The organism is Cystobacter fuscus DSM 2262 (assembly GCF_000335475.2).
Classification (GTDB): domain Bacteria; phylum Myxococcota; class Myxococcia; order Myxococcales; family Myxococcaceae; genus Cystobacter; species Cystobacter fuscus.
On the sequence record NZ_ANAH02000071.1, the window covers coordinates 57,672 to 115,342 of the forward strand.

At 68.7% G+C, this 57,671-nt stretch carries 40 protein-coding genes (2 of these 40 cut by a window edge); 22 read left to right on the top strand and 18 right to left on the bottom strand.

Annotation, left to right across the window (positions count from 1 at the left end):
- On the top strand, positions 1-7,248 hold the 3' portion of the coding sequence (locus tag D187_RS45770) for a type I polyketide synthase (RefSeq protein WP_002624106.1). The gene continues 1,806 nt to the left of window position 1, outside the view; only the last 7,248 of its 9,054 coding nucleotides appear in the window; its start codon lies off the left edge, out of view; it ends in the stop codon at positions 7,246-7,248.
- Between the two features lie 9 nt (positions 7,249-7,257).
- Positions 7,258-9,516, top strand: a complete 2,259-nt coding sequence (locus tag D187_RS45775; protein WP_002624107.1) for a type I polyketide synthase — start codon at positions 7,258-7,260, stop codon at positions 9,514-9,516.
- Here D187_RS45775 and D187_RS45780 read toward each other — a convergent pair.
- Both D187_RS45780 and D187_RS45785 read right to left on the bottom strand, forming a co-directional pair.
- On the bottom strand, positions 9,510-9,764 hold the full coding sequence (locus D187_RS45780) for a hypothetical protein (protein WP_020918727.1): 255 nt from the start codon (positions 9,762-9,764) through the stop codon (positions 9,510-9,512). The two genes, D187_RS45775 and D187_RS45780, sit on opposite strands and share 7 nt — an antisense overlap.
- Positions 9,765-9,862: 98 nt before the next feature.
- Entirely contained in the window at positions 9,863-11,104 is a 1,242-nt protein-coding gene (locus D187_RS45785; protein ID WP_002624109.1) for a threonine aldolase family protein, read from the bottom strand.
- 76 nt (positions 11,105-11,180) lie between these two features.
- On the opposite strand from D187_RS45785, the gene D187_RS45790 reads away from it, so the two are divergent.
- A complete protein-coding gene (locus D187_RS45790; protein WP_043435145.1) occupies positions 11,181-12,806 on the top strand; it encodes a hypothetical protein in 1,626 nt (541 codons plus the stop codon).
- A gap of 87 nt (positions 12,807-12,893) precedes the next feature.
- Here the strand turns inward: D187_RS45790 and D187_RS45795 are convergent, their stop codons facing one another.
- Positions 12,894-14,438, bottom strand: a complete 1,545-nt coding sequence (locus tag D187_RS45795) for a M4 family metallopeptidase (protein WP_002624111.1) — start codon at positions 14,436-14,438, stop codon at positions 12,894-12,896.
- Positions 14,439-14,666: 228 nt separating this feature from the next.
- On the opposite strand from D187_RS45795, the gene D187_RS45800 reads away from it, so the two are divergent.
- The 3 genes from D187_RS45800 to D187_RS45810 are packed head-to-tail and all read left to right on the top strand — an operon-like array spanning position 14,667 to position 16,579.
- Positions 14,667-15,101, top strand: a complete 435-nt coding sequence (locus D187_RS45800; RefSeq protein WP_002624112.1) for an organic hydroperoxide resistance protein — start codon at positions 14,667-14,669, stop codon at positions 15,099-15,101.
- Between the two features lie 23 nt (positions 15,102-15,124).
- Entirely contained in the window at positions 15,125-15,568 is a 444-nt protein-coding gene (locus tag D187_RS45805) for a MarR family winged helix-turn-helix transcriptional regulator (protein WP_002624113.1), read from the top strand.
- 48 nt (positions 15,569-15,616) lie between these two features.
- Entirely contained in the window at positions 15,617-16,579 is a 963-nt protein-coding gene (locus tag D187_RS45810; protein WP_002624114.1) for a coiled-coil domain-containing protein, read from the top strand.
- Positions 16,580-16,589: 10 nt separating this feature from the next.
- Here D187_RS45810 and D187_RS45815 read toward each other — a convergent pair whose 3' ends face one another.
- Positions 16,590-16,970, bottom strand: a complete 381-nt coding sequence (locus D187_RS45815; RefSeq protein ID WP_002624115.1) for a VOC family protein — start codon at positions 16,968-16,970, stop codon at positions 16,590-16,592.
- A 234-nt stretch (positions 16,971-17,204) separates the two neighbouring features.
- On the opposite strand from D187_RS45815, the gene D187_RS56120 reads away from it, so the two are divergent.
- Entirely contained in the window at positions 17,205-17,672 is a 468-nt protein-coding gene (locus D187_RS56120) for a hypothetical protein (RefSeq protein WP_155894037.1), read from the top strand.
- Between the two features lie 8 nt (positions 17,673-17,680).
- Here D187_RS56120 and D187_RS45820 read toward each other — a convergent pair whose 3' ends face one another.
- Positions 17,681-18,715, bottom strand: a complete 1,035-nt coding sequence (locus D187_RS45820) for a GspE/PulE/PilB domain-containing protein (RefSeq protein ID WP_155894038.1) — start codon at positions 18,713-18,715, stop codon at positions 17,681-17,683.
- A 180-nt stretch (positions 18,716-18,895) separates the two neighbouring features.
- Here D187_RS45820 and D187_RS45825 point away from each other — a divergent pair, with 180 nt between their 5' ends.
- Positions 18,896-19,615, top strand: coding sequence for a hypothetical protein (locus D187_RS45825; RefSeq protein WP_043435149.1), 720 nt, complete (start codon positions 18,896-18,898; stop codon positions 19,613-19,615).
- An 18-nt stretch (positions 19,616-19,633) separates the two neighbouring features.
- Here D187_RS45825 and D187_RS45830 read toward each other — a convergent pair whose 3' ends face one another.
- From D187_RS45830 to D187_RS45840, 3 genes are read right to left on the bottom strand one after another with little or no spacing between them, the layout of a single operon-like run.
- Positions 19,634-20,461, bottom strand: a complete 828-nt coding sequence (locus D187_RS45830; RefSeq protein WP_155894039.1) for a hypothetical protein — start codon at positions 20,459-20,461, stop codon at positions 19,634-19,636.
- Between the two features lie 20 nt (positions 20,462-20,481).
- Entirely contained in the window at positions 20,482-23,499 is a 3,018-nt protein-coding gene (locus tag D187_RS45835; protein WP_002624120.1) for a CehA/McbA family metallohydrolase, read from the bottom strand.
- A gap of 14 nt (positions 23,500-23,513) precedes the next feature.
- Positions 23,514-24,608, bottom strand: a complete 1,095-nt coding sequence (locus D187_RS45840) for a hypothetical protein (RefSeq protein ID WP_043435154.1) — start codon at positions 24,606-24,608, stop codon at positions 23,514-23,516.
- Between the two features lie 52 nt (positions 24,609-24,660).
- On the opposite strand from D187_RS45840, the gene D187_RS45845 reads away from it, so the two are divergent.
- The 7 genes from D187_RS45845 to D187_RS51380 all read left to right on the top strand — a co-directional run bounded on the left by D187_RS45845 (position 24,661) and on the right by D187_RS51380 (position 34,381).
- Entirely contained in the window at positions 24,661-25,800 is a 1,140-nt protein-coding gene (locus D187_RS45845) for an acyl-CoA dehydrogenase family protein (RefSeq protein ID WP_002624122.1), read from the top strand.
- A 36-nt stretch (positions 25,801-25,836) separates the two neighbouring features.
- Positions 25,837-26,166, top strand: a complete 330-nt coding sequence (locus D187_RS45850) for a hypothetical protein (RefSeq protein WP_002624123.1) — start codon at positions 25,837-25,839, stop codon at positions 26,164-26,166.
- 13 nt (positions 26,167-26,179) lie between these two features.
- The gene (locus D187_RS45855; RefSeq protein WP_002624124.1) at positions 26,180-26,638 is read left to right on the top strand and encodes an immunity 26/phosphotriesterase HocA family protein; all 459 of its coding nucleotides are present in this window, start codon (positions 26,180-26,182) and stop codon (positions 26,636-26,638) included.
- A gap of 388 nt (positions 26,639-27,026) precedes the next feature.
- Positions 27,027-27,665: a hypothetical protein gene (locus D187_RS45860; RefSeq protein ID WP_002624125.1), complete on the top strand. Its 639-nt coding sequence runs from the start codon at positions 27,027-27,029 to the stop codon at positions 27,663-27,665.
- A 132-nt stretch (positions 27,666-27,797) separates the two neighbouring features.
- Complete coding sequence (locus D187_RS45865) at positions 27,798-30,668, top strand: CHAT domain-containing tetratricopeptide repeat protein (RefSeq protein WP_002624126.1); 2,871 nt, start codon at positions 27,798-27,800, stop codon at positions 30,666-30,668.
- 74 nt (positions 30,669-30,742) lie between these two features.
- Positions 30,743-31,984, top strand: coding sequence for a tetratricopeptide repeat protein (locus D187_RS45870; RefSeq protein ID WP_002624127.1), 1,242 nt, complete (start codon positions 30,743-30,745; stop codon positions 31,982-31,984).
- A 189-nt stretch (positions 31,985-32,173) separates the two neighbouring features.
- Positions 32,174-34,381: a BNR-4 repeat-containing protein gene (locus tag D187_RS51380; RefSeq protein ID WP_002624128.1), complete on the top strand. Its 2,208-nt coding sequence runs from the start codon at positions 32,174-32,176 to the stop codon at positions 34,379-34,381.
- A gap of 281 nt (positions 34,382-34,662) precedes the next feature.
- Here D187_RS51380 and D187_RS56125 read toward each other — a convergent pair whose 3' ends face one another.
- A complete protein-coding gene (locus tag D187_RS56125; protein ID WP_002624129.1) occupies positions 34,663-35,721 on the bottom strand; it encodes a tetratricopeptide repeat protein in 1,059 nt (352 codons plus the stop codon).
- 380 nt (positions 35,722-36,101) lie between these two features.
- On the opposite strand from D187_RS56125, the gene D187_RS45885 reads away from it, so the two are divergent.
- The gene (locus D187_RS45885) at positions 36,102-37,202 is read left to right on the top strand and encodes a M35 family metallo-endopeptidase (protein WP_043435156.1); all 1,101 of its coding nucleotides are present in this window, start codon (positions 36,102-36,104) and stop codon (positions 37,200-37,202) included.
- Positions 37,203-37,301: 99 nt separating this feature from the next.
- On the opposite strand, the gene D187_RS45890 is transcribed toward D187_RS45885, so the two are convergent.
- Entirely contained in the window at positions 37,302-38,732 is a 1,431-nt protein-coding gene (locus D187_RS45890; protein ID WP_043435158.1) for an ankyrin repeat domain-containing protein, read from the bottom strand.
- 176 nt (positions 38,733-38,908) lie between these two features.
- Here D187_RS45890 and D187_RS45895 point away from each other — a divergent pair, with 176 nt between their 5' ends.
- Both D187_RS45895 and D187_RS45900 read left to right on the top strand, forming a co-directional pair.
- Complete coding sequence (locus D187_RS45895; protein ID WP_002624132.1) at positions 38,909-39,946, top strand: tetratricopeptide repeat protein; 1,038 nt, start codon at positions 38,909-38,911, stop codon at positions 39,944-39,946.
- Positions 39,943-41,883: a hypothetical protein gene (locus D187_RS45900; protein ID WP_002624134.1), complete on the top strand. Its 1,941-nt coding sequence runs from the start codon at positions 39,943-39,945 to the stop codon at positions 41,881-41,883. Before D187_RS45895 ends, D187_RS45900 begins: the two co-directional genes overlap by 4 nt.
- A gap of 145 nt (positions 41,884-42,028) precedes the next feature.
- On the opposite strand, the gene D187_RS45905 is transcribed toward D187_RS45900, so the two are convergent.
- Positions 42,029-42,766, bottom strand: a complete 738-nt coding sequence (locus D187_RS45905) for an endonuclease/exonuclease/phosphatase family protein (RefSeq protein WP_002624135.1) — start codon at positions 42,764-42,766, stop codon at positions 42,029-42,031.
- Between the two features lie 413 nt (positions 42,767-43,179).
- On the opposite strand from D187_RS45905, the gene D187_RS45915 reads away from it, so the two are divergent.
- Positions 43,180-44,202, top strand: a complete 1,023-nt coding sequence (locus D187_RS45915) for a hypothetical protein (RefSeq protein WP_002624136.1) — start codon at positions 43,180-43,182, stop codon at positions 44,200-44,202.
- Positions 44,203-44,277: 75 nt separating this feature from the next.
- Here D187_RS45915 and D187_RS45920 read toward each other — a convergent pair whose 3' ends face one another.
- Positions 44,278-45,129, bottom strand: coding sequence for a glycosyltransferase family 2 protein (locus D187_RS45920; RefSeq protein WP_043435162.1), 852 nt, complete (start codon positions 45,127-45,129; stop codon positions 44,278-44,280).
- 295 nt (positions 45,130-45,424) lie between these two features.
- Here D187_RS45920 and D187_RS45925 point away from each other — a divergent pair, with 295 nt between their 5' ends.
- On the top strand, positions 45,425-46,009 hold the full coding sequence (locus tag D187_RS45925; RefSeq protein ID WP_002624138.1) for an NADPH-dependent FMN reductase: 585 nt from the start codon (positions 45,425-45,427) through the stop codon (positions 46,007-46,009).
- 365 nt (positions 46,010-46,374) lie between these two features.
- Positions 46,375-48,705 carry a di-heme oxidoredictase family protein gene (locus tag D187_RS51385; protein ID WP_245591997.1) on the top strand — a complete coding sequence of 777 codons (2,331 nt, stop codon included), beginning with the start codon at positions 46,375-46,377 and terminating at the stop codon, positions 48,703-48,705.
- Here the strand turns inward: D187_RS51385 and D187_RS56130 are convergent.
- From D187_RS56130 to D187_RS45960, 6 genes are all read right to left on the bottom strand, one after another.
- Positions 48,680-48,916, bottom strand: a complete 237-nt coding sequence (locus tag D187_RS56130) for a hypothetical protein (RefSeq protein WP_002624140.1) — start codon at positions 48,914-48,916, stop codon at positions 48,680-48,682. The two genes, D187_RS51385 and D187_RS56130, sit on opposite strands and share 26 nt — an antisense overlap.
- A gap of 94 nt (positions 48,917-49,010) precedes the next feature.
- Positions 49,011-51,224, bottom strand: a complete 2,214-nt coding sequence (locus D187_RS45935; protein WP_020918730.1) for a pectate lyase-like domain-containing protein — start codon at positions 51,222-51,224, stop codon at positions 49,011-49,013.
- Positions 51,225-51,468: 244 nt separating this feature from the next.
- Positions 51,469-52,392 (bottom strand): type VI immunity family protein, encoded by a 924-nt coding sequence (locus D187_RS45940; RefSeq protein WP_063725096.1) that lies wholly within the window; start codon positions 52,390-52,392, stop codon positions 51,469-51,471.
- Positions 52,393-53,869: 1,477 nt separating this feature from the next.
- Positions 53,870-55,051, bottom strand: a complete 1,182-nt coding sequence (locus D187_RS45950) for a hypothetical protein (protein ID WP_002624144.1) — start codon at positions 55,049-55,051, stop codon at positions 53,870-53,872.
- 227 nt (positions 55,052-55,278) lie between these two features.
- On the bottom strand, positions 55,279-56,472 hold the full coding sequence (locus D187_RS45955; protein WP_002624145.1) for a hydroxymethylglutaryl-CoA reductase: 1,194 nt from the start codon (positions 56,470-56,472) through the stop codon (positions 55,279-55,281).
- Positions 56,465-57,175 carry a TetR/AcrR family transcriptional regulator gene (locus tag D187_RS45960; protein WP_002624146.1) on the bottom strand — a complete coding sequence of 237 codons (711 nt, stop codon included), beginning with the start codon at positions 57,173-57,175 and terminating at the stop codon, positions 56,465-56,467. The genes D187_RS45955 and D187_RS45960 overlap by 8 nt, the downstream gene beginning before the upstream one ends.
- A gap of 75 nt (positions 57,176-57,250) precedes the next feature.
- Between D187_RS45960 and D187_RS45965 the strand changes: the two genes are divergently transcribed.
- Positions 57,251-57,671 carry the 5' portion of an inositol monophosphatase family protein gene (locus tag D187_RS45965; protein WP_002624147.1) on the top strand. 383 nt of this gene lie beyond the right edge of the window, so only the first 421 of its 804 coding nucleotides appear in the window; it begins with the start codon at positions 57,251-57,253; the stop codon falls past the right edge of the window.

Consider the following 57,671-nt stretch of genomic DNA (forward strand, 5'->3'; position numbering starts at 1 on the left):
AAGGACGGGGCGACCTCGCCCATCGATCAGACGGCCTTCAGCCAGCCGGCGCTCTTCGCCCTGGAGTACGCGCTCGCGGAGCTGTGGCGCTCATGGGGCGTGGTGCCTGATGCGGTGATGGGCCACAGCGTGGGCGAGTTCGCCGCCGCGTGCGTGGCGGGCATCCTCTCCATGGAGGATGCGTTGGATCTCATCGCCGAGCGCGGGAGGCTCATGCAGGCCCTGCCGCCGGGCGGCGTCATGGCCATGGTGTTCGCCTCCCGCGAGCAGGTGGAGCCGCTGCTCGCGAAGGAGCCCGGACGCGTTTCGATCGCCGCGGACAACGCCCCGGGCCAGCTCACCGTGTCCGGAGAGGCGGCGGCCGTGGAGCGCATCCTCGCGGCGCTGGAGGCCCAGGGCCTCGCGACGCGCAAGCTGAACGTCTCGCATGCCTTCCACTCTCCGTTGATGGAGCCGATGCTCGACGCGCTGGAGGCCAGGGCGGCGCGGATGGCGCGTGCTCCCGGCCAGCTGCCCCTCGTCTCCAACGTGATGGGCCGGGTGGTGGGGCCCTCGGAGCTGGGCGCGCCCGGCTACTGGCGCCGCCACGCGCGCGAGGCCGTGCGCTTCCAGGAGGGCATGGCGTCGCTGCGCGGCCTGGGCATCGACGTCTTCGTGGAGGTGGGCCCCCACGCCACGCTGCTGGGACTCGGCAAGGCATGCCTGGGAGACGGGCCCACGTGGCTCGCCTCGCTGCGCAAGGGCCAGGACGATCAGGAGCAGATGCTGGACACCCTGGGCCGCCTGTTCGTCCAGGGCCACTCCCTGGAGTGGAAGGGCGTGGATCCCGAGCCCGCGCGCCGCAGGCTCGTGCTGCCGCGCTACCCGTGGCGGCGTCAGCGGCACTGGGCTCTTCCGGAGACGTCCGCCACCGCCGCGGCGCCCCAGGTGGAGGTGCCGCGGCCCGCCCCGGAGGGAGGAAGCCAGGGCGCCCGGTACGAGGTGGAATGGCGGCCCTCGGCGCGCGCGGTGTCCGAGGTGTCCCCGGCGCGGGGCTCCTGGTTGGTGCTGGGCGAGGGCGAGGAGGGCCGTCGGCTCGCGGCGCACCTCCAGTCCCAGGGCAGGGCCTGTGTGACGGTGGCGCCGTCGGCCTTCGCGGGGGTCTGGCGGGAGCATGCGGCCTCGTGCACGGGCGTGGTGTTCCTGCGCGCCCTGGAGACGGAGCGGGCGCACGAGGCGTGCTTGGAGCTGGCTTCGGTGCTTCACGTCCTGGAGGGGACTCCGGACGCGGCGGCCCGTGTGTGGGTGGTGACCCGGAACGCGCAGTCCGCGAGCGCGGAGGCGCGTGTGAATCCCTCCCAGGCCCTGTTGTGGGGGCTCGGGCGGACCGCATCACTGGAGAGTCCCCAGCACTGGGGCGGGTTGATCGACCTGGGGCCCGAGGAGGGCGTGGAGCGGCTCTGGGAGGAGCTGGGCGCGGCGGACGGCGAGGATCAGGTGCTCCTGCGGGACGGCCAGCGCTACGTGGCGCGGTTGCTGGAGCGGGAGGCGCCCGAACTCCAGCCCCTGCCCGTGAGCGCCGACGCCACCTACCTCATCACCGGAGGCAAGGGAGCGCTCGGGCTGAACGTGGCGCGCCGGCTGGTGCGGCGCGGGGCCCGGCATCTCGTGCTCACCATGCGCGGGGCCTTTCCCGAGCGCTCGCGATGGGACGCGCTCCAGGGGCTGGGGGATGAGCAGGCCCGGCGGATCGCCATGGTGCGCGAGCTGGAGGCGGCGGGCGCCGAGGTATGGCTGGCCCAGGCGGATGTGTCCCAGCGCGACGCGATGGCGGCGCTGCTCGAGCGGATGAAGGGCGCGCTGCCTCCCCTGCGCGGAATCGTCCACGCGGCGGGGGTGTCCGCGACCGCGCGGGTGGCGGACCTGGACGCGGAGACGCTCGGGCGGGTGCTGGCGCCCAAGGTGGACGGCGCGTGGAACCTCCATGCGTTGACGCGCGAGCTGCCGTTGGACTTCTTCGTCCTCTTCTCCTCGGTCGCCGGGGTGTGGGGCTCGTCGAACGGAGGGGCCTACGCGGCGGCCAATGCCTTCCTGGACGGGCTCGCGGCGCACCGGCGGGCCCTGGGGCTCGTGGCGACGAGCATCGACTGGGGCCTGTGGGAGGGCGCGGGCCTGGCGACGATCGAGGAGCGGGTCTGGCTGGAGGGCGTGGGGCTGGATGCGCTCGATCGCGAGGCCGCCCTGGACTGGATGGAGCGGCTCGTGGCCGCGCGGGTGCCTCATGCCGTGGTGGCGAGTATCCGCTGGGAGCGCTTCCGCTCCCTGCTCGAGGCCCGGAGGGCCCGGCCGTTCCTGGCGGACCTTCGCGTGCACGGCGCCTCCGAGCCCACGCGGGCGCTCCCCGAGGGCAAGGCCCCGCCCCGGCCGGCCTGGAAGGACGCGGCCACGCCGTCCGCCCGGCGCGAGGCCGTGGGCGCGCTGGTCCGCGAGACGGTGTCGCGCACGCTGGGCCTGTCCGCCGGACAGCCCCTCGACGCCGAGCGCGGCTTCCACGAGCTGGGGTTGGACTCCATCATGGCGGTGGAGCTGAAGGGCCGGCTCCAGGAGCAGCTCGGGCTGACGCTGCCGGCGACGCTCGCGTTCAACTACCCGAGCGTGCGCGCGCTCACCGAGCACCTCGACTCGCTGCTGCATCAGGAGTCTCCCCTCGCCACGACGACCGAGGCCCGTGCCGGGGCCGCCTTGGACGAGCCCATCGCCATCGTCGGCATGGCGTGCCGGATGCCGGGGGGAGCGGACACGCCCGAGGCCTTCTGGAGGCTGTTGAAGGAGGGGACGGACGCCATCTCGGAGGTTCCGGCGGATCGCTGGGACGTGGAGGGCTGGTACGACCCGGATCCCGAGGCGCCGGGGAAGATGTACGTGCGCGAGGGCGGCTTCCTGCGCGAGGTGGACCGGTTCGATCCCCGCTTCTTCGGCATCTCGCCGCGCGAGGCGGAGAGCATGGATCCGCAGCAGCGGTTGATGCTGGAAGTGGCCTGGGAGGCGCTGGAGCGGGCGGGGCAGGACGTGAGCACGCTGCGGGGTTCGCGCACGGGAGTCTTCGTGGGCGTCACCGCGGCGGACTACGCGCGGGTCATCCTCCAGGGGCCCGTCGAGCAGGTGGATGCATGGTTCGCCTCGGGCACGTCGCTCAACGCGGTGGCCGGGCGCGTGTCGTACCTGCTCGGGTTGCAGGGGCCGAGCATGGTGGTGGACACGGCGTGCTCGTCGTCGCTGACGGCGTTGCACCTGGCGTGTCAGAGCCTGCGCTCGGGCGAGTCCACGCGGGCCCTGGCGGCGGGGGTGAACGTCATTCTCTCGCCCGAGTCGATGCTGGCGGTGAGCAAGGCGCGGATGCTGGCGCCGGACGGGCGGTGCAAGACGTTCGACGCGTCGGCCAATGGCTTCGCGCGGGCGGAGGGCTGTGGGGTGCTGGTGTTGGAGCGGCTGTCGGAGGCGAGGGCACGCGGCGCCAACATCCTCGCGGTCATCCGGGGCTCGGCGGTGAACCAGGACGGGCCGAGCAGCGGGCTCACGGTGCCCAATGGGCAGGCGCAGCGGGCGGTCATCCAGCAGGCCTTGCGTAGCGCGGGCGTGGCTCCGGCCGAGGTGAGCTACCTGGAGGCGCATGGCACGGGGACGTCGTTGGGAGACCCCATCGAGGCCGAGGCGATGTGGTCGGTGTTGAAGGAGGGACGCCAGGGCAACGAGTCGCTGTGGATGGGCTCGGTGAAGACGAACGTGGGCCACCTGGAGTCGGCGTCGGGCGTGGCGGGCGTGATGAAGGTGGTGTTGGCGATGCGGCACGGCCAGTTGCCGGCGCACCTGCACCTGAAGACGCCCAACCCGCACATCGACTGGAAGGGCATGGGGGTGAAGGTGCCGGCGGCGCTGACGGACTGGGCGCCCACGCAGGGCCGGCGCATCGCGGGGGTGAGCTCCTTCGGCTTCAGCGGGACGAACGCCCACGTGGTGTTGGAGGAGGCACCGCCCGCGTCCGAGCGGAAGCGCCCGGAGACGGAGCCGCGGCGGCACGTGCTGCTGCTGTCGGCGCGGAATCCCGAGGCCCTGCGTGCCCTCGCGGGCCGCTACGCGCGGGCCCTGGAGGACGGTGCGGACGTCGTGGACATGTGCTTCACGGCGGCGGTGGGACGGACGCGCTTCGAGCACTGGCTCACGGTGGAGGCCGACTCGGCGCAGCGCATGCGCGAGCGGCTGTCCGCGGTGGAGGCGGGCCAGTCCCCCGAGGGCGTGGTGTTCGGAAGCGGAGCGGACCAGGCGCCCCGGTGGGAGCCCTCGGAACTCGCGGCGGGTGGGGGCCGGCTCATCCCCCTGCCCACCTATCCCTTCCAGCGTCAGCGCTACTGGTGGAAGGGCTCGACGCCCCGCGTGGCCTCCCGGAGCCACGAGACCCCGGCGCCCCACTTCGGCCGGCGGCTGCGGTCTCCGGCGCTCGACGCGATCGTCTACGAGACGGTGTATGGCCCGTCCGGTCCGGCCCACCTCGACGACCACCGGCTCTATGGAACCCGCGTCGCGGCGGGCTCCTCGCACGTGTCGTTGCTGCTCTCGGTGATCGAGGACGTGTACGGCTCTCCCGCGTGCACCCTGGAGAACCTGGCCTTCCCCCGCGCGCTGATCCTCTCGGAGAACGAGGAGCGCACGGTGCAGGTCATCCTGTCTCCACCGGAGCGCGGTGGCGCGTTCGAGGTGAAATCGCTGGGGGCCGACGGCGGTGGAGAGGCGTGGCTGCCGCATGTCAGCGGCAGTCTGAGCCTCGGTGAGGCCCCGCCCCCGGAGCCGTGGGAGTCCCGAGAGGAACTCCAGACGCGCTGCCAGGAGGTCCTCCTGGGCGAGGACTTCTACCGGGGGATGCGCGGGCAGGGCTACGTGCTCGGCTCGAGCTACATGTGGATCCACTCGGCGAAGCGCGGGGGCGCGGACATCCTCGGGGAGCTGCGGCTGCCCGAGCTGCCGGACTCGCTGGAGGAGCACGTGCTCCATCCCGGCTTCGTGGACTCGTGCTTCCAGGTGCTCACGAGCTGGACGCTGGAGTACCAGTCGCGCTTCCCCGACGCGATCCTCATTCCCTTCAGCGTCTCGCGCTTCACCGTGCATCGGCGGCCCCGGGGCACGGTGTGGTGCCACGCGCGCGTCCGGGAGGACGGCCGGGCCGGGGTGGGGGCGTCCCTGGGCGGCGATCTGCGCATCTATGACGAGCAGGGCCTGGTGGCCGAGGTGCTCGGCTTCCGCGCGCGGATGGCGAGCCGCGAGGCCGTGCGTCCGGGACTCCAGGCGCCGAGGGAGGAGGCGCGCTACGAGCTGACGTGGAAGCCCGAGCCGCCTCCGTCCGGGACGAGGCCCGTGTTGGATCCCCGACCCTGGGTGTTGTGGATGGACCGGCACGGCGTGGGCGAGCGGCTCGGGCGGCTGATGGAGGAGCACGGGGCCTCGGTCATCCGGGTCCGCTCGGCGGCCGTGTTCCAGAAGCTCGGCGCGGACTCCTTCGAGGTGGACGCGTGGCGGCCGGAGGACTGCGCGCGCCTGTTGAGCGAGGCCCTGGGCGCGGAGGGGTGCGCGGGGGTGGTGTACCTGGCGGGCCTCGATGCCCGTGCGTCCGAGGACGCGTCGGCGGACACCGTGCAGCGCGCCGTCCTGGAGGCGAGCGGCGGGGCCCTGCACCTGGTGAAGGGGCTGGTGGGGAGCAACACGGTGGTGCCGGTGTGGCTCGTCACGCAAGGCGCCCAGGCGGTGAGCAACGGCCCCGTGAGCCTGCCCCAGGCGCCGTTGTGGGGCCTCGGCCGGGCCATCGATCGCGAGCACCCCGAGCTGCGCTGCACGCGCGTGGACCTGGACGCCCGGGACGAGGAGGGCAGCCTCCGGGGGCTGCTGGCCGAGCTGGCCCGTGGCGAGAGCACCGCCGGACGCGAGGTGGTGTTGCGCCGGGGCGTGCGGCTGCACCCCGAGCTGCGTGAGGAGCGGGGCGGACGGGACGTGGCCCCCGTGCTGCTCCCGGAGGCCACCTACCTCATTACGGGAGGGCTCGGAGGACTGGGCCTGGAGGTGGCGAAGTGGATGGTGGAGCGGGGCGCGCGGCACCTGGTGCTGGTGGGACGCCGGGCGCCCTCGGCGCTGGCCACCGAGGCGGTGCGTGCCCTGGAACACGCGGGGGCCCAGGTGACGCTCGCGTCCGTGGACGTATCGCGCGAGGACGAGGTGTCCCGGCTGCTGCGTCAGGTGGATGAGGCATCCCCGCCCCTGCGGGGTGTCATCCACGCGGCGGGCGTGCTGGAGGATGGCGCGCTCTTGCAACAGGACCTGGAGCGCTTCGAGCGGGTGATGAACCCGAAGGTCGCGGGCGCGTGGAACCTGCACCGGCTCACGCGTGACCGGTCCCTGGACTTCTTCGTCCTCTTCTCCTCGGCCTCCGCGCTGCTCGGCTCGGGGGGACAGGGCAACTACGCCGCGGCGAACGCCTTCCTGGACGCGCTGGCGCACGAGCGGCGGGCGCACGGACTGCCCGCGCAGTCGCTCGACTGGGGCCCCTGGGCGGAGACGGGCATGGTGGGTGCGTCGGACGGAACCCTGGCCCGGTCGCTGGAGCGGCGGGGCATCCGGCCGCTGCCCACGGCGGGAGCGCTCGCGTTGTTCGGCGAGGCGCTCGCGAGTGGCCGGCCCCAGGTGGCGCTCCTGTCCATCCAGTGGCCGGTGTACCTGGAGTCGCTGGGGGCCCTGGGCCGTTCGCCCTTCTACGCGGCGCTGGCGCCGGTCCGTGCCGCCGAGACTCGGGCGGGTGCACCACTCGCCGAGCGGCTGCGAAGCGCACTGCCCCAGGAGCGCTCCCGCCTGCTGGTGCGCAGTCTCCAGGAGGAAGCGGCGCGCATCCTGCGGTTGGAGCCCTCGGAGGTCGACTGGCGCCAGGGCTTCGCCGAGCTGGGAATGGACTCGCTGATGGCGATCGAGTTGCGCAATGTGTTGCAGAAGCAGCTCGGCGTGTCGGTGCCCGCGACGGTGGCGTTGGATCACCCCACCGTCGACTTCCTGGGACAACACCTGCTCACCGACGTCTTGAAGCTCGATGTCCAGGCCCAGGCGGCGCCGGCTGTGCCGCCTCCTGCGCCCATCGTGGTCAAGGCCTCCCCGGTGCCAGAGGCGGAGGAACTGGATGCGCTGTCCGACGCCGAGCTGGCGCGGCTGGTGGCCGAGGATCTCGCCAAGGATTCGTGAGGACCCGTCATGTCCGAGGAAATCAATTACCGGCAGTTGCTCCAGCAGCAGTTGGTGAAGATCCGCAAGCTGGAGGCGCGGCTGGAGCAGGCGGAGGCGGCGCGTCGGGAGCCCATCGCCATCGTCGGGATGGGCTGCCGGCTGCCGGGAGGGGTGGAGGGGCCGGAGGACTTCTGGGAGTTGATGGTGCGGGGCGTGGACGCCACGAGCGAAGTGCCTCCGGACCGGTGGGACGCGGAGGCCCTGTTCGGCACGGAGCCGGGGAAGATCGCCACGAGGCGGGGGGGCTTCCTGAAGGACGTGGAGCGGTTCGACGCCCGGTTCTTCGGCATTTCGGATCGCGAAGCGGAGCGGATGGATCCGCAGCAACGTCTGGTGTTGGAGGTGGCGTGGGAGGCATTGGAGCGGGCGGGGCACGCGGTGGATCGCGCGAGGCGCGAGCGGGTGGGCGTGTTCGTGGGGGTGATGAACAACGATTACGGGCAGCGGGTGTTGGACCAGGAGGGGCTCGCGGGCATTGATCCCACCTTCATGGGGGCGCGAGCCAACTGCGCGATCTCCGGGCGGCTGTCCTACCTGTGGGGCTTCCAGGGACCGAGCCTCGTGGTGGACACGGCCTGTTCCTCGTCACTGGTGGCGGTGCACCTGGCCTGTCAGAGCCTGCGCAACGGGGAGTGCAACGTGGCGCTGGCGGGCGGGGTGAACCTGCTGCTCTCGCCGGAGGTGAGTGTCTATCTCTCGAGCAGTGGAGCGCTCTCGCCGGACGGGCGGTGCAAGAGTTTCGACGCATCGGCGGATGGCTTTGGCCGTGCGGAGGCGTGCGGGGTGCTGGCGCTGGAGCGGCTGTCGGACGCGCGGGCGCGGGGCGCGCCCATCCTGGCGATCATCCGGGGCTCGGCGGTGGGGCATGACGGGCCGAGCAGCGCCTTCTCGGTGCCCAATGGGGTGGCGCAGCAGGGAGTCATCCGCCAGGCGCTCCAGCACGCGGGCGTGGCTCCGGTGGAGGTGAGCTACCTGGAGGCGCACGGCACGGGGACGGCGATGGGAGATCCCATCGAGGTCGAGGCGATGTGGTCGGTGTTGAAGGAGGGGCGCAAGGGGGGCGAGTCACTGTGGATGGGCTCGGTGAAGACGAACGTGGGCTATCCCGAGGCGGCCTCCGGGGTGGTGGGGATGATGAAGGTGGTGCTGGCGATGAGGCATGGCCAGTTGCCGACGCACCTGCACCTGAAGACGCCCAACCCGCGCATCGACTGGGCGAGCATGGCGGTGAAGGTGCCCGGGGAGCTGACGGCGTGGACGCCTACGCAGGGGGCGCGCATCGCGGGGGTGACGTCCTACGGGCGGACGGGGACGCTGGCGCACGTGGTGTTGGCGGAGCCTCCCCCGAGGGTGGAACCCGAGCGGCGTCCGGAGCGGCCCGGACACGTGCTGGTGTTGTCGGCCCGGAGCGAGGAGGCGCTGCGGGCGCAGGTGGAGCGCTACGCCCGGTTCCTGGCGATGAGCACCGAGCCCCTGGGGGACGTGTGCTTCACGGCGGCGGTGGGGCGGACGCACTTCGAGCACCGGCTGGCGGTGGTGGGGCGCGATGCGCGGCAGGTGCGCGAGCGGCTGCTGGAGGCGCGAGGGGGCAGCAAGGTGATGCCAGGGGCGCTGGCGCCGGACGTGACGTTCGTCTTTGGCGGAGAGGGGGCGGCCGGGGGCCGGGAGCTGTACGACACGCAACCCGCGTTTCGTGAGGGACTGGAGGCCTGTGCGGCGGCCGTGAAGGACGTCCTGGGGGAGCCGTTGGTGGGGCTGATGTACGGAGAGGGATCGGGGCGGTGGAAGGACGCATCCCAGGAGCGGATCGCGGTGTTCGCGCGGCAGTGGGCGTTGGCTCGGATGTGGCGGGCGTGGGGGGTGAGGCCCTCGGCGGTGGCGGGCGAGGGGGTAGGGGAGTGGGTCGCGGCGGTGGAGGCGGGGGTGCTCGGGCTCGAAGCGGGGCTGCGGCGCGCGGCGGGGGAGACGGGTCCCGCCGTGAATTGGGCCTCGGCCGTGCTGCCCCGGGTCACGCGGGCCAGTGACGTGGGCGTGCGGCTGGATGTGGGACGAGCGGACAGCGCGGAGTGGACGCAGGTGTTGGAGACACTCGGCGCGCTATACGTCCGGGGCGTGGAGGTGGATTGGGCGGCCTTCGATGCGCCCCACTCACGGCGCCGGATCGCGCTTCCCACCTATCCCTTCCAGCGTCAGCGCTATTGGCTGACGCCCGACGTGCCTCAGTAGAGACAGGTGTTCGACGAAGGGTCACACTCCAGTCCGTTGTAACAGACATTGTTCGCACAGCATCGCTGCTTGAAGGACCCACAGCCCGGGGGAATGAGAGACCCTTGGGCGGAGGTGTCGTGGGAGACCGCCTCCGTCATGGGGGTGGCCTCCCCCTCGCCCGTGTTGACGTCCTCGGGAAGCTCTCCACCACATGCGGTGGCAACGGCCATGCACAGCAACATGCAGACGCTCTTCAATGATCTCATCGAGTGCTCCTTCTGGGGATTGGCCCCGGCGGAGTATGACCCGGGCACGTGGGGGACATAAGGCCCTTCGTGATTGATTTCGCCCGATGTTGTCCGGGTCACGCGGGTTCGAGCAGCCGGAGGAAGGCGCGCACGGCCTGCGCGTCATCGAGACCCGCGAGCCCTTCACCCACCTGCAATTCCGTCTCGACGACTCCCGGGACGCGCGTCGGGCTGAAGCCGTTCGTCAGCCAGATGGAGTCCTCTTGCGCGATGCGATCCCTCTGGCGCGAGAACGCGGCGGGATCCCCGCGCAGGAAGATCCGGAACAGGTTGGTCTGCACGGGCTTGGGGAGCACCACGAGGCGGGAGTCGGCGGCGAGGGCCTCGGTGATGGACTTCGCGCGCTGGACGTAGGCGGGAATGCGGCCCAGGACGTCGTCCAGGCGCATGGCCGCTGAGGCGACATAGGGCAGCATCTGGAAGATGTTTCCCCCGTGCCGGTGTCTCCACATCCGGGCCGTGCGGATGAAGTCCTTTCCTCCCACCACCATGGCTCCGCCCAGGGCGCCCACCATCTTGTAGAAGGAGACGTACACGGAATCGAAGCCCCGGCAGATGTCCGCATAAGAGCGGCCATAGAATGGCTGGCTTTCCCACAACCGGGCGCCGTCCATGTGCAGCTTCACCCCGCGCTCGCGACACGTGCGCTTGAGCTCCTCGAGTTGCTCCCACGTGGGGAGTTGCCCGCCCAACCAGCGCACGGGCATCTCGACACTGACCATGCCCAGACGCTCGCGGGCGTCGCGCACGTCCCCGGCGAGCACGGGCCGGGACCAGGGGCAGAGGAGCACGGGCTGGAGGCCGTGGAGCACGGTGTGGCTGTCGTCCTCGTGCAGCACGTGGTGGGAGGACGGATGGAGGCCCACGGTCCGCGTTTTCCCCTCGTCCGCGTAGATGCGCAGCGCGATGAGCTGGCCCATGGTGCCGGTCGACATGAAGCACCCGTCCTCGAAGCCGAGCCGTTCCGCGACGCGGCGCTCGAAGGACTGGATGAACTCGCTGTTGCCGTACACGTCTGACTGGAGGCTCTGGTCGCGAATCCATTCGCCCAGGCGGATCAACTCGGTGCCCGCGTCCGTGGAGGAACTCAGCGTGAGCGTGGCGCGGCAGCTTCGCCGCAAGCGGTCGCCTTGCACGGGGGCGGGTCCTGCCGGCCCAGGCTTGGGGGAGGGGGGCGTCGCGGCCGTCTTCCCGGAGGACTTGGGAGCGGCATCCGCCGGACGGGGCAGGAGCGAGGAGCCCGCCAGCAGGCTCGTGAGGGAGAGGAACTCTCCCCGGCTGAGGTGTCGAGGGTTCATGACGGGTTCTCCAGGAAGGTGTCGCGCGGTCTGCGGTGGAGCACGAGTGGAGGTGAGCCTAGATTCCCGAGCGCTCGTGTCCACCCCTCTCCGATTCGTCTGGTCCTCGCGCTCGGGCATCCGCGCGCAACTGCTGAGCTTCCTGGACGCACTGCCCGCGGGGGACTTCGACGCGCGGGTCCGCGTGCTCCGGCTGTTGCGCCTGTTCGGCGGGGAGGACGAGCTGCCCCTCGTGCGGGCGCTCCTGCTGAATCCCCGGGAACACTTCACCGTGCGCTCCTGGGCGCTCGGACTGGCCCTCCACCTGGGTCTGCGGCTCTCGGGCGCCGAACTCTCCGGGCTCGTGGGCGCCAGCGCGCTCTCTCCGTCCCAGGAGGACGCCCCGGTCCTGGAGGCCTACCGGTGCCTGCGTCTGGTGCGGGCGGAGGAAGACATCCCCTGGGTGGAGGCGACCCTGCGCCGGTGGTCTCCCTGGGAGCGCGCGGACCTCCTCATCCAGTCGCGGCGCGAGGGCGAGCCGCTGCCCGCGCCCGTCCTGACGTGGCTGTACACGCGCTGGTGCGAGGAAGATCGAGGGGCCCTGGAGCGGGAGCCGGGAGGCCCGGAGCGCAACCTCCAGGTCGCGGCGGCCACCTGGACGCGGCCGGAGTCGTGGGCGCTGCTCGCCCGGGAGTCGCGCAACCTGTCCTCCGAGGGACCCATGCCCCGGGAAGCCCTGCACCAGTTGTTGAGCGCGGACCCGGAGGCCCTGCACCATGCGGCGAAGGCCCTGCGCCTGCCCCTGCCCACGCTCCTGGTGTGCCTCGGGCGGGAAGGGCTGCTGCGGCGCCTGGAGGAGGTGCTGCATGCCCAGAGCCTCTCGCTGAACGTCGCCTATGGGCTCATGCCGGCCCCGGAGGACTACCCGCGCGCCCTCGAGGTGCTGGCGGAGTGGCCCGAGGCTCGTGCGTTGCGGCTGCGCTACCTGTGCGACTTCGGCGTGGCGCTCGAGCTCCGGAAGGAGCTGCTGCGGCAACTCTTCCAGCGGGAGCGGGCCACGGCGCTGCGCTGGGCCCTGGCCGCGTGGAAGTGGCCCGAGAACCTGCCCCTGGTGCGCACCGTGCTCCGGGAGGCCTCGGGCTCGGCCGAGCCCGGGGACCGTGCGCTCTTCCTCGCGGCGCTGTCGGGGACGGATGACGCGGCGGCGTGCTTCGCCCTCGAGGGGTTGCTCGCCCTGGACGAGTCCGGCCCGGCCTGGCTCGAGCGGCTCGAGGCCCTGCTCTATGCCGCGCATCCGCTGGTGCGCGTGCGCGCGGCGGCGGGGCTCCTGCGGTGGGGGCGCGCGGAAGGGGGCGAGCTGTTGAGGCGCACCGCGCGGGAGTCCGACGAGCCGTGGTTGCGTGCCGAGGCGTTGCGCTGGCTCGGAGCGCTGGACGCCCCGGGGCACGAGGAACTGCTGGAGCGGGGGTTGCGGGACGAGACGTGGGAGAAGAAGCTGTGGCCCGGCGCGGACGAAGCCGCCTGGGCGCTGTTCCGGTGGGGCACGCCCGAGGCGCTCGGAGCCCTGCTCACCGCCTGGCTGCACGGTGGCACCGCCGACGTCGAGGCGTACCTGGAGGCGCACCTGGCTCGTCAGGAGGGACGCCCCTCCAAGCACCTGCCTCCGCCCCGGACACGGGCCCTCGTGGCCCGGTACATCGAGCAGCCCTTCGCGGGCGGATAGCGGCGGAACAGAAGAGGGGGAACGAATGCGACGGGCCGGTTCCCCCCGCCAGGGAAACCGGCCCGCTTCAACCCAACTGGACTGGACTCAGTTCACGCTGACGGCGGACCAGGCGGCGGCCACGGCGTTGTACTGGGTGCTGCCCGAGCCGAAGAGATCCTTGGCGGCGTTGAGCGTGGCGGTGCGGGCGCCGGCGTACTTGGTGCTCGAGGTCATGTACACGGTGAGCGCGCGGTACCAGATCTTCTCCGCGGCGGAGCGGCCGATGCCGGAGAGCGTGGAGCCGTTGCAGGTGGTGCTGCCCGTGGAGCCCTCGGCCAGCAGGTAGAAGAAGTGGTTGGCCACGCCGCTGGAGTAGTGCACGTCCAGCGAGCCCACGGAGCTGGACCAGCAGTTGACCGACTTGCCATCCTGGGAGGGGTTGGCCATGTAGCGCAGCGCGTCGCCGGACTTGCTCGGCGTGTAGATCTTCTCGCCGATGAGGTAGTCGCCCGGGTCGCTGGCGCTGGCGGCGTAGTACTCCACCATGGAGCCGAAGATGTCGCTGGTCGCCTCGTTGAGGCCGCCGGACTCACCCGAGTAGACCAGGCGCGCGGTGCGGCTCGTCACGCCGTGGGTCATCTCGTGGCCCGCCACGTCGATCGCCGTCAGCGGGGTGAACGTGGTGCCGTCGCCGTCGCCGTACGTCATGCAGAAGCAGCTGTCGGACCAGAAGGCGTTGTTGTAGCGGCTGCTGTAGTGCACGCGGTTGTAGCCCGTGCCGCCCGCGCCATCGATGCCGTCGCGGCCGTGGACGTTCTTGAAGTAGTCGTACGTCTTCTGGATGCCGTAGTGGGCGTCCACGCCCGCCGACGCCGCGTTCGAGGTGGTGCCGTTGCCGAAGCTGCTGGTGGTGCTGGTGAAGACGCTGCCGCCGCTCGTGCCGTTGGCCAGGTTGAGGGTGTAGAAGCCCTTGCCGCGCGAGGGATCCCTCATCTCGTAGCCGGTGGAGGTGCTGTTGGTGGCGAGGGACACCGTGCCCACGTAGAGCGAGTTGCCCGTGCTGGTGGTGGCGGCGGTCTCGATCTCGTCCGCGGTTTCGAGCACCGCGCCCGTGTGCGCGTCGACCACCACGTGCAGGATGCTGGGCGTCCCGTCGTCCTTGACGCCCTCGAGCACCACCTCGTAGGCCGCCACCGGCTTCTCACCCCGGGCGAAGACGACGAGCTCCGCGGAGGCGGCGCCCGCGTCGCGCTTGCCGACGAAGGCGCGCTCGGCGAGCTGCGTGGCGCGCGCGGCGCTCAGGGAGGGCTTCACGCTCAGGCCCTGGAGGCTCTCCGGGCCGGCGTGGGTCAGCTCGCGCAGGGCGCCATTGGCGTTCTGGTGCGACACGAAGTCGCCGCCGAGCACGCGCAGCCCCTGGAAGCGCCGATCGAACCGGACGTGGCTGTCCCCGTTGTCATCCAGGATGGCGCCGCGCGCCACGAACTCCTCGCCCGCCTGCTGGCGGCTCTTCAGGGCCGCCTGGGCCTGGGCCACCGCGCCCGCGCCCTCGATCGTGTCGAGTTCGACGGAAGAGGTCACCGTGGTGGAGGTGCTGCCACAACCAACGAGCGTCAGGGTCGCCAACGAGGCCAACAGCGTTCGAGACATGGGGTCGCTCCGGGGACAACGAGGCGGCATGCCTTCTATCAATCACGATTATGCGTGTAAATGAGCTTTTGACTGGAATAAGTGAAATCAAGGTTATCCGTATTTTTCTTGTGTTTTGGTCGCAAAGCATCGGTCGGGGGAGGTGATATGAATCGTGCACGATTCAGTTGCATTCGATTCAGATTGGGATAGATTCACCTCACACCGCAGCCGAACAGGAGAACACACATGAGCCAGTCCCCCGTTGCCCTCGAGAAGCGCCTGTACACCGCCGTTGCCACCGCCACCTCTGGCCGCGAGGGTCGCGCCAAGACGGACGATGGTCTGCTCGACGTCGCCCTGGCCCCCCCGCGCGCCCTGGGCGGCAATGGCAACGGCACCAACCCCGAGCAGCTGTTCGCCGCCGGCTACGCCGCGTGCTTCGGCAGCGCGCTCGGCCACGTGGCCCGCGCGAAGAAGATCACCACGGGCCCCGTGAGCATCACCGCCAACGTGACGATCGGCTCGGTGGGGCAGGGCTTCGGGCTGGCCGTGGAGCTCACCGCCTCCATTCCCGAGCTGCCGCGCGACCAGGCCGAGGCGCTGCTGGCCGCCGCGCACCAGGTGTGCCCGTACTCCAACGCGACGCGCGGTAACATCGCCGTCGACCTGCGCCTGGCCTGAGCGGGGACTGGATTGGAATGGCGATGACCGACGTTCTTCGACTCGATGATCAGCTCTGTTTCGCGCTCCACGCGGCCTCCCGCGCGATGACGGGCGCGTACCAGCCCCTGCTCGAGGAACTCGGCGTCACCTACCCGCAGTACCTCGTCCTCATGGCGCTCTGGGAGGAGGATGGCGCGCGGGTGTCGCGGCTTGGCGAGCGGCTCTACCTCGACTCCGCGACCCTCACGCCGCTGCTCAAGCGCCTGGAGTCCCGGGCGCTGGTCGAGCGGCGGCGCAGCCGTGTGGACGAGCGCGTCGTCGAGGTCTTCCTCACCCCCGAGGGAAAGCGGCTCGAGCAGCGGGCGCTGGAGCTGTATCCCCAGCTCGCCTGCAAGACGCGGCTGTCCCTCGGGGAGATCGTGCGTCTGCGCGACACGCTGCGAAAGCTCACGCGGACGCTGCACGAGGCCACCGGCGAGGAGTAGCCGCTGGGGGTTTTCCGGCGGGCCTCCTTCCTGCTACGTCCGTCGTGCATGGATGACAACCGCACGCTGCGCGACGAGTTGGAGCGGGTCCAGGCGGAGCTGCGCCAGTCGAGGGAGGCGGTGGCCCGGCTGCGGGCGCACCATGCGCGGGAACAGGATTCGCTCGTGCGCCAGTTGGAGGAGGCGCGGCGCGAGCTGGCCACGCTGCGTGCCCGGGTGTCCGAGGGCCCCCCACGCGAGGCGCCCGCTCCGGCTGCCGCGAGCACGGCGGCTCCTCCGGCAATCAACCCCACCGGCGGCACCGGGCTCGTGGCGCTCCTCGAGGTGCCCGCGCTCCAGGACGAGGCGGCCCTGCGGCGGTTGGAGACGGTGACCCGGCTGGGCCTGGCCGATCTGCGTCTGCGTCTGGCGGCACCGCCCCCGGTCATCCTGGCCCGGCAACCACCCCGGGAGTCCAGGAGTCTGCGGGACGCACTGCGCGCCGAGGGCTTCAAGGCCGTGGACTGTGAGCTGCCCTCCCGCGCCGCGAGTCCGCTGCCCGTGCGCCGCTTCCTGGTGGGGCAGACGGGGCTGCGGTTGGAGGGGGCGCGGGGCGAGCGCATGGAGGTGCAGTGGCGGGAGTGGCGCCTGCTGGTGCTCGGCCGGCGGAGCACCGTCTCGGAGGAGACGCAGGTGGAATCCTTCCACGATCACCGGGGCGTCAGGCAGACGCGGACCGTGGACGTGCGCGAGGAGTCCACGGCCCACTTCCTGTGGGGGTATGGCGAGGGGCTGTGGTTGTCGTTCACGCCGGAGACGGACTACACGGGCCTGGGCGAGCGGCGGGGGCTGTCGCACCTCGCCAGTCTCCAGGCCCTGGTGGAGACGGTGCGCGAGCGGGCGCCCCAGGTGGTGACCGATGACAGACTCCTGAGGATGCCCACGCTGTCGCTGCCCCTGGTGGACGCGGATCGCGCCCACGAGTCGTTCGCCGAGCTGCTCTGGCAAGGCGTCCTGGACGGGCTGCTGTAGGCCGCGTGGCTCAGGGCCACACGTTGGCGTTGGTGGCGTCCAGGGGGCCGCGCTGGGGGTTGACGACGCAGAAGCGCTGGCCCGAGGGGGCCTCCATGACCCACCAGCGTTTGACGAACGCCACCCGCTTCGCCCCGAGCGCCTCGAGCCGCTGAACCTCCGCGTCCAGGTTGTCCGTCTCGATGTCCAGGTGGATGCGGCCCGGGTGGTCCACCTGCTGGATCAGGAGCATGGGCTCCTCGGGCTTCGCCGACACCGAGCGGTAGGTGGGGCTGTCGGGCACCGGCGGCTCGGCGGCCCTTCCGAGGGCCTGACTCCAGAACGTGGTGGCCGCGTCGAGGTCGTCGGTCTTGCAGTCGATGACGAAGGCACAGAGCCGGCTGTGATGCATGGCTTCTCCTGGGCAAGGGTCGCGGGCCCTGTATACCGCGCCTTGTAGCCTCACGGGCAACATCCGGGGTGGGTGATGAGGAATTGTGACAGTCCTTGTCCGTGTCCTGTTGCCTCGCGAGCAACAGATTGGAAGGAGGGGAGGATGGGATTCGCGGAGGGGGATGAGAGGAATTGACGGGTCCAGGTGAGGTTTGTACGGTGACAAGCCAGCCCACCAACCCAGGAGTCGAACATGAAGCACTCGCTGCTCATTCTCGCGACGCTTGTCCTTTCCATCGTGTCTGGCTGTGGAGGAACGGAAGTGGAGACCGGCGAGGAACTCCTGGCGCGAAGCCAGAGTGCCCTCTCTACCTGCTCGACGACCTGCGCGAACGGCAACACCATCTCCTGTCAGGGGACGAGCTGCTCCGCCTCGGATGGCGTCAGTGTGACGTGTGACGGCGTCGTCACGTCCTGTCGGATGATTCCCGTGCCGATCTGCTCGCTCGCGAGCAACTCGTGCTCGAACGTCAACGGGCAGGCGTGTCTCTCCGGCTCCACGCGCAACTGCTGCATCGGTAATTCCAATACGGGGAGCTGCGTTTGCAGGGGCTCGAAGTGGTCGTGCCTCCTGGTGGTGGATCCCGGCCCGTTTGATCCCGGTCCGCTGGATCCCAGCCCCTTCGAGCCCGGCCTGGATCCCGTGAAGCCGCGCCTGTAGGCCGCGTCTCAGCCCGCCCGGCGCGGCGCCTCGCGGCCGGCGCGCAGTGCCTCGCGCACGGAGTCCAGGAGCTGCTCCGAGCGCAAGGGGCCCGACAGGAAGTCCTGTGCGCCCAGGGCCCGGGCCCGCGCCTCGTCGCGCGAGCGGCCCACGAGGACGAGCTGGGCACGCATGCCCCGCCGCTTCACGCTCTCCACGGATTGCAGCGGCGCGAGTATCACCTGGTGCGCGCTCGCCTTGCGCACGTCCTCGGTCCGTCCCACCCGGGCGCGCAGGCCGCCTTCCTCCAGCAGCGCCATCAGCCCGCGCGTCGCCTTCACGCCCCAGCCGTACACCCAAACCTCCGGCGGCAGCTCCCTCGGGGTCATGGGGAGCACATCCACCCGGCGCAACTCGGGCTCGGTGAGGCGCTGGGCCTCGGGGGCCTCGTGCGTCAGCGGCAGCATCACCGGCAGCCCGTCCGGATCCTCGACGGACACCTGGGCCTGACGCTGGAGCATCTGCCCCATCGACAAGCACTCGGAGCGCTCCGTCACCAGGGGGAGCTGCTCGTCGGCCTCGGGCAGGGGAATGGGCTCCACCGGGCGCCGCGCGTCGAGCAGGTGCGGATAGTAGAGCCGCTCGATGGCCTGGGCGATGGCGGTGTCGGTGGCCAGCAGCGTCACCACGCGTGCCTTGCCCGTGCGCCGCGCCACCTCGTCCAGGGCGAGGGGATCCGCGGGCGCCGCGGTGGCCACCACGAGCACCGAGTCGCGCGGGCCTTCCTGGCGCAGGGGGATGACGCGGCAGCTCTCCGCCACGCTCACGGGCAGCACGTCCGCGAGCTGGGGATCCAACAGCTCGGCGTCCAGGTCCACCGTGGGCAGTTGCACCTGGGAGGCGAGCAGCTCCAGCACCTCGCGCGCGGAGCAGAAGCCCATGTCCACCACCACCTGGCCCAGGGGAACGCCCCACTTGTGGTGGTAGCCCAGGGCCGCCCGGAGCTGCAGCTCGTCCACGAGCCCGTTCTCCCGAAGCAGATTCCCCAGCATTTTCTTCCGCATTCCCGTGACCTCTGGTGGTGAGTCGCCGAGCGCGCTCCTTGCGTCCAGCGTGCCAGCCCCGGCGGGGCGTGGGGCGCCCGTGCTCGCCCGCGGCGAAGGAGGGCTCGAGAGGGCGGAAGAGGTGACCGTGCTCACCAGGGTGGTGACAACCGTCACCAGCTTTTCCTAGGGTCGCCGGCCATGGCTTCCAAGATTTCCGATGAATGGCGGGTGCGAGCGCACGGTCCCCTCGAGCAGCTCGCCGAGAACCTGTGGCGCGTGGAGGGGTCCCTGCCGAACATGTCGCTCAAGCGCGTCATGACCGTCGCGCGCCGGGGTGACGGCTCGCTCGTCATCCACAACGGCATCGCCCTGGGCGACAAGGAGCAGCGGGAACTCGAGGCCCTGGGGCCGCTCGCGGTGCTCATCGTCCCCAACGGGCTGCATCGGCTCGATGCGCCCGCGTACAAGAAGCGCTACCCGTCGTTGCGGGTCTTCGCGCCCAAGGGCAGCCGCGCCAAGGTCGAGGAGGCGGTGCCCGTGGACGGCACCTACGAGGACTTCGCGGCCGACGACGCGGTCCGGCTGGAGATGCTGCACGGCGTGAACGACATGGAGGGGGCGATGCTCGTGCGCTCGAGGGACGGCACGACGCTGGTGCTCAACGACGCGCTCTTCAACATGGACCGCAAGAAGGACTTCCTCGGCTGGCTCTTCACCACGGTGTTGGGCTCGGCGCCCGGGCCGCGGGTGTCCCGGCTGTCGAAGCTGGTATTCGTCAAGGATGCCAAGGCACTTCGGGCGGACTTCGAGCGCTACGCGGAGTTGCCCGGACTCGTGCGGCTCGTCGTCTCGCACGAGAAGGTGGAGCACGGGAGCAAGGCGGCGCTCGCGCTGCGTCAGGCCGCGACGTACCTGTAGAGCGGAGCGGCCCCGGGCTCACAACCGCCAGGTGACCTTGAGTCCACCGGCGGCCAGGGCCCGCTCGGCGCCGAGCACGGGCAGGCTCGCGCCCAGCTCCGCGCCGAAGTGCTCGCCCGCGCTGAATCGCACCCCCAGCGAGGGGGCCACGGAGTCGAGCACCGCCCGGCGGCCGAAGCGCGCGTTGGCATCCAGCACGGCGGCGAAGTGCCGGAAGAAGGCGTACTCGACGCCCACGTTCACCAGGACACCGGCCCGGGGCAGGGACGCGGCGGCGCCCAGGCCCAGGTCTCCATCCACGCCCGCGTACCCGTGCACGTCGAAGCGCTCCGTGGGCCGGTAGAGCAGGGCGGCGCCCACCTCCGCGCCCACGGTCCGCGTCCGGGGGCTCGCGAAGGAGGTGGGCAGTTGCAGTCGCGCGCCAGGCGCCAGCACGAAGGCCCCGTGCGACAGCACCGCCCAGGTGGCCCCCACCGTGAGCTGCCCCAGGGCCACGTCCATGCCGGTGAGCGAGGCGTTCTGCACGTACTGGACGCGCGGGGCCTCCAGGGTGGCGAAGACCTCCAGGTCCGGGCGCACCGCGAGACTGCCGGACACCACGCCCGCGGCGGTGACGGCGCCGTAGAGGTTCTGGGTCTCGATGAGGGCGTTGCCCTGGACGCCCAGGCCCAACTCGGTGCGCGGGCAGGCGCGGCGTCCGGTGGAGACATCGGCGGAGAGGAAGCCCAGGGCCACGGGGCCCTCGGCGAGCGCGGGAGAGAGCCACCGGGAGCACCCGCCCTCGTCGGCGCGGGCGGCGGCGGGCACGAGCAGCAGGGCGGCGAGCGCGGCGAGCAATCGGGACATGTTCACGGGAGGTCCTCGGTTCACGGAGCGCTCACGCCGGGGGCATCGAAGCGTCCGTTGCCATTCCGGTCGAGGATGAAGGGGTTGGTGAAGGCCATCGGGTAGCCGCCGTTGATCACCTGGGCGAAGTGGAACAGGGGGTCCGCCTCGCTGGTGGGCAGCGCGGCGGAACGCAGGGGGCCGGACGAGGAGCCCGGGGAGATGTCGTTCCGGTCCACCACGCCATCCCCGTTGTTGTCCCCGGTGTCGGGGATGCCATCGGGCTCGGGGCTGCCCACGCCGCTGAAGTCCCCGGTGGTTTGCAGCCGGGTGCCAGCCTCCACCACGAGCCACGCGTCCCCGGGGACGGTGACGAGCTCGGACAGCGCGAGGCTGCCTTCGTAGCGCAAGAGCCCCGTGTCGCCGAAGGCGTCCGGCGGGCGGGCGAGCTCCCCACCGCTCAGCGTCCGCACGAGGCGGCCGTTGACGATGATGCGCACCTCGTCCACGGGCACCCACGGGGCGGCGGAGACCTTGAGGTGGAGCCGGGCATCGGCCGAGGGCACCACGGGGGTGAGGCCGTAGCGCCGGGGCCCACTGGCCGTGTCGAGCGTGGCCTCGATGACGGGCCCGTTGGTGCCGAAGGAGCCACCGGCCTTCAGGGCGGCGTTGAAGCGCGCGGTGTCGAAGCCGGGGCCGGCCGCGGTGTCCGCGTAGACGATGTTGCGGGGCACGCCCACGGTGTTGTCGGTGAGGCTGTGCGAGTCGCTGTTGGCGGTGCCCGTGACGAGCTGGCCCTGGCCGAGCACGTAGAACCAGAAGGCGCGGTAGGCGGGGAGCAGACCGTTGTCCGAGCCGTTCATCACCTCCTGGGTGTGCTGGCCGTTGTTGGCGAAGCCGCCCTTGGGCGAGCGCACGTAGAGGCCCGCGTTGGTGCCGTCGTCCGTGGTGGGCAGGTTCTGGCGGGTGTCGAGCGCGAGCGCGCGGGGGAAGCCCAGGTCCCGACCGAACTCCTGGTTGGCCCACGGGTGGTTGAGCTGCACGACGAGCTGCTCGCGCAGGGGCTCGGGGGCGCTGGCCTTCACGCGGTCGAACAACTCGCCGGGCTCGACGCGCTCGTCGTCCGGGGCGCCGTTGCGCGGCTTCGTCGGATCGTACTCGAGCGGCCAGAAGTTGTAGTGGCCCACCACGAGCGGGATGTCATAGCCGTGGCGCTTGAGCCAGAGGATGTGGCCGGTGGTCTCCAGGCCCGCCACGGTGCTCATGTGCTCTTGCAGGCCCAGGCCCTGGACGACCTGGCTGTAGTCGTAGACGACGTCATGGTCGCTGGCGACGATGACCTCCAGGTCCGTGGCGGCGAAGGACAACACGCGATCCTGGTCGGGCAGGGAGCTGTCGAAGCTGGCGGCGCCGTGCACGTGCAGGTCCGCGCTCACGGTGCCAGAGGGCTGGAGCGGCAGCTTCTTCAACGTGAAGTCGAGCGCCGTGTCCGTGTCACCGAAGGACACCATCTCGTGGTCGAGCGTCCAGAAGGGGCCCTTGAAGGCGTAGACGTGGAAGCGGCCCTGGGGGACCTCCACCTGGGCGAAGCCATTGACGACGAGGAAGCGGTTGCACGCGGGCGAGGGGCCCGCGGGAGAACCCAACCACGGGGCGCAGGAGGTGAAGGCGCCATGCAGGGAGCCTTGGGTGTCCTGCCGGGTGGCGGCATCCACCGGGACGAGGAACACCTCGGCGGTGAGGGGGGCGAACGTATTCGTCTCCGACACGTTCACCGTGAGCCGGGTGTGCGAGGGCTCGGCGAACGTGCCCAGCTCCACGTCCTCGTTGACCACGTCGAGCTGCCGGTCCGCCACCTTGCGGCCAAAGGCGTGCACCTCCACGGCGTACTTCCGCCCGGCGGGCACCCGGGCCTCGAAGCGGCCCGCGCTGTCGGGCGTCACCTGGCTCCAGGGGATGCGCGTGCTCTTGTCCGCGGAGAGCTCCCCCTCGCTGATGAACACGCTCAGCTCGTGCCCGGGCTCACGGGGGGGCGCGCGGCGGTTCACCGTGCCCCGCAGGGTCACGTACTTCTCGCCCCGCAGCGCCTGCCGCAGCTCCAGCGCGAGGTTCACGGCGGAGGCCGCGTCGCCCCGGTCGCCCACGGCGAGGAAGCGCTCGAAGACGAGGTAGTCCCGGGGCGGCACCACGGTGCGCGGCAGTCCGGAGAGGGAGATCTGATCGCTCTGGAAGCCCTCCACGGTGTCCTTGGGTCCGCAGGCCACCTGCGCGTAGCTCACGCCGGGCTCGGAGGGGAGCGCCGCGATCAGATAGGGCACGCGGCTGTAGACGTCGCCGATGGTGAGCAGGCTGAAGGAGGGGTGCGAGTAGCCCGTGCCGGGCGCGGACGTGAAGGGCAGCGCCTCGCGGCCGCTCCAGTAGAAGCCGTCCCCGAGCGCCCAGAGCTGGGGATCCACGGAGGTGTTGAGCACCTCGGTGCGCACGCGCACGCCCGGCTCGCACGGCCGCATCTCATAGAGGGTGTGGATGGGGAACTCGGGCCGGCCGTCGAGCGTGCCGTCGAGCTGCACCGCCACGCGCCGGGGCCGCTCGTCGATGAGCCGCATGGACGTGTAGTGCGCGGCGTCCGCGGGGAGCACGCCCACCACGGGGAGCGCCTGGTTGAGTCCGTCGTTGTTCGCGCCGCGCACGCTCAGGTCGAGCAGCGAGCCGCCATTGGGATCCAGCAGGTGGGCGTTGCCGACGCCGGCGATGACGGCCACCGCCCGGTCATTGCCCAGGAGGATGTCTCCCCGGGAGGCAATGGCGTTGAGCCCACCGGGCACGGTCTCGCTTCCGCCGGACGGGGCATGGCTGCCCACGCGCGTGTCCTCGGGGGTGAGCACGCGCAGCTCCAGGGCCGGGCCGGAGGCGGCTTCACACGCGTAGCTCAATGTCTCGCAGGGGCTGGAGACCTGGCAGGACGCCTCGTCGCCGAGGCAGCTCTCCTTCTTGCAGCCGGCGAGGGTCAGCCCGACCAGGGCGAGGCTCGCGGCCAGGAGGCGAAGGGGGAAGGGCATGGCGGGGCGTTGTATCAACCGCCGAGGGTCCGCCTCCAGTCGTGCCATCCCCGAGCGGCGTGGCACGTGTCACCGAGGAGATCCAGGAAGAGCGAGGGGCTCGCTGCCTTCAGCGCGTCACGATTGCGCCAGACACCTGACGCATCGAGCCGGCGCACCGCGCCATCCAGGAGCGCGCCCGCCTGCCGGATGGCTTGGAGCTGCGTGGGCGTGGGCGTCCAACCCGTCTCGTCGCGGTAGCGGCCGAGCGTCTCCAGCCAGTGCCCGTGGAACTTCATCATCTGGAGGAGCACGGGGAGCCGGTGGGCGGGGAGGGTGGAGGAGAGGGCGGCATCGTATTGGCGGGACTCGGAGGCGAGCCGGTAGAGGAGCACGTCCACCTGGGTGTCGAGCCGGGAGCCCCAGGCGGCGCGCACGGCGGGGTGGCGCGCGTGGGTGAGGACGGCCTGGACGAGGTGCAGTCCGCCACAGGGGTGGGCGTAGAGGCCCTGGTGGCGCTTGGGCACCTGGGGAAGGCCCGCCTTCATGCCCGCGAGCAGCTCGGCCTCCTCGCGCTCGAGCAGCGCGAGCGCCTCGTCCATGACCGCGTCGAGGCGCACCGGGGTGCCGTCTCGAGTCGTGAAGGAGGCTCCGGGGAGGAGGGCATGGGAGAGGGCATCGAGCGTCCAGGCGCCCTCGGGGGAGAGGGCGGAGTCCCGGCGGAAGTCCCGCTTCAGGTCCTCCACGAGGGCGCCGAGGGTGACGGGGCCCCAGGAGGCTCGGAAGGAGTGGGAGGGGGCGAGGCCCGCGAGCAGCAGCGTCTTCACGAGGAGGTGGGGGTGGGGCTCCACGGGCGTGCCGTCGGCGGTGGTGGGATCGAAGCGGAGGTCGGCGTCGGGGGAGGAGCCCTCGCGGTGGAGGAAGTCGGCGACGATGACCTGCACGGCGGGGCGTCCATCGCGGGCCTTGAAGGAGCGGCCCTCGGAGAGGAGGCCGTGGGCGAGCGCCCAGGGGTTCTGGGGGTCCGCCGCTCCCATGCGGCAGTGTTCCCGGAGCCACGCTCCGGTGGGCGGACGGGCGGCCGGGGGGGCCGACAGGAGCGTGGCGAGGACGAGAGCGGCACCAGTCATGGGGGTGTACTATCGCCGTGACTCATCCCGATACCCAAGGAGCCCGGCGACCATGCTGAACCCTTTCACCGAGGAGCATGAGGCTTTTCGCAAGACGGTGCGTACGTTCGTGGAGAAGGAGATGACGCCGCATGCCCTGGAGTGGGATCGGGCGGGCATCTTCCCGAGGGAGATATTCAAGAAGTGCGGCGAGCTGGGCTTCTTCGGCATCAACCATGATCCGAGGTATGGCGGCAGTGGGCTGGACTACTGGTACGTGACGGCCTTCTGCGAGGAGCTGACGCGCAGCCGCAACGCGGGCGTGAACATGGCGTTGATGGTGCAAGGCCAGATGGCCACGCCGATCATCAACGAGATTGGCACGGACGAGCAGAAGCGGGAGTTCCTGGCGCCGGCGCTGGCGGGGGAGAAGATCGCCGCGCTGGGGATCAGCGAGCCGGGGGTTGGCTCGGATGTGGCCAACCTGCAGACGACGGCGCGCCGGGACGGGGATGACTACGTCATCAACGGCTCGAAGATGTGGATCACCAATGGGACGCGGGCGGACTTCATCACGCTGGGGGTGCGCACGGGGGGGCCGGGGCACGAGGGGGTGACACTGGTGACGTTCCCCACGGACGTGAAGGGCTTCTCGGTGTCGAAGAAGCTCGACAAGGTGGGCAACCTGTCGTCGGACACGGCGATTCTGTACTTCGAGGACTGCCGCATCCCCCGGCGCTACGTGCTGGGCGAGGAGAACCAGGGCTTCTACCACATCATGACGAACTTCCAGGGCGAGCGCCTGGTGGGGGCCTTGTCCGCGGTGAGCGGCATGGATCGGATGATCGAGGACGCGCTCGCGTATGGGAAGGAGCGGCAGGCGTTCGGTAAGCCGCTGCTGGGCTTCCAGGTGTGGAGGCACAAGCTGGTGGAGCACATGGCGGCCCTTGAAGCGGCGCGGAGGCTCACGTACCACGCGGTGGCGCTGTTCGATGCGAAGGAGAACCCGGTGCGGGAGATCTCCATGGCGAAGCTGTTCGCGGGAGACCTGGCGCAGAAGGTGGCCTACGACGTCCAGCAGTTCTTCGGGGGCATGGGCTACATCGAGGAGACGCACATCGCGCGGGCCTGGCGCGACATCCGGCTCATCACCATCGGCGGAGGCACCTCGGAGGTGATGAAGGAAATCCTCTCCAAGATGTCTGGGTTCTGAGTTCCCTTGGCGCATCCCCCGCACCCGGGAGGCCCGATGAGCGCGGACGACAGTGGGCATCTGAAGATGTACATCCTGATTCGCGAGAGCGTGCCCACGGGCTTCGCGGTGCTGGCGGCGGCGCACGCGTCCCTGGCGGCGTACCTGAAGTTCCGGGATGCGCCGGAGGTGGCGCAGTGGCTCTCGGGGCCCTTCTACAAGGCCGTGTGCAAGGTGACGGACGAGGAGTTCGAGAAGGCCAAGGCCTTCGAGGAACACGTGGTCCTCACCGAGTCGGCGCTGGGGGGCCAGGAGGTGGCCATCGCCTTCAAACCCCGCGCGGAGTGGCCCAAGGCCTTCCGCTTCTACCGCCTCTACCGCTCGTAGACGAGCCTGAAAATTGGGCAAGCAGAAGCACAAGACAGGCACGTTTGTCCGGCTGGCGCTCGCCGACGGCTCCTTCGGGTATGGGAGACTGCTTGAGCCTCCCCATGTTGCCTTCTACGATCACAGGACCACGGCTCCGGACTCTGATTTGGACGGGATTGCGTCAAAGCCCGTCCTCTTCAAGATTGCCGTCAACCTGTTGGCGCTGAATGCATGGGAACGCATCGGATGGAAAGCGCTCGAGGAGCACCTGATTCAGCCGCTCGTTCAGTTCAGGCAGGACGTGGGAGACTTCCGCCGCTGCACCATCTTCGACACCGCTGGTAACAAGAGATCCGCCGAGCCCCAGGAGTGCGTGGGGCTCGAGCGAGCCGCGGTCTGGGAGCAAGATTCTGTCGAGGAACGTCTGCTCGATGCCTTCCTGGGGCGGCCCAATGAAGCTGTGGAGCACCTGAAGGTACGGCTGCGCTAGAGCATCGAACGGTCTGAGCCGCATCCTTCACTTGACCACATGGGCGTTCGCCACCTTCCACGACCATGGAGAGCCGGTGCGCTGGAGAATGCCGCGGAGAATCCGCGGCTCCGGAGGGGGGCGCCCTGGACGCCGCCGCATTCGAGGAGGGAGTGGCACTCTCGTGAGAAGGGAAGCCCTTGATTTTCCTCTTCTTCTGGGTGCCGAGGGGGGAAACGAAAGATTCTCTGCATCATTTTCCTCCCCGTAGGCTCATTCAATTCGAGGGGGATTTGCTCGGCCTCACGACAGTGAACCCGGGACGAGCCGAACACCCCTCATGTGACAAGGGGGAGCACCACGAGCGCTCCCCGTGAACGGGTACAACGTAGAACCTTGGGGGATGACAATGAACAGCAAGAAGAATGCATTCGGTATGTTCGCGGTGGTCATGGGCCTGGGCCTGACGATCCTGTCTGGCTGCGAGGCCAATGAGCCGCAGCCGACGGACAAGCTTCAGGTGAAGCCATCCACGGCTGGCGTGAAGGTGAACGAGTCGTTGGCGTCCAACCACCCTGATTTCAAGTTGGCGCAGATGTCCGTGCTGCTGGATGGAACCCTCCGCTCGATGGATTCGCTGTCCGAGATCCAGGGCCAGCTCTCCGTCATCGTCGATGAGGAGAGCCTCAAGACGGGCGTGGCCCGGGCCTACCGGACCACCGAGGAGTTCGACGCCTACGTCGAAAAGCAGGACAAGCAGTGCGCCAGCGCGGACGTGTCCGCGATGGATACCACCTCGCAGTGCGTCTTCTATGACACCTTCGGCTGCAGCGGTTGGACGCGTCGCCTGGCGATCAACTGCGGCTACGCGGCGGGCAATCTCTCGAGCTTGATGCCGGTTGCTTCCTTCGGTCTGGGATGTGGCACGACCTTCGTCTGCCCCAGCACCGATTGTTCGGGCACCTGCTTGTTCGCGAGTGGTGCCGCGGGCACGTGCATCGACATCACCAGTGGCACGGTGCAGTGCGCTGGCTGCGCCAACTTCTAGCCAGCCGCCGGGAAACCAGGACCGAGCCGTCTCCAGCAGGGGGCGGCTCGTTTCCTTTTGACGAGGCCGCTTCCGCGGTGCGCGGCCTCGAATCTGGTTCCTCTGATATGACGGGCGGGTGAGGGGCACGACATGCGGCAAACATTCAGGTGGATGACGGTCGCGCTCTGCTGTGTCGTGGGAGCGGCGGCCGGTGAGACGCGGCCGGATGCAAGGCTGGAGGAGGCGCGGCATGCCTGGGAGGAAGCGCGGACGCTCTCCCAGGCGGGCAATCACACCGATGCCATTGCGCGGGCTCAGCATGCACTGGCGTTGCAGGAGGCGGTTCTTGGCAAGGAGCACCTCGCGGTGGCTGATGCGCTGGACAAGCTCGGCGGGCTCTACGAAGCCCAGGGCCTGTACCCGGAGGATCGGCTGGTCTTCCCGCCCGAGCTGCTCAATGAGAACTGGCGCGCCGCGTCACAGTTCGGCCACGCGCTCAATGTTCTCCGCCAGGGAAAGTCCGCACCGGCCATGCGTTTCCATGAGCGAGCCCTCAAGATTCGGGAGACGGTCCTCGGCGAGAATCACCCGGACGTCGCTCGTTCACTCCAGCTCCTCGCCGACCTCGATTACACCCATGGCGCGTACGGCACGGCCGAAATCTCCTACGATAGGGCGCTCGCCCTACGGAAAGCTGCCTTGGGCGAGAACCATCTCGAGTTCGCCGAATCGCTCGATGGGCTGGCCAACCTCTATCTGGCCCAAGGGTTCTTCTTTGGGGCCGGGAGGCTCCATTCCCGTGCGCTCGCCATTCGGGTGGCGGCTCTTGGAAAGAGCCATCCAGACGTCGCCGCCTCTCTTCACCACCTCGGTGACGTCTACCTGGGTCAGGGGAAGTACCCGCGGGCCGAGTCGCTCTACACACGTGCGCTCGGCATCCTGCAATTGGCACATGGCGAGAACCCTTCGCAAGTCGCGGGCGTGCTCGACAGCCTCGCCGTGCTCTACATGCGCCAGGGGATGTACGCACGGGCCGAACCGCTCTTCGCGCGTGCGATCACCCTCCAGGAAACAGCTCTCGGCAAGAAGCATCATCGAGTCGCCACGGTGCTGGCCCATCGCGCGCTCCTCCACGCGTACCAGGAGCAATACGAGCGGGCGGAGCCGCTCCTCGAGCGCGCGCTCGCCATGCGGGAAGCGGCCCTCGGCAAGAATCATCCCCTCGTCGCCACCTGTCTGCGCGAGCTCGCTCGACTCCGGTTGGCCCAGCATCGCTTCGCCGAGGCCGTGCCGCTGCTCACCCGGGCACTCTCCATCTCCGAGTCGCGCCTGCGCCTGGATGTGCTCGGCGCCTCCGAGTCCCGGCTGGCCAGCGCCCTGTGGCAGCTGCGCGACGAGGAGGAACTGCTCTATGCGCTCGTGCGAGCCGCTCCAGATGACGAGGGGGTGAGGCGTCTGGCCCTCACCGCCGCGCTGCTACGAAAGGGCCGCTCCGCCGCCGAACTCACCAGCATCTCACGCTCCAACCGCGGCCCTCTGGGTGCGTCGGAGCAACCCACCCTGGAGCGACTGAATGCGCTTCGCTCCGAGTTCGCCACGCTCTCGCTCCAGAACCGAGGCTCGCTTCAACCCGCCGAGTACCAACAACGTCTGCGGAACCTCACGGCCGTGATCGAGGCGCTCGAGACGAACCTCGCCCGCGGCTCCGCGCTCGAGCGCATCTACAGCACCGAGGCACCGCCACGTCCCGAGGTGGTCATCGACCGTGTCACCCAGGGCCTACCCGAGCACGGAGCTCTGATCGAGTTCATCACCTGCACGGAAGGCCCCGCTCTGCCCAGACCAGGAACGGCGGACACCGGGCAGCCGGGTCAATCCTACTACCTGGCACTGGTGCTCCTTCCCAACGCGGAAGTCCGCGCGGTGGAACTTGGACCCGTCGAGCCCATCGATCGCGCCGCCTCGCTCTTGCGCGACGCCCTGGCCCGCCGCGACGCGGACTTCCAACCCCTCGCCCAGGCGCTCTACAAGCTCGCCTTCCGCCCCCTGCTGCCGTTGCTGGGCAATGCCCGCCGCCTCTTTCTCTCGCCGGATGGACAGCTCGGCCTGGTGCCCTTCGCCGCGCTCCACGATGGGCGCCGGTTCCTTGTCGACTCATTCGACTTCACCTATCTCACCTCGGGCAGGGACCTGATCCCTCGCCTCCTCGAGGAGTGGACTCCAGCGACCTCCGTCACCGTCCTGGCGGACCCGGCCTTCACCCCGATCCCGGGCTCGATGCCGCCTAACGGCCCGGCCGGGCAGTTCTGGATCCCCCTGCCTGGCACTCGCCAGGAGGCCGAGGCCATCCAGCGCCTCATTCCGCGGGCGCGGCTCCTGCTCGGGACGAAGGCCACCAAGGAGCAGCTGCTCCACCAGCGTGCTCCCGGAGTGCTCCACCTGGCCACCCACGGCTTCTTCCTGAGCGATGAGCCCGCGCGAGAAGCCTCGCGTGCTGTCGGTCATTTCGGTGCTCTGGGAGAGGGTGTCCTCATGCGGCTTCCCCCAGATCCCCTGTTACGCTCCGGTCTCGTTCTGGCCGACGCGGGCGCCGCGGCGCCAGCCTCTTCCAGCGCCGCTCAGGCCAGGCCCTATGGTGGATGGGTCACCGCCCTGGAACTGGCCGGGATCGACCTGTGGGGCACTCAACTGGTCATCCTCTCCGCGTGCGACACCGGCCGGGGTGATGTCCGGCAGGGGCAGGGAGTCTATGGCCTGCGGCGAGCCCTGATCCTCGCGGGGGCCGAGACGGTGGTCATGAGCCTGTGGATGGTGAGAGACGACACCACCAGCCAGATCATGGAAGCCTATTACCGCAACCTGCTCGAGGGGCAGGGCCGTGCCGTGGCGCTGCGCAACGCCATGCGCACGCTCCGGGAGAAACACCCACACCCCCACTTCTGGGCGCCCTTCATCGTTCTGGGCCGGGACACGCCGCTGAGTGGCTTCGGGCCCGCTCCCGCGCAAGCACCGAAGCCGTAGCCCGGAAGTTCGTCCGCATCATTCCGCTGCTCACTGGCTCATTCACTCCAGCGAATTCTTCGAGAGGATCCAAGATGCCACGACCCCCGCGCTCACCACCGCTCATCCTGGGGCTTGGAGTGCTCATCGCATGGCTTGGCGGCTGTCACAGGGGGGTGACGTCCTCTCGGACGCCACAGGAACTCGAGCAGGCATGCGCCTCGAATGAAGGCCAGGCCTGCGCCCAGCTCGGCTTGCTCCATGCGACGGGAGAAGGGGTAGGCCGGAGTGATTACGAGGCCTTCACGCTGTTCCGGAAAGCCTGCGACAACGGTGCCGCCCAGGGGTGCGCGCGGCTCGCCGACCTCTTCATGAGGGGCCAGGGGGTGGATCGGGACATCCGCAGAGCCTCGAACCTCTTTAGCGACGCTTGTGCTGGCGGTCTTCCCAGCAGCTGTGTGTCGCTGGGGACGCTCTATGCCGAGGGCCGGGGCGTCGCTCGGGATGACCGCCAGGCCGCCGCGCTGTTCGCTAAAGCCTGCGAGGCCGGGGCACCCGAGGGCTGTTGGAGGCTGGGCCTCTTCTTGGAGGAGGGCCGCGGGGTGAAGCAGGACGACCGCCAGGCCGTGAAGCTGTACGAGGCGACCTGTGAGGCCGGTGAGGCCACGGCTTGTTTCCTCCTCGGCAACCGCTACGAGGAGGGCCGCGGGGTGGATGCGGATCCGGTTCAGGCCGCCAGGTTGTATGAGAAGGCCTGTTCGGCCGGTGTGACGGGGAGCTGTCACCTGCTCGCCCACTTGTACGAGAATGGCCGCGGGGTAGCCCGGGACATGGGCCGGGCCACCACGCTGTTGAAGCAGACCTGCGAGGCGGGCGATGCAGCGGCGTGCGGTGATCTCGGCGGCTTCTACGCGAACGGACAGGGGCTGGCGCGGGACGACATCCAGGCCGTGACGTTCTTGGAGAAGGGCTGTGACGGCGGGGTGCCTCTGAGCTGCGTCAAACTCAGCCTCTTCTACGAGGAGGGCCGAGGGGTAGAGCGGGACGAGGGCCAGGCCGCGACACTGTTGGCGAAGGCCTGCAACGCGGACGATGCCCAGGGTTGTGGGCTCCTGGGGTTTCTCTATGCGGAGGGCAAAGGGGTGGCTCGGGACGACAGGAAGGCCGCCTCGCTGTTCGAGAAGGCCTGCACGGGAGGCCAGGCCATGGCCTGTTACGCTCTCGGAGTCTGCTATGACGAGGGCCGTGGAGTCGCGGTCGACAGGAAGCGGGCGCTCGAGCTGACCAACAGTGCGTGCCAGGCCGGTTTCGCCCTGGCCTGTGACACCACCAGGTAGCCCACGGGATGGGGGCCTGAGAAGATCCTCACCGTGGCTGAAGTTCTCCAGGACGCCTCGAAGACAGCCACCTTGAAGGGAATGGTCCGCTCTTCGATGGTTTACCTGTTTTGCATGCCTTCCTCACCGAGGTGGGGTTAGGCTGGTGGCGTCCCTGTCCTGGGGATGTCAACGAAACAGGGAGGCTCCGTGGTCACGTCGCGCTTTCTCGTCTTGTCCGCTCTGCTGCTTCCACGCCTGGTCGTGGCGGAGCCCTTCCAGGGACTGGCCGACCCCGGCGCCATCATCGGTCAGCTGGACGGCGTGGTGCTCGAGGGCGACCAGTACTTCCTGCACGGGTGGACTTGTCAGCAGGGGGTCGCGGCTTCCTTGCGGATCCATGTCTATGCCGGAGCCTCGGCGTATGACGAGCCCCGGGGCCAGCTGGTCCTCGAAGGGGCCTCGCAATTCATGGCCGAGTCGGCCGTCGGAGAGCGGTGCGGAGCGGGCAACGGACGCTATCGCTTCCACGTGGCCATTCCGGAGAGCGTCCTCGCGGCGGTCGGCGGGCAGCCACTCTACGTCCATGGGCTGCGCGTGCTCGGCACCGTGCAGAACTCGGCCCTCGTGAACTCGGGGAAGATTCGCTTCCCCCATCCGCTCGGGAGCGCACCCCGTGGGTGCATGTCGTCGCTCTGGAGCGACAACGTGGAGAGAAATGCGTATCCCTCGGGCAACGCCCAGGGCCAGGGCCAGCCCTGGGTCTACATGGCCTGGGTGTGGCGGGAGACGCCCGCGGTGGAGACCAATCACAGCGTCTCGGTGGCCCGGAGCCAGGATCTGGTGAACTGGTACAACACCTGCGGGGAGAAGCTCACGCTTCCCCTCACGACCGCGTCCCACGCCGTCGTCGATCCGATCCAGACCAATCAGGGCGTGCTCAACAACCTGAACGTCGGCTTCGATGGCGAGGGCCGCCCCGTCGTGACCTATCAGAAGTACAAGGTTGTCTATTCCGCGGACGTGCCGCCCGTCTGGACCACCCAGGTCTACAACGCCCGGCTCGAGGGCAGTCAGTGGAAGCTTCATGAGATGACCGCCTGGAAGACACAGCACGTGCTCGAGGGCGGCGGCTCCCTGCCGCGCACGTCGTCCTCGGTTTCCTACTCCGTGCCCCGGGTGACGAACACCGGCGCGGTCGTCCAGTCCTTCGGCAGGGCGGATGCCGACACGAGCGGCGCTCCCGCCTCGGGCAACTGGACCCTGTCCGCCGCGGGCACGGCGCTCTCGGTGACGCCCACGCCGGGGTCTGGCATCGACTACGACACCTTCACGCGGCCGGTGCCCGGGCTGCCCGCGGAAGCCAGTGTGAAGGAGACGCGCGCGGCGGGCTGGGTGACCCCTTTCAGCCTGCGCCTCATGCGCCCCCGGATCGACAAGGACGCCATCGTCATTCGCGGCGACTGGGATGGCGACGGCAATCGCGCGGGTCTCTTCCTTCGCAAGACGAGGACCTTCGTCCTCCAGCGCCGGGACGGCACCCAGCGGTTCGGCTTCGGTCCGGCCACCACGCCGTTCTATCCGCTCGTCGGCGACTGGAACCAGGACGGCCTCGACACCATCGGCATCGTCGATCCGGTGAACGAGCGCTACTTCCTCCAGAACAGCCTGGAGGGGGGGACCGCGGATATCTCCGGGACGGGAGCGATCGCGTCACTCGGCGCCACGGATGGACCGCTGCACTGGGACGCTCAGGATCCGGCGCTGAGCTATTACCTGCGCTGGGAGTCGATGCCTACGAACCGGGACCTGCCCTACGATTGCTCGGGACGCGCGCTCTCCGTGTCGCAGCCCACGGAGACGACCTGCCCGGACAAGTTCCTGACGGATCTCGTCGTCTGGAGCTACGACGCGACGGCGAAACTCTGGCGCGCCAGCCGTGTCGACCGGGCCTGGGGCGGGAGCTCCGCCACGTTCGACTTCGTGGTCTTCAAGCGGCACCAGCTCGTCGCCTACTACGACGCCAACCGGCGCGTGAAGGTCGCCATCCGCAATGGCGACGGGGCGTGGACCTACAAGGTCCTCGATGATCAATTCAAGGGCTGGGACAGCCACAACTATCTCACGCTGGAGGTCGACGACAACCACGACATCCACCTGTCGGGCGATCTGCACGGCCATGCGCTCACCTACTGGCGGTCGCGCGGGCTCGTCGCCTCGTCGTTCGCCCGTCAGCCCATGGTGGGAACACTGGAGACGCAGGCCACCTATCCCCGCTTCTACCGGGGCCCACAGGGCGATTTCCTCTTCAAGTACCGGCAGGGGGGCAGCGGAGACGGGGAGTGGATCATCAACCGCTACGATGTCAGGACGTACCGCTGGTCGCGGCTCCTCGCCCAGCCGCTCTTCGGAAGGTAACGACTGACACGAAGGCTGGGTCTCCGAGTATCCAGTCCAACCCCGGTGACAACTGGATCGGAACGGCCAATGCCAAATGGTATGTCATGGCCCAGTTCAGCCGACACATCCGGCCGGGCATGACCCTCCTGAGTGGAGATGACCGAAACACCGTGTTCGCCTATGACGCCGCCGCCCGCAAGCTGGTCGTGGTGACGGTGAACTTCGCAACGGCCTGGTGGATTGACTATGATTTGTCCCGATTCGGCACGGTCAGCGGCCTCATCCCCGGAGCACACCCGTCACGTGCCCACCTCGGCTTTCCCCTCTCCCGAAACCGGCCCGTGGAGCCCGAGCCGCGAAGCCGCCCGCGAGGCCGTACCACTCTGTTTGTCTCGCGTGAGGACGAGCCGCCAGGCCTCCCGAGCCTCGTCATGACGGCCGAGCTCCGCGAGGCAGTCCCCCCAGGCCAGCAGGCCATCTCCCCCCTGACCCTGGTAGGGGTGCATGGCACCAGCCTCGAAGAAGCGCAGGGCCTCTTCCGGGTGCCCCTCCGCCAGGGCGATGCGCCCGAGCAGGAACAGCCCGTTGCGCGTGCTCGACACCCGGAGAGCGTGCTTCAACCCCGTGCGGGCCTCGCGCCGAGCCTCCTCGTACCGATGCACCGCCAGCAGCGAGGCGGCACGGGCGAAGTGCGCCTCGCTCCGGTACAGCCGGGGCAGGCGCCGCCAGTCCACCTGGGTGAGGGCGCTGAGCGCTTCCTCTCCGCGTCCGGTATGGGCGAGGAGCCACGCGCGTTGGACGGGGAAGAAGTTCCACAGGAAGGCATCCCCACGCGCTGTCTCCTCCAGGTTGGACAGACGCGCGCTGGCGGCCTCCCAGCTCCCGAGGTTGTAGACGGCCTCGACGAGGTTGAACCGCACCAGGGCCCAATAGCGCGCCGCGGACGGCTCCGGGGGATTGGACGGACCCTGCCAGCCCCGTTCGATGTCGAGTGCCTCCAGATAGAGGCCCGCGTTGATGAAGATGTTGATGGCGCAGTTGGCGCAAGGAAGACAAGCGTCCGCCTTGGCATGGACCGCGAGGTCGCGGGCCCCCGAGACGGCCTTCTCGGTGCGGCCGAGCGCCGAGTGAGCGTAGAGTTCCTCCCGCCGCAGAATGGGTCTCATCCAGGCCGCGAGGGGAAGGCGCTCCAGGACTCGGGTGAGGGCGAGGGCCGCGCGGAATGCGCCCCGGTTGAAGAACCAGGTCGTGAGGCGCAGCAGGAGCCGATGCACCGGATCCCAGAGCAGCAGCCAGACCACGAGGACGAGGAGCAACTCAGGGGGGATGGGGGCGAGGCCCGCGAGGGCGAGGGTCATGGGCGGTGGGACTCCGGAGCCGGGTACGCTACCTCTTGAGGGCGGTTCCACGGGATGACTTTCGAGGTAGAACTCCAGGAAGGCAAGCAACCCCTCGTGAAGAGGTTCTCAATGGCCGTGCAAACCCGCGCCCGAGCGACTGCCAACGGGTCGTTTGGCGCCTTTGCCACCTTTACCGAGTACCTACACACTTCGGGCCGGAATCGCGTGCAGGTCCCGGACTCTGTGTCTTCATCCAGGTTGACGCGAAGTGAGCCGTTTGAACTCAAGTCATGTCTCTCCGCCAAACAGGTAAGTGAATAAAAATTCTCATTATGTTATAAACTGGTAGACCAGGATGCCTCGTGGGCACTGGTCTTGATCCAGAAGGGGAGTCCTGCGTGAGCAAGAGCCTTGGCGGTAACTTCAAGTGGCTGGTGGGCGGAATCGTCGGTGTGTCCCTGCTGGGCGCGTGTGGCGCTCCGGCGGAGGGCGAGGATGGCTCCGTGCTCCAGGACCAGGCCACTGGCGACGTGACGGTGAGCCTGTCCGTGGCGAAGTCGTCGCTGAGCGCTCGCGAGGACGTGTCGGTGGCGGTCACCTTCACCAACACCTCGTCCCAGCCGGTGCGGCTGCTCAAGTTCTACGTGCCGGATGGGCACCTCAAGGAGGGCCTGTTCGAGGTCACCCGCAACGGCGAGCCGGTGGAGTACATCGGCCCTGAGATCAAGCGCGCGGCGCCGACCGCCCAGGACTACATCACCCTGGCACCCGGCGAGAGCCTGACGGGCTCGGCGCCCGTGTCGGGCATGTATGACCTGTCCGAGTCTGGCAGCTACACCATCCGCTATGCCGCGCGCTCGCTGGATCAGCACAGCGCGCTCCTCTCCAAGGCCGCCCAGCTCGACTCCAACCTCGTGAGCCTGTGGATCGAGGGCCGTGAGAGCGGCCAGCCCGAGCTCCAGGCGCAGGGCACCGTGTCGGCCCAGGGCTTGTCGTACTCGGGCTCCTGCACCACCTCGGAGCAGTCGTCGATCAGCACCGCGGTGGCCAACGCCACTTCGTACGCGAACAGCGCGTCGTCCTACCTCAACGGCATCTCCTCGGGCACCACGCGCTACACCACCTGGTTCGGCGCCTACTCGAGCACCAACCTGTCCACGGCTCGCAGCCACTTCACCAGCATCAAGAGCGCCTTCGCCACCGCGGCGATCGTGGTCGACTGCAGCTGCAGCGACAGCTACTACGCCTACGTGTATCCGGCCTCGCCGTACAAGATCTACGTGTGCAACGCCTTCTGGAGCGCTCCCGCCACGGGCACGGACTCCAAGGCCGGCACCCTGGTCCACGAGATGAGCCACTTCAACGTGGTGGCGGCCACGGATGACTGGGCCTACGGCCAGAGCTCGGCCAAGAGCCTCGCGTCCTCCAGCCCCTCCAAGGCCTTGGACAACGCAGACAACCACGAGTACTTCGCGGAAAACACCCCCGCGCTGCCGTAGCTCGGCCAGGGGAGGTGGATGAGAGACGGGAGCGGCGACGCTCCCGATGCGACTGAGTATGTCTTCTATGCCAGGGGGCGTGGACATCCTCTGGCACAGCTACTTCCGGAAGACGGGAAGCCCCTTGCGGATGCGGTCGAAGAGCGCGCCATTGTCGAGCCGGGCCTCCTCGTCCTCCACGCGGAGCACCTCGTCGACGAACAGCTCGCGCAGCTGCTCGGGAACGCCCTCGCCGTAGCCCTGGGAATACGTGTCCAGGTCGAAGTGGTGCTCGGCCTCGACGGAGGCATCGGTGGAGTGCTCGTCCTCGATGACGACCCGTGCCTTGATGGTGCTCGCGGTCAGGATGTGGTCGTTGTAGTAGCCGAGCACCACGTCTCGAGCCTCGATGTCGCCCGCGACGCTGAACTCGCCGTCCGTATAGAGCGCGTGGCACTTCACGTCGCCGAGCACATTGACGAGCGAGTCATTGCCGTTGTCATTCACCACGCCGTGGACGAGGAGGTTGCCTGTCACCGCGAACGGCCGGTGGATGTGGAGATCGCCGCCCACCTCCAGGTCACCGTGATGGAAGAAGGCACTCTTCAGCGTCAGGGGGCCGGCCAGACGCAAGGAGTTCGGCGGAACTCCGAGCACGTCCCGAAGCGCCGTGAGGCGCGCCAGGGACTCCGCTGGCTCGCCGTAGCTGTGGAGCCCGGTGGCGACCTCCTGTGCCGAGTCGACCTCGAACTCGAAGCGGAACTTCCCGTGCTTCGACAGCGCGGCGCGGACCGCCGCACCGTCGACAGGGAAGGGCGCGAAGGGGTCGTCGCGGCGCTCGTAGTGGACGCTCGGCTTTCCTCCCGCGCGCTCCAGCACCTTGGCGACGGCGTTGAACCCCGCCGTGCGATTGTTCGCCTTGACCCAGGGCTTCTTCTGCTCGCGCAGCGCGACACCGAGCGGCGTGCGGCCGAGCCCGTCGATGGCATTCACCTCGGCGCCCCGCGCGAGCAATATCTCCACGATGGGGGCTCTACCTCGCGCGGCCGCCCGGTGGAGCGGAGTCTGCTGGTTGTCGTCACGAACGTCGATGGCCGCTCCCGCGTCGAGCAACTCCGTGTAGATGGACGGGCAGGTCCAGGCGAACGCGCCAGCGCGCCCGTCCTTCACGTCGGAGGGAACTTTCGCACCCGCCGCGCGCAGCACCTGGAAGAGCTCCAGGGCACGGCGCTCGTGGGTCGCATCGTCCTCGTTGGGGACCGCTTGCAGCAGCGGAGTCCGCGCATGGTCATCGCGCGCATTCACGTCCCCGCCCGCTTCGATGAGCGCGCGCACCACGTCGACGCCGGGGAGCGGCTCCGTCTTCGTGTAGGGAGCGCGCACGGTGAGGTGCAGGGGCGTCAGGCCATACTGGCCGCGCGCGTTCACGTCCGCGCCCTCGGCGACCAGCTTCCGCACGGCCGCGGCGTTGAGTTCCTGGTTCCAACGTTTCTTGTCCTCACAGAGTGAGAGAAGGGCTTGGGTCGCGTCCGCATTCGGCTTCACTGACATCATCATCCTCGGAAGGGTCGTTCTGCTGGCGAGGCAGTGTCAGGGCAACCCTTGCCGCATGTCACCTCCTTGTCGAACCAGCGTTCCACCCAGCGTGTTCATCGCGGCGAACGGCTCCATTGAGGCGAGCAGCCCATTCACCGTTTTCCCGCCATCCCGATTAATATTCACGGACCTTGGTTTCCCTCCCTCGACTCGTCTTCCTCGCGACCACCTTGCTGCTGACCTCGTTGGCATGGGGTGAGACATCCAACCCCCACCTGCCACGTGCTCGCCAGCTCCTCGAGGAGCTGAGCTACGCGGAGGCGGCCCGCGCGCTCGAGCAGGCCCGCGCCCAGCCGGGCAACGATCGCGACACCCTGTTGGAGATCCTCGAACTCCAGGGGGTGGTGGCCGGCATGCTGCAACAGCCGGCCAAGGCCCGCTCCGCCTTCCAGACGCTGCTGGTGCTCGCGCCGGACTACCGGCTCACCGGCGACTATGCCCCGCGGGTGGTCACCCCCTTCTTCGAGGCCAAGGCCTGGGTGAACGACCAGGACGCGGCGCTGCGCTTGGAGGCGGTGCCTGGCGGCGCGGGACTCGAGTCCGTGGCCGTCCAGGTGAACAAGGATCCGCTGGGCCTGGGGCTCACGGTGCGCTTCCACCTGCGCGACGGTGCGGGGTGGAAGCCGCAGGAGCAACCCCTCACCGGGGGCAAGGCCTCCGCGGTGATGAAGGGCGAGCGCGTCGAGTGGTGGGCGCAACTGCTCGACGCGCGCCAGGCGGTGCTCACCTCGGTGGGCAGTGCCACGGCTCCCCTGGTGGCCCTCGCTCCCGGAGCACGAGCGCTCGTGCCCTCGCGATCACCCGGTGCCGGGAAGACCGCGGAGGCGCTCGCGGCACCGGGCTCGCCCCTGCGCACCGTGGCGGTGGTGTGCCTGGGGCTGGCGGCCGGTGCCGGAGCGGCGGGGGGCTACTTCGGGTGGCAATCGAGCCAGGCCCGGGCCCGGGTGACGGGCGCCGCCGTGGATGAGACGGGGCTCGTCGTGGGCATCAGCCAGCGGGAAGCCTTCGCGCTGGATGCCCGGGCGCGCTCCCAGGCCGGGTGGGCCAACGTGCTCTTCGGGGTCGCGGGGGCCGCGGCCATCGCGGGAGGAACACTCTGGGTGCTCGGCGCGCCCGTGACGGTCTCCGCCACTCCGACGGGAGTGGTGGTGGGAGGGACGCTGCCATGAATCGCTGCCCCTGGATGCCGCTGACGTTTCTGACCCTGCTGCTGGGGTGTTCCTCCGCGTCCACCGGCGCCGACACCTGGCGCTATGCCTGCGCCCTGGACGACGAATGTGCCTCGGGCTTCGTCTGCCGCGCGGGAGTGTGCCAGGCCGAGGGCGGGCCCCAGCTTCCGCCGGACACGGGGGGGCCTGGCGAGGGACCGGATGACGGGGGGACCGACCCGGGCACTCCGTCCAGTCCGCCCACGCGGTTGGCCTTCGTCAGTCCCGCGCGGACCGTGGGCACGGGGCAGTGCTCGGCGGCGGTGGTGATCGAGACTCAGACGGAGCAGGGGGTGGCCTCCCCGGTGGAGAACGCCACGACGGTCTCGGTGAGTGCCCAACCCTCCACGGCCGTGAGCTTCTTCCGTGACGCGGCCTGCACCCAGTCCACGAGTTCCGTGACGGTGGATGCCGGCGGCAGCCGCGCGACCTTCTACTTCCGCGGCAGTGTGGCGCAGACCGTCCGTATCTCTGTGTCCAGCGGGGGGCTGGCCTCCGCGACGCAGGACGAGGTGCTGCGCACCCCTGGGCAGGCGGTGGGGGTGTCCTTCGTCACGGGTGCCCAGACGCTGGCCACGAGCGGCTGCTCGGGCAAGGTGGATCTCGAGGCGCGCGATGCCGATGCCATCCCCACCACCTTCTCCAGCCCGAGAACCCTGACGCTCTCGGGCACGGGGCTCACGTTCTTCTCCAACGCGAGCTGCACCACGCCCCTGTCCAACCCGGTGTTCGCCGCGGGCACGACCCGCTCCTCCTTCTATTTCAAGGGGAAGATCAGCGGCACGAATCGCCTGTCCGTCGCCGTGTCGGGATTGAGCACGGTGTCTCAGGACGAGACGATCCTCCCGGTGGTCCGCTCGGGCGTCTGTACCCTGCCCGCGAACGGCCTCTCGGTGACCTGTCCCATCTCGCCCGCGCAGGTGGACCTGTCGAAGACCCTGCTGATGATCTCCCTCAGCCCCTCCGGGCGCAGTCCGGACTCCGGGGGCGTGCGCTGCATGCTCTCGGCCAGGGACGCCTTCACCTGTGGCCGGAATGCCACCGTGACCGGCAGCTCCAGTGGCTTCGACATCTTCTGGCAGACCGTGGAGCTGGGCACCGGGCTGAGGGTCCAGCACCTGCAGCCGAGCTGTCAGGGCTCGTTCCTCGCCTCCGTGCCGATCGAGACCGTCTCACCGCAGAAGACCTTCCTGCTGGTGTCGAGCGAGCAGAGCGGAACGCTCCTCGGAGAGGGGAACCTCTACACCGCGACGCTGGCCGATGCGGGCAACCGGGTGGATTTCCAGTTCTCTGGCAATTGCAGCCCCTCCTGGAAGGGCTCGCTCCAGGTCGTGGAGTTCGATGGCATCCAGGTCTACAGGGGAGGGGGAGCGATGAGCAGAGGGCAGACCGGGGCGGGGAACGCGGGTCTGCCCACCGCGAACCCCGCCACCACCGCGCTGCTGTTCACCTACCGGGTGAACAACGCGGGCGCGGCGAACCTCTGCGACCGGGTCATGAGGGGGGAGGTGTCTGGTTCCACGGAGTTGGACTTCTCGCGCGCCCTGCTGGATGACTCGCAGAACTGCGCCACGGCGGTCATCGAGGCCATGGCTTGGGAGCGCATCAACTTCGGCTCGCTCGCCAAGGTGCAGTCGGTCCAGGTGGCCATGTCCGTGAACCAGCTCGAAGCCTTGCCCGGCATCACCGCGGTGGATAGGACGCGCGCGGTGGTGTTCGCCAGCGGGCAGTCCATGAACGGTCAGGCCGGGGGCGAGGCGTCCTATTCTGGCGATGACGTCCTGGGAGAGTCGCTGGCGGGGTTCTCGTTCTCCTCGGCCACGGAACTCCGGGTCCGCCGCGCGTCCGCGCTGGGCCGGGCGATGTGGACCGCCTACGTCGTGGAGTTCAACCCCTGAGCCGCCACGGGTCGGGGCCAGCGGGGGGACCGGGTCCTCCCGCGAGTCCTCCGCCCGAGCGAAGCAAGGCATGGGGCATCACTTCCAAGTCCCTCGACGAGGGCGCCATCCTGCCCAAGGACGACGCGGTCGATCCTGCCGTGTGTCAGTACTGGACGGTCGCGGTGTAGGCGAAGTGGTCGGAGCCATACTTCTCCAGGCGTTCGGCGGGACCGGTGCCGATACCACGGCTGACGTAGATCTGGTCGATGGGCACGCCGTCGACACCCGCCGTCCGCAGGTGGTTCATCCCCGGGATGTCCTGCGAGAGCTGACGGTTGAAGTCGCCCACCAGGACGACGGGCAGCCCCCGCGAGAGCAGATCCGCGACGACCTCGCGCACCACGTCGTTGTGCGTCCGCCAGCGCTCCTGGCGCTCGGGGTGCTCACCGTTCCATGCGCCGGAGATGTAATGGGTGTTGATGAACGCCAGCTTCGCGCCGGTGTCCTTGTTCTTCAGCACCACCCAGTTCACGAAGCGCGCGGGCGTCACTCCGGCCTCACCTCCGTGCGTGAGCAGGGAGCCGTCTCCCGTCTTCTCGTACTTGTTCTTGCGCCATGAGATGGCGATGGAGTTGCGGGCGTCGAGCCGGCCCTCGCCAGGACGGTAGTGCTCGTAGTACTCGAGCGCACCGAGCTTGGAATGGCCCGCGTCGGTGTCCACCTCCTGCCAGCCAATGATGTCCGCGAGCGGCTTGAAGTCCGCGCTCCCGTGAAGGGTGTTGTGGGTCGCGACAGTGGTCGTCGTGACCGCGAGTTCCTGCATCTGCTCCGGGCGGGTGGAGGACATGAGCCCCAGGGAGAGCAGCAGGCTGAGGACGGCCGATGACAAGAGTTCGAGCATGTTTTTCTCGGGGGCGGGCGCCAGACTGCATCACCTGGCGCGTGTTGACGGGAGCGGGGAGGCGAAGGGCGCCGGTCACTCCGGGCCGCGGCACTTGTGCGCGACGGCGGAGTGGCATCAGGGGAGAATCTCCTTGAGCGATTCTTACCAGGATTTCATATTAAAATTAATAGGCATGTATTCCTTGTTTTGAATACACGGGACGTGAAGGACCCGACGGGAATCCGGAGGGGTGGGTCTGACATCCCAGGTCTGGTGCGAAAAACCCCCTTCCGGAGCCACGCCAGGGCCCGGGAAATGTCAGACCCATTGGGTATTTCTGACGCATGGCCGCCCGAGAGGGGGCCGAGCATTCCCAACGCCACACCTGGGCCCTACCTGACAGGGTCCATACCCGACCTGGAGCATCACACATGGCTACTCGCACCGCCGCTCGCAAGGCCTCCCGCAGCCGCACCACCGAGCAGACCAAGGCCGCCTTCGAGGAGCTGGCCCGGAAGAACCGCAACAAGCCCGTGCTCTCGGCCAAGGAGCAGGAGGCGCGCACCACCCACGCCAGGAGCGTGCTGACGGAGGTCTCCAACCTCACGGCGGAGTCCGCGGTGAAGAAGGTCACCGAGGCGGGCCTCACCATCAACCGCACGTTGGCCGGCATCAACGAGCAGGTGATGGCGCTGGTGGAGGAACTCAAGCAGCTCGACGAGGCCATCAAGCTCAAGACGGAGGAGCTCGCGGCCCTGCACGGCCAGGACATCGCCGCCAGCGCCCTCGACGTGCTGGTGGCCGAGTACGACCGGAAGAAGGAGGAGTTGCGGGCGGAGATGGAGCGGCTGCAGAAGGAGATCGCCGACACGCGCACGAAGTTCGCCCAGGATCTGGCGGCGGAGCGGGACGCGGTGGAGGTGGCACGCAAGCGCGCGGAGGAGGAGTACACCTACGCCCAGCAGCTCTCGCGCAAGAAGGAGCAGGACGCCTTCGCCGAGCAGATGCGGGTGCAGTCCGCCGCCGAGCGGGACCGCAAGGAGACGCTGGAGAAGGAGTGGGCGGTGCGCGAGGAGGCGCTGAAGCTGCGCGAGAAGGAGCTGGAGGACCTGCGTAAGCAGGTGGCGGACTTCCCGTCGGTGCTGAAGAAGGAGACGGGCGCGGCGGCGGCCATCGCGGGCAACCAGGTGAAGTCCGACTGGGAGATGAAGTTCACGCTGGCGCAGAAGGACGCCGAGACGGCACAGCGCGTGGCCAGCATGGAGATCTCCTCCCTGAAGGAGACCAACGCGAAGCAGGCGCAGGCCATCCTCTCGTTGCAGACGGAGCTGGCCGAGGCCAAGCGTCAGGTGCAGGCCATCGCGGAGAAGGCGCTGGAGTCGGCCTCGGGGGCTCGCGCGCTGGCCGAGGTGCAGGGCGTCATCGCCAGCCGGGACTACACCAAGGGCAAGTAGCGGAACTCGCGCCCTCGGGTGGACGGAGCCCGTGGGGTGAGGGCTGAATCCCTCCTCTTCCTCGCGGCCCGTGTGTCACTTCGCGGAGGGCTCGGACGTGCTGGCGGGCAGGGACTGTCCCTTCACCAGCGCGAACACCTCCTCGTAGCGCCCTTCGGCGAAGGCCTTTCTCAGTTCGGGGAAGCCTCCCTTCTTCAAGGCGCCGAGGTGGCGGTACTTGGAGGAGTGGTAGATGGACACGGCCCAGGCCAGCCGCAGCGCATCGAGTCCACCGCGCCAGAGGGCGCCATGCACGAGGCAATCACGGAGCAGATGCGCCGGACGTTGAAGGGCCGCGGGCTTGAGGCGCCTGCCCTCGGCGAAGGCACGAACGGCCCACAACAGGGCATAGCGCTCTTCCTTCGCCTCCCGTCCCTGGAGAGACGTGGCGAAGCGGTGCTCGATGGGGGCATGCAGGCGAGGCGCGTGCATCCGGGGCAGTGCTTCATGGACGATCATTTCCGGACGCCACACCGCGGCCTCCCCACGGACCAGCCGCGCGCGCCATTCGGTGCGGTAGAGGAAGCGGTGCCCGTCCAATTCGGCCCAGTCCCGGCGGGGCAGACGATAGGCGGGGGCGGTCGGGGCGGAGCGCCGCCACTCCCGAAGGGTCTGGAGGGCTTCGGGTTCCAGGTGCTCGTCCGAGTCGAGATAGAAGACGTAGTCATACGAGCCCAAGGCCTCCATGGCGGCGGTCCGGGCGGCTCCGTAGCCCCGCCATGGGCGCGACACGGAGCGCACGCCCATCTTCCGCGCGAGCTCCACCGAGCCGTCCGTGGACTGTGAGTCGAGAGCCACCACCTCGTCGCAAACGGCGGACAGGCTCGCGAGACACCTTTCAAGGGTGTCACGGTTGTTTCCGTGGATGACATAGCCACCAAGTCTCATGAACCCTTCCCCGGACGGAGCAGGCACCTTGCCCACGGCCGAGGCAAGGGTCAACCGTGCTCATCACCCAGTCGAGTGCCATGCGCACCTGGGCGGAGGCTCGCCGCCGCCACCGCCCAGCTCGCGGTGACACACGGAGTACGTACCGTCGCCGCCGATCTCACCCAGGAGGATCAGCTGCCTGGCATCGCCCGGTGGACAACGGTGCGGAGCGCTGCTCCTCCAGTCAACCCCGGGAGGTGCTATGCACCCGAGGACGCGCTGAACCCAACCTTCTCCAGGAGAACAGCGAACCATGCTCAAGGTGGCCATCATCATCGGAAGCACGCGTCCGGGCCGCAAGGCCGAGGCCGTGGCCCGCTGGGTCCACGAACTCGCGAAGAAGCGCGATGACGCCGAGTTCGAGCTCGTGGACATCCAGGACTTCAACCTGCCGCTCCTCGACGAGCCGGTGCCACCGTCCCTGGGGCAGTACTCGCAACCGCACACCAAGGCCTGGTCCGCGAAGATCGACTCCTTCGACGCCTACGTCTTCGTGACGCCCGAGTACAACCATTCGATTTCCGGCGCGCTCAAGAACGCGATCGACTACCTGTACCGGGAGTGGAACAACAAGGCGGCCGGGTTCGTCAGTTACGGCAGCGCCGGTGGAACACGCGCGGTGGAGCAACTGCGTCTGGTCATGGGCGAACTGCAGGTCGCCGACGTGCGCGCCCAGGTGATGCTCTCGCTTCGCACCGACTTCCAGAACTACAGCACCTTCGCGCCGGATCCCCACCATGAGAAGTCGGTCCACACCCTGTTCGATCAGGTCATCGCCTGGGGTGGTGCGTTGAAGCCGCTGCGCAAGACGCCCGTGTCCGTCACCGTCACGTTGTAGTTCGAATAGGCAGACGTGTTTAGCACCATCATGGGGAGGGCCGCGATGCCGCGGAGGAGGCTGTTCGTCTTCTTCATGGGGGGACATTTCTGTTGTCGTGGAGTCTGGAATATCTCGTCCTCGCGGCACGCGCGGGAGCGCCAGTGGATGGAGGGGCCGTGCAACCCCACGCACGCCTCGGTAGGACATGGAGTGTCTGATAGTCACGGATGGAGATCCCATCCGTGTACTTCCGGTCTTCACTTCCAGAGAAGCCTCCCTACTATCGGCGCCGGGAGGCGTCGTGTCCGCGAAATCCGAGCCACGGCGCCCCCGAGGCGATGCGAACACTGCTCGTAGGGAATGGGCCATCCGGGACAACAGACATGTCAATCAAGGCATCGTGGGGCAAGGGTAGCGCGGGGTGGAGGTGTGGACGGACGTGGCTCGTGGGTATCGTGGGGGGAGTCCTCTCCGCGCTCCTGGCCTGCGGCCCTGGAATGGATGAGGGTCGTGAGACTCGGGTGGAGAGCCTGGCGCAACCGGTCACCAGCGCCGTGGTGCCTCTCTTCGAGGCCACCACTCCGCTCGAGCCCGCGATGGTGGAGGAGCGGGCGGATGCCATCGTGACCCGATTCGCGGATCGGGTGCGGGATCGTCACGCGCGTGAGGGCGGCTTCCAGAGCTATGAGCACTATCTTCCGCTGTATTTCGCGTACCGGACGATCTCGGTCGAGTTGATCGACTATGTCGCCAGGGGTGGCAACAAGATCACGGTCAACATCACTTCACTCTGGAAGTTGGACAAGCGGGACTTCCGCGCGTTCTACAGGGGCGAACACGCGGAGTCGGCGGAGTACGCGATCAACATCAATATGGAGGAGGTGGGTCCGAACAAATACACGGCCACCGTCGACTACAATCCCAGGAAGGCCGACCGGAAATTGGAAAAAGGCGATCGGATGGAAATAGAGATCAGCCGTTTCTTCGATCCTATTTCCAAACCCGATGGGCGGGCCAACTACTACGGAACGGTCTTTCTCTACATCGTCGGTGAGGGAGGCCTGGTTCCCTGGGAGGGGAAGAACTTCGAGTTCCAAGGCCCCGCTGGGAAGATCACCTACGTGCGGGACTCGTTCCGCCTGCCAGATGAGGCCTGGCTGGGGGGACGCACGACGCTCAGCTACAACTACTCCAACGAGCCCGTGCACCAGTTCAAGCAGATGTCGACGAACCTGGCGCCCATGAACGCGCAACCCTTCGTCGAAGGCCGGAGACTGCACCATACCGATTTTGGAGATGGGACCCACTCGGAGCCGGGCAATCCGGTGTTCACGCAACACCAGAACCAGCTCGGGCCTCGCTTCGTGGCGCGCTCGTGCGTGGGCTGCCACATCAACAACGGCCGCGCGCTGCCTCCGGGCGAGAGCGCCTCCAAGCTCAATGTGCGGTTCTTCGTCAACAACGCCGCCTGGGCCGATCTCCATTACAGCATCAACGGCGGTGGGCAGCAGAGCTTCCGGATGGCACATGACAGCGCCAACAACAACAGCCATGTCGTGAAGGACATTCCGGGAGGGGCGATCGTGAAGTACCACTTCACGATCGCCGAGGGCACGGGCTTGAAGGTCACGCCCGAGGAGCAGTTCATCGCGGGGGGCGGTGGGACGGGAGGCCCCGGGGGCTATGGCTATTCCGTTCTCGCGCCGCCCCTGAGCTACACGCTCAAGGTGGGTCAGGTGAACGGCACCACCGTCAGCCCTCATCCCCAGCTCGGACATGCATTGCAATCCCAGAGCATCAGCGGCGACAGCCCCGAGGGGACGGTGCGCATCTCGAGCTGGACGACGACGGGCGGCACGTTCTCGGATGGGACGGCGTACCAGTTGCGGCGGCCGAACTACGCCTTCTCGGGGCCCGTGCCCACGAACTACTCGGCCCGCATCGCGCCTCCCCTGGTCGGCATGGGCCTGCTCGAGGCGATCGCCGAGAGCACCATCGCGGGGATGGAAGATCCCAACGACATCCACAGCGGCGATGGAATCACCGGACGCATGCAGGTGGTGACGGATGCCCAGACAGGCCAGCCGCGCATGGGCCGTTTCGGGTGGAAGGCGGGCCAGGCGAGCGTCAGTCAGCAGGTCGCGAACGCGCTCAACCTGGACATGGGCGTCCTGACGACGATCTACCGCGCCCCGGATTGCGGCGGAGCCGGCTGTCCCTCGGCGGGTATCGAACTCACCGATGGGGAGCTGGACAAGCTGGTGCGCTATGTCTCGCTGCTCGGGGTTCCGGCGCGGCGAAACCTCGACGATGCCCAGGCGAAGCAGGGAGAGGGCCTGTTCACCAGCATGGGGTGTTCCAAGTGCCACGTGCCCACGCTGACTACCAGTCCCCATCACCCCAAGGCCGAGCTGCGCGGCCAGACGATCCGCCCCTACACGGATCTGCTGCTCCACGACATGGGCGAGGGGTTGGCGGACAACCTCCCGGAGGCCGGAGCCTCGGGCGCGGAATGGCGCACCCCACCGCTGTGGGGGATTGGCCTGACGGCCAGTGTCAGCGGCGGCGAGGCCTACCTGCATGACGGCCGCGCGCGCAGCCTGTCCGAGGCCATCTTGTGGCACGGCGGCGAGGCCAACACCGCGAAGGAGAAGTTCCGCACGGCGACCAGCGCCGAGCGGAACGCGCTCATCGCGTTCCTGCGGTCACTCTGAGCCCCCGGACCCAGGTGTTGCCGACGGGCGAGGTGATGACCGGCGTCAGACTTCGCCCGCCGCGACCGCGGCCTTCACATTCTGGAAGAAGAGCTCGAAACTCCTCTTCGGAGATCTTCTTCGCGTCCGCTTCGGGCATGTCCACGGGGATGAAGGTCGAGCGCAGCATCAGGATGCAGGCCTCGGGTCCGGCACGAATCACCTTCTGCAAATGCTCAACCGCCCCGGGCCGCTGGGCGCTTCGTCGCCGCCGGAGGCCCTTCGCGGACCTCCGGCGGCGAGGTGTTCGGCTGCCGGAACGGTGGCTAGTAGGACGACTTCGACACCATGTTCTGGTTGGTGACGGCGGCGCCCGTGCCGTTGATGATGTGGTTGATCGCGGCGCCCGGGGTGCTGCCGAGGAACACCGTGATCATGTGCTGGAACTTCACCCCGGGGGTGGTGGGCGTCTCGATGGCGTTCTCCAGGATGACGGGGTTGTAGAACACGGAGTAGATGCCCAGGCCCCGGGCGTCATGGTTCGTCACCGAGTTGGCGACCTTGTACGACGCGTAGCCGTTCACCCCGTCGTGCGTCCACCGGCTCTGGTTGGGCACGTCGTAGGGAATCTCGGACTGGTAGAAGTAGACGCGGCCGTTGTTGCCGTTCCACAGCGTCTGGTAGCCCTCGAAGTGCTCGCAGAACAGGCCGTAGGCCGACACGTTGTTGCCGTTGACGATGATGCCGTTGATGCCCTTGTTGGTGTCCCAGCCCACGCCATTGCCGTGGTCGGCGCGCCACAGCCAGATGTTGTCGATGAGCACGTCGTTGCTGTTGATGGTGACGCACACCGTGGCGTTACCGGCCTGCGCTCCGCCCACGCGGCAGGACACGTCGAAGAGCGCCGTGGGGTTGGCCGCGTGGCTCACGGTGTTCGCCGCGCTGCCCACCGAGAGCAGCACGGCGGAGTTGTTGACGCCCGCGTCGAAGAGCACGCCGGCCACCGTCACGCCGTCCACGTCCGCGACGTTCATCGCGGCGGTGCCCTGGTCCGGAATGAGCGTGGCGAGCCCCAGGCCGAGGATGATGGTGTTGGGGTTGGACACCTGCAGGGCACGGCTCAGGTGGTAGATGCCCGGGGTGAGCAGCAGGTGCTTGCCCGCGCCGAGGGCGGCGTTGAGCGTGTCGGCCGTGTCCCGGTCCGAGCGGGCGACGTGGAACTTGTCGAGGGAGAGCGTGGTGCCCGCGGTCGTCCCGGCGCTCCACGTGGTGCCCTTGCTGTTGGTGCGCAGCGAGGGGACGCGCACGGCGTAGGCGCCGTTGGTGTCGATGAAGAGGTAGGGCTTCTCGCGGATGACGGGCGTCGTGTCGACGACGGTGTACACCTGGTTGGGCCAGGTGCCCGACGGCGCCTGCTCATCGCCCACGAAGACCATGTTCCAGTTCTGGCCCTGCCAGTTGTTCAGGCTCGTGTTGCGCGTGAGGAACTGCTGCTGGGTGCCGGAGTTGATGACGTTGTCGATCTTCGAGTCCGCGATGAACCCGCCGCTCGACCAGGCGTTCTGGTAGGCGTTGTCCCAGAGGTTGATGGAGCCCTTCACGTGGATGCGGCGCATGGTGGTCGCCTGCGACACCGCCCAGATGTTCGTGTTGGAGTCCTTGGTGGGCACGATGGAGAGGTTCTCGGCGCCGCGCCAGAAGTTCTGGGTGGCGTTGCCGTTGAACCAGTCCGCCTTGGCCCGCACCGCGCCGTTGATGGTGACGTTGTCGGGCGACTGACCGAGCCCGAAGACGCTCATGTAGAAGCCCACGCGCACGTCGACGTTGTAGGTGCCCGGCTTGAAGAAGTACGCGTAGCGCTGGCTGCCGAACTGGTTGGTCTCCTGCTGCTGGAAGATCTGATCGAGCCGGCTCTGGATGCTCGCCGCCGACATGGAGGGGTCGAAGACGAAGACGTTGGGGCCGAAGTCCGGGCCCCCCGTCCCACCACCACCACCCGAGGCGGTGATGCCCAGGGTGAGCGTCTCCCACTCGCGCGCCGAGGCACCGGCGGCCGAGACCGTGGAGCCGCCCGCGTTGGCGGCGGAGAGGTACTGGCCCGTCACCACCGTCTTGAGGGCGATGGAGTCGCCGCTGACGACGGTGCCGGTGCCGTTGAGCTTCTGCAGGGTGAACTGCTCCCAGGACTGGGGCGCGGTGGCGGTGAAGCGCACGGTGCTCCCGCCGCCATTGAGCGCCGAGCCGTACTGGTTGCTGATGCTCTGCAGCGTCACCGTGTCCCCGTTGACGAGCGAGCCGCCGTTGAGGTCGGTGAGGGTGAACGTCTCCCACTCCAGCGCCTGGGTGCTGTAGGCCATCAGGTCCGCCCCCCCGCCCTTGTCGGCCACGAGGTAGTGGCCCGACCAGGTCTTGAAGTTGACGGTGTACTGGTTGCTCTCCAGGGGCTGGGCGGTGCTCCCCGCGGGCTCGCCCTGCTCGGGGCCGGAGGCGGGCGCGCAACTCGCGCTGACCGCCAGCATGCTCCAGGTGGCGAGTCTCATGACTCGCGACCGGCGGGAGTGAACGACGGGGAACGACTCATCGGGCTTGGCTCGGCGCATCGCGACCTCCACGTGGTCTCGTGGACTTGGGGTTGCGACGGATTTAAGTAAATTCTATGTAAACTACAAGAGCAGATTGTTCTTGTTTTCCAGTCAGAGGGTTCGCCACGACTGGAAGTGGGCTTCTCCGCCTGGAAGAGGCCCTGCGTCGCCTTCCCGCCTGAACGGAGGATGCAGGCGGTGGTCAGTCGAGGAAGCGGCGCTGCCAGCGTCGTGCGGTATCTTGGGAACCGGGTTTCTCGTACAGGTAGGGTTCCAACACCCCAGCCAGGGCGCGGTAGGGTTTCATCTCTTCCTGTTGCTCCACGTCGCCCGCTTCAGGCCATTTCCCCAGAGAAACCAGCGCCTTCTCCGCGCCTGCTTCTTCGATAGACACCTCTGGAAGAGCCAGCCGCGCCCGAAGACCTGCCACGCCGCCAAGTTGATCGAGCAGTGGCTGCCCGTAGAAGTTCAGCCAGTAGGCGCCCGGCACGCTCTCTCCCATGTTCATGGATGTGGTGTCGAGGCGATGTACGTCCATCCCTGGGTAGCGGAAGCATTGCTCGCGGATGAAATGCATGACCGGCTTGCTCTCCAGGAGATGGTTGAACGCAAGGCTGGCATAGCCAGAGGTGAGAGGGAGTTCTCGTGCGAGCGCCACAGCCAGGGCCTTGACGTGCTCGGGTCCACGGGTCTCCAGGTACTCGGTGGGCATCCAGAAGGACACCGCGCTCACGAAACCTGGCAGGTCGAGGTCTTCTCTCGGCCTGCCGTGGTACTCGAAATGAAAACCACCTACCTGGTTTTCGTACTCCTCCAACCGCAGGATGCAGCTATCGCGAGAGCTTAGTTCACCGCGAACCTTCGCCCAGAGTCCGCCATCCAGGGGCCGCACGTCCCCCGCCCATCCCTTGTACTCTTCGGGAGAGATGTCGCCTCCCATGTCCACGTACCAGCCCAGCTTTTCGTGTCCCACTGCGTCGAGATAGAGGTCCAGAGCGCGCGTGACGGCCTGAGATATGTCGTCGTGCGGGCGCCGCATGAAGAAACAGAGGCTGAGTCCTTCGCGCAGCACCAATCGACCATCAGGCAAGGCTTGCCTGAGCTTCGGATATCGTTTGCTCACCATATGGGCTCTGGAATGACTCCGTCCAAGGGGGTAACGCGGGAAGGCGAGCGTCCCAGAACGCGCCGGTACATCTCTCCTTGAGTGCGACCCTGATAGGGATGTCCTTTGGGATATTTGCTCCAGGTCGGGAGATTGGTTTCTGGACAGGGGAACTTGAAATCATAGATAGCCCATGCCTGGAGCGGGTCTCCTGAATGGATGACGACATCAGGTGCCAGGGTACCCTCGAGTTCTTTTTCCCGTCCTTGCCGCATGAGTTCTTCTCGCGCTTCTTTGCTCACGAGACTCCCCCTTGGTGGTGAGGTCGCACGGCAAGAGTTGAAACTCCTGTGCCAGCATGGGCTCATGTTATCGCACGGCATCTCCGGTGTTGGCGGGTGAAATCGTGCGGCGGCCCCATTGCGCGAGTATCATGGCCCTCATGGCGCACAGGATCGGGCGGGAGCGTCCGAGAGACGCGAACGGACTGTCGTTGATGTCCGAGGGAACTCGTCGGCCATGAAATGGCGGACCGCGCTGGCGTTCGCCGCCGTGTCGCTGCTCGTCCTCCCCTTGTTGGGACTGCTCTTCCTATGGAGCTGGGCGCCCGAGGAGCGGGTGGTCGAAGGGTGGCGCTTCGCTCCGTGGATGTCTCCAGCGGAGTTCCGTGAACGGCCAACCCTTCTTCATCCCTGCCAGGGGGACGAGCAGTGTGACCCGTCACTCGTGTGTTTCCATGATCCGCGCTACCAGCAACGGCGATGCACGGGGAGTGGGTGCGAGTCGGATTCGTGGTGCCCTGCTCAGACCGCCTGTCGGTCCGTTCCAATCAGGGGGCGGCAGGGCATGGCTCTCCGTGTCTGTGCCCCCGAGGGGACGCGCAAGGAGGGAGAACGGTGCCTGCGGTATCCGCAGTCGGCTCTGAGGCAATGGGCCTGTGAGGAGGGGCTCGTCTGCGCCGGTTCCGGCTGGTGTGGTCGGCGGTGCATGCCTGGGGAGCAGGGGACGTGCCCGGAAGGCTTCTTCTGTGCCCGAGGGGACCCCGACGGGCCCGTGTGCCAGCCCTCGTGCGAGGGCCGCGCGTGCCCTGCGGGTCAGGAGTGCGTCCGGCAGGACGGCGGCGTGTCGGTGTGCCTCGAGGTGCGGGGACATCCATGCCACGGCGAGGAGCCTTGTTCCGAGGGGGAGGAGTGCGAGACGGAGCCGTTCGTCTCCGTGAAGGGGCAGGCCTGGAGGCAATGCGTCCAGCATTGTGGGCAGGACGGTGCCAGGCGCTGTCCGGAAGACTTCGTGTGCCACCAGGGCCGGTGCCGTCTGCGCTGCTCCTTGCTGCGGCCCCATCCGTGTTTGACCCAGTTCTGCGTGAGCACCGACGACGCGGGCAACGGCGTGTGCCTGTTCTCTCCGGAGCAGTGGGTCCTGGACGCCGCGCCGGCCCAGCATGGCGGGTGACCCGAAGAGAAGGCCAGGTCTTGACAACCCCTTGGCGATGACGGTGCTACCGGTAGAAATGGTCCGCGAGGAGCCGGGCGTTGAAGAGCATGGCGCCGTAGCTCGTGTAGATGCCGTGCCCGAAGCACGTCGCCAGACAGTTGGGCAGGGCGCCCGTGCCCCGGTCGCCGTAGTCGACGAGGTAGCTGAACCCGTCGCGCGGCACGCGCGCGCCGTGGCGCACGTGCTGGAGCCATGCATTCACGTCGTGGCCCACGCCGAGGATGGCATCGAGCCGCGCGGCCAACTCCCGCTCCCTGGCGCTGCCTGGCGGAATGTCCGAGCCGGAGATGCCCCACTGGTGCACGTAGTCGCCATTCTCCGTGTGGAGGACACCGGCGAGGGAGTTCCCGCGCGGCTCGGCCCCCCGGTGATTGATGACGTGGAGGAGGCGGCACTGCCGGCCCGTGGCCCATCCATAGCGCGGCGGCATGCCGAAGGTGGCGATGTCGAGCCGCGCGCGGGCGACCGTGCGCGCCATGTCCTGGAGGGCCTCGGTGGGCTCGCCCGCGTCGCGCACGGCCTGCCAGAGCGCCTCCGCGGTCCGCGCCGGATAGACGAGCTGCGTGAGCAGGGCGAGCACCTGGCCGCCGTGGCTGTGCCCCAGCAGCAGCGCCCGCTTGCGCCCGAGCTCCGAGGTGGCCAGCAGCCGCAGCAGCTCCACGGCCGCGCGCAGGCGGGCGACATGGTTGTTCGCCGAGGACCAGACGAAGCGCGTGGTGGGGATGTCGCCGCCCAGCGCCTTCTGGAAGAGGGAGACATACTCGGGGGTGTAATTGCCGAGATCGCGCAGGAGGCGATCACTCGGGAGCTTGGAGAGGCGTTGCAGGGACGGCATGAACCCCGGGCCCAGCGCCGAGAGGGGCCCCTGGAGCGCGGAGAGCAGCAGGGCGGGGTCGTGGCCGACGAAGGTGCCGTGCACGAAGACGACGTGGCGCACCCCGGCGCGGCGCAGCCGGAGGCCCGTCTGTGCCATCGCCTCGCGCCAGGCGGCGGATTGCGCTTCGAGGACGGGCGTCTCGCGAGCGACCAGCGGCATCGCCTCGAGCGGCCGCACCGCGAACGTCCCCGGCCGCGGCGCGGCGTCGTATTGCTGGGGTTGGCAGAGGGCCGGCTTCGGGCGGAGCCACCACGCGACGAGCCCGGAGAGAGCGAGGAGGAGGAGGAGGAGTGTGAGCGCGAGCCACATGTCATGCCACCTCGTGCCGCCACGGCCACGAAGGCCGCGGGGACGGTCCGTTGGAACGGGCCGGGAGGAGTGGGACGGTTCCGGACAGGTACCGCATACCGCGGCAGCTTATGCGGAAAGCCAGTGCCCGGTGGAGTGCGCCGTGGCTCGACCGCACGCCGACGAGTTCTTCCCACATCCGCTCACGCGAAGGCGGCGCTGCGCGGGACCATCACGTCGGCGGCAAGCTACTTGCGGTTGCGGCCATATTTGTCGTGGCTGCTCACCCAGTCGCCGGCCAGGATGGCGGAGGAGAGCGAGATATCGCCCGCGAGTACGACGGCGGCGCAGATCTCCGCCAGCTTGTCGGCCTTGCCCTGACCCACGCAGCCGAGCATCTCGAGGCACTCGCGCTGGGTGGCCAGCGCGGTGCCGCCACCATAGGTCGCGACGATCAGCGCTGGCAGGGTGACCGACCAGTAGTAGTCGCCGTTGGGCAGGAGCTGTGCGTAGGTGATGCCGGCATGGGACTCGGAGACGTTGGCGACGTCCTGGCCGGTGGCGATGAACATCGCGGCGAGGGCATTGGCCGCGTGCGCTCCATTGTAGGCACTGCCCGCCATGAAGCCGCCCGCCTGGGTGATCTGCCGGTATTCGAAGAGCTGCTCGGGCGTGACGTGGGCGATCCGCTCCAGCACCTCGCGCGAGAGCACCGCCTCGGCCACCACGCGCCGGCCCCGCGTCTGCAACACATTGAGCTGCGAGTGCTTCTTGTCCGTGTCGATCGCGCCCGAGAGGATGTAGCGGATCTTCTTCGGGTAGTGGGCGAGGATCCACTCGCAGGCCGCGTGGGTGGCCTTGCCGCTCATGTTCTGTCCCGCGGCATCCCCGGTCGAGTAGTTGAAGCGCAGGTAGAGATTGCAGGCGAGCGGATAGCGGGCGATGTGGAGCAGCTTGCCCACGCGGGTCGTGCTCTCGGCGGCCTGTTTGATCTGCTCGTGGTGCTCGGTGAGCCACTCGCCGAACTCGCGCGCCGCTCGCGCGTCCTCGAAGAGGAACACGGGGGCGCGCTGCATGGCCTGCTCGACCACGGTGGCCTTGACGCCGCCGCACTCGGTCAGCAGACGCATGCCCCGGTTGTAGCTGGCGACGAGCGTGCCCTCGCTGGTGGCGAGCGGAATGTAGAAGTCGCCCTGGGCGTGCTCTCCGCGGATGCGCACCGGGCCCGCGATGCCGATCGGCACCTGGGCCACGCCCATGAAGTTCTCGATGTTGCCGGGCAGGGAGCCGGGCTCGAGCGAGTAGCGGCCCACGTGCTCGAGCGCCGCCCCCGTGCGCTCCTGGATGAAGGCGCGGCGCATGGCCGCGGCGCTCTCGGTGTAGTCGTTGTCGCGATCTCGCGGGATGGGCACGCGTGGGTTCTTCGCATCGGCATCACTCATCGGCGTTCCGTCCTGTTGGAAGCAAGGGAGACTCCGGTGATGCTAGAGCACGGAGCGTGTCCCCCATATACCCGTGTCCGTTCCGCCGGGCCGGGGCGTGTTCCAGATAGCCGAAAACGGCCCGGTTGACCCGTGCGACGAGTGTCGCGTCATCGCGCTCGCCGCGGTCTCCCGCGGCGTCGACGAGGCCTTTCATGATCGCCAGGAGATCGTCGGCGACGAACGGGGGACACGGCGTGACCGCCATGTCGGATGCGTCGAGGCAGCGTTGGAGCGTACGGGTCAACAACTCACCAACGCGCTGCACTTCCTGGCCGACCGGCAGGCGACGTTCCTCCACATCGAGCAGCCGCGCGAGGGCTGGACGCCGGAACTGATAGGCAACGGCCACCTCGATCAATCGCTGGAGGCCCGTCCGCCCGCTCGTCTCCGTGTCGATGGCGGCGACGTCCGCCAGGAGCGTGGTCGTCTCCCTGAGCATCAGCGCCTTGGTGATCGCGTCCTTGCTGGGGAAGTACTGGTACAGGGAGCCGATGCTGACGCCAGCGCGCCGGGCCACCGCGTTGGTCGTATAGCCCTCGAAGCCCTCCGTTTCCAGAATGCGAGCAGCCGCTTCGAGCACGGCGGCGACGGTCGCCTCCGAGCGCTTCTGGCCGGGCGTCTTCCTCGGGTCGAGCGTGTGTGCAGGGGGTCGGGTGGCCATGGGTGAATGCGAGTAGCGAACGTGAGCGAATGCTCACATTCTATCCGCCGAAATCCACTCACACAAGGGGAACACATGCTGACTGGCGCTGGTGATGAAGCGTTGCTGCCCGCTGTCGTGACGGCCGTCCAATCCGCGGGACGTCACATCAAGGGTCGTTTTTCCTCCGCCTCACGTCTTGGAAACAGGGATGAAATCCTCGCCGCGCTCCACGCGAATGACGAGGAGTCGCTGGGCGTGCTGCGTGGGATGCTGATGCAAGCGCGTCCTGGGGCGGGATGGGTCGAGGACGAACTGGAAGTAGGGGAGCTGCCGCCCGGGGAGTGGTGGATCACCGATCCCGTGGAGGGGAACATCAATCACATCCACGGAATGGCCGATTGGTGTGTCACGGCGACGCTGGTGCGTGACAACACGCCGGTGCTGACCGTGGTGCACCTGCCGATGACCGACAATACCTACACCGCGATCCGGGGCGGCGGCGCCTACCTGGATG

Excerpts from the sequence above, each read along its gene's own strand:
- D187_RS45800 (WP_002624112.1), top strand. The coding sequence starts at position 14,667 with ATGAGCCAGTCCCCCGTTGCCCTCGAGAAGCGCCTGTACACCGCCGTT.
- D187_RS45785 (WP_002624109.1), bottom strand. The coding sequence starts at position 11,104 with ATGAACCCTCGACACCTCAGCCGGGGAGAGTTCCTCTCCCTCACGAGC.
- D187_RS45935 (WP_020918730.1), bottom strand. The coding sequence starts at position 51,224 with ATGAGACTCGCCACCTGGAGCATGCTGGCGGTCAGCGCGAGTTGCGCG.
- D187_RS45925 (WP_002624138.1), top strand. The coding sequence starts at position 45,425 with ATGCTCAAGGTGGCCATCATCATCGGAAGCACGCGTCCGGGCCGCAAG.
- D187_RS45805 (WP_002624113.1), top strand. The coding sequence starts at position 15,125 with ATGACCGACGTTCTTCGACTCGATGATCAGCTCTGTTTCGCGCTCCAC.
- D187_RS45865 (WP_002624126.1), top strand. The coding sequence starts at position 27,798 with ATGCGGCAAACATTCAGGTGGATGACGGTCGCGCTCTGCTGTGTCGTG.
- D187_RS56125 (WP_002624129.1), bottom strand. The coding sequence starts at position 35,721 with ATGACCCTCGCCCTCGCGGGCCTCGCCCCCATCCCCCCTGAGTTGCTC.
- D187_RS45890 (WP_043435158.1), bottom strand. The coding sequence starts at position 38,732 with ATGTCAGTGAAGCCGAATGCGGACGCGACCCAAGCCCTTCTCTCACTC.
- D187_RS45835 (WP_002624120.1), bottom strand. The coding sequence starts at position 23,499 with ATGCCCTTCCCCCTTCGCCTCCTGGCCGCGAGCCTCGCCCTGGTCGGG.
- D187_RS45860 (WP_002624125.1), top strand. The coding sequence starts at position 27,027 with ATGAACAGCAAGAAGAATGCATTCGGTATGTTCGCGGTGGTCATGGGC.
- D187_RS45840 (WP_043435154.1), bottom strand. The coding sequence starts at position 24,608 with ATGACTGGTGCCGCTCTCGTCCTCGCCACGCTCCTGTCGGCCCCCCCG.
- D187_RS45950 (WP_002624144.1), bottom strand. The coding sequence starts at position 55,051 with ATGTGGCTCGCGCTCACACTCCTCCTCCTCCTCCTCGCTCTCTCCGGG.
- D187_RS45780 (WP_020918727.1), bottom strand. The coding sequence starts at position 9,764 with ATGAGATCATTGAAGAGCGTCTGCATGTTGCTGTGCATGGCCGTTGCC.
- D187_RS45825 (WP_043435149.1), top strand. The coding sequence starts at position 18,896 with ATGGCTTCCAAGATTTCCGATGAATGGCGGGTGCGAGCGCACGGTCCC.
- D187_RS45830 (WP_155894039.1), bottom strand. The coding sequence starts at position 20,461 with ATGTCCCGATTGCTCGCCGCGCTCGCCGCCCTGCTGCTCGTGCCCGCC.
- D187_RS45870 (WP_002624127.1), top strand. The coding sequence starts at position 30,743 with ATGCCACGACCCCCGCGCTCACCACCGCTCATCCTGGGGCTTGGAGTG.
- D187_RS56120 (WP_155894037.1), top strand. The coding sequence starts at position 17,205 with ATGAAGCACTCGCTGCTCATTCTCGCGACGCTTGTCCTTTCCATCGTG.
- D187_RS45795 (WP_002624111.1), bottom strand. The coding sequence starts at position 14,438 with ATGTCTCGAACGCTGTTGGCCTCGTTGGCGACCCTGACGCTCGTTGGT.
- D187_RS45810 (WP_002624114.1), top strand. The coding sequence starts at position 15,617 with ATGGATGACAACCGCACGCTGCGCGACGAGTTGGAGCGGGTCCAGGCG.
- D187_RS51385 (WP_245591997.1), top strand. The coding sequence starts at position 46,375 with ATGTCAATCAAGGCATCGTGGGGCAAGGGTAGCGCGGGGTGGAGGTGT.
- D187_RS45845 (WP_002624122.1), top strand. The coding sequence starts at position 24,661 with ATGCTGAACCCTTTCACCGAGGAGCATGAGGCTTTTCGCAAGACGGTG.
- D187_RS45820 (WP_155894038.1), bottom strand. The coding sequence starts at position 18,715 with ATGCGGAAGAAAATGCTGGGGAATCTGCTTCGGGAGAACGGGCTCGTG.
- D187_RS45775 (WP_002624107.1), top strand. The coding sequence starts at position 7,258 with ATGTCCGAGGAAATCAATTACCGGCAGTTGCTCCAGCAGCAGTTGGTG.
- D187_RS45900 (WP_002624134.1), top strand. The coding sequence starts at position 39,943 with ATGAATCGCTGCCCCTGGATGCCGCTGACGTTTCTGACCCTGCTGCTG.
- D187_RS45815 (WP_002624115.1), bottom strand. The coding sequence starts at position 16,970 with ATGCATCACAGCCGGCTCTGTGCCTTCGTCATCGACTGCAAGACCGAC.
- D187_RS45955 (WP_002624145.1), bottom strand. The coding sequence starts at position 56,472 with ATGAGTGATGCCGATGCGAAGAACCCACGCGTGCCCATCCCGCGAGAT.
- D187_RS45915 (WP_002624136.1), top strand. The coding sequence starts at position 43,180 with ATGGCTACTCGCACCGCCGCTCGCAAGGCCTCCCGCAGCCGCACCACC.
- D187_RS45850 (WP_002624123.1), top strand. The coding sequence starts at position 25,837 with ATGAGCGCGGACGACAGTGGGCATCTGAAGATGTACATCCTGATTCGC.
- D187_RS45960 (WP_002624146.1), bottom strand. The coding sequence starts at position 57,175 with ATGGCCACCCGACCCCCTGCACACACGCTCGACCCGAGGAAGACGCCC.
- D187_RS45920 (WP_043435162.1), bottom strand. The coding sequence starts at position 45,129 with ATGAGACTTGGTGGCTATGTCATCCACGGAAACAACCGTGACACCCTT.
- D187_RS45940 (WP_063725096.1), bottom strand. The coding sequence starts at position 52,392 with ATGGTGAGCAAACGATATCCGAAGCTCAGGCAAGCCTTGCCTGATGGT.
- D187_RS45905 (WP_002624135.1), bottom strand. The coding sequence starts at position 42,766 with ATGCTCGAACTCTTGTCATCGGCCGTCCTCAGCCTGCTGCTCTCCCTG.